The organism is Streptomyces odonnellii (assembly GCF_000981895.1).
Classification (GTDB): Bacteria; Actinomycetota; Actinomycetes; order Streptomycetales; family Streptomycetaceae; genus Streptomyces; species Streptomyces odonnellii.
This window is the reverse complement of the sequence record NZ_LATD01000017.1, coordinates 1-46,676: the sequence shown is the minus strand read 5'-3', so window position 1 is coordinate 46,676 and position 46,676 is coordinate 1. Positions and strand designations below refer to the sequence as shown.

The window sequence follows — 46,676 nt, the reverse complement described above, 5'->3', positions numbered from 1 at the left end:
CCCCAGAACGCCTCCGCCCCCATGAAACGCTTCCTGCCCGCCGTACTCCTCCCCCTCGCGCTCCCCCTCACCCTGCTGCTCGCCGCCTGCTCCGGCGCCTCCGCCGACGGCTCGGGCGGCGCCGGCGGCAACACCGACGGCAAGGGTTCCGTGACCCTCAACGTCGGTGACCAGAAAGGCGGTTCCGAGGCCGTCCTGCGCGCCGCCGGTGAACTCGACGACCTCCCCTACCGGATCACCTGGTCGACCTTCACCTCAGGGCCGCCACTGCTCGAAGCCGTCAACGCCAAGGCCGTGGACGTCGGTTCCGTCGGCAACACGCCTCCGGTCTTCGCCGCCGGAGCCGGTTCGAAGATCACGGTCGTGGCCGCGACCCACGGCGGCTCGCGCGGCGAAGCGATCCTCGTACCCAAGGACTCGCCGCTGACCAAAACCACCGACCTCAAGGGCAGGTCGGTCGCCGTCGCCCAGGGCAGCTCGGCGCACTTCCAGCTCATCGCCTCCCTCAGGAAGGCGGGTCTCACGCTGGACGACATCAAGGTCACGCTGTTGCAGCCGGCCGATGCGCTGGCCGCGTTCACCAGCGGCAAGGTGGACGCCTGGGCGGTGTGGGACCCGTACACCTCCCAGGTCCTGCGCGGTGGACAGGGGCGGGTACTGACCGACGGCGAAGGCGTTGTCAACGGGCTGAACTTCCAGGTCGCCGCGCCCTCCGCCCTCGCCGACAAGGACAAGGCCGCGGCCATCGGCGACTATGTCGAGCGGCTGCGCCGGGCGCAGGACTGGGTCTTCGACCACCCCGAGGAGTGGGCGAAGGTCTGGGCCGAGGAGACCGGACTGCCGTACGAAGTGGCCCTGGACGCCGTCGAACTCACCCACGGCACCCGGGTACCGGTCGCGCTGGACCAGGCCGCCATCGCATCCGAACAGGGCATCGCCGACACCTTCGCCGATCTCGGACTCATCCCCCGCCGCTTCGACTTCGCCGATTTCGTCGACGACCGCTTCAACAAGGACCTGCCGCCGTCGACCTCCCCGGCGCGCAGCTACGGAAAGGCCTCTTCCCGATGAGCATTCATCTGCACTGGTTCCTGCCGACCGGGGGCGACGGGCGGACGCTGGTGGACCGCCACGCGTACACCGACGGCGGCATCAAGCGTTCCAGGATCACTCCGGTGAGCGGGGTCAGGGCGCCGGACATCGAGTATCTGGCGCAGATCGCCAAGGCGGCCGAACAGCTCGGTTTCGAAGCGGTCCTGACACCGACGGGCACCTGGTGCGAGGACGCCTGGCTGACGACGGTGGCGCTGGCGCAGCAGACCGAGCGGCTGAAGTTCCTGGTGGCCTTCCGGCCGGGGCTGATCTCGCCAGTGCTGGCCGCGCAGATGGCGGCCACGTACCAGCGTGTCACCCGGGGCCGGCTGCTGCTCAATGTGGTGACCGGCGGCGACTCGACCGAGCAGCGGCGCTTCGGCGACCATCTCGACCACGACCGGCGCTATGCGCGGACGGCGGAGTTCCTGTCGGTGATCCGGGGGGTGTGGGGCGGGCGGCCCTACGACTTCGACGGTGAGCACTTCCAGGTGGAGGGCGGGCTCACCGCGCTGCCGCCGGATCCACTGCCGGAGATCTTCTTCGGCGGCTCGTCCGCAGCGGCGGGACCGGTCGCCGCCGAGCATGTGGATGTCTATCTGACCTGGGGCGAGCCTCCCGCCCAGGTGAAGGAGAAGACCGACTGGATCCGGGGGCTGGCCGAGGAGCGCGGCCGTACGGTCCGCTTCGGCATCCGGCTGCACACCATCTCGCGGGACTCCGCGAAGGAGGCCTGGGCCACGGCGGACCGGCTGCTGGACGATCTCGATCCCGAGACGGTCGCCGCGGCCCAGCAGGCGCTGGGCAGGAGCGAGTCGGTGGGGCAGCAGCGGATGCTCGCCCTGCACGGCGGCTCGCGCGAGGGGCTGGAGATCTCGCCCAACCTCTGGGCGGGGGTGGGTCTGGTACGCGGCGGCGCGGGCACCGCGCTGGTGGGCAGCCACGCCGATGTGGCCGACCGGATCGAGGAGTACCACGAGCTGGGCATCGAGCACTTCGTGCTCTCCGGCTATCCGCACCTGGAGGAGGCGTACTGGTTCGGCGAGGGCGTGACCCCGGAGCTGGCGGCGCGCGGGCTGCTGGCACAGGTGCAGCCTTCTCCGCTGCTGGGCGTGCCCGCGGCCAACGGGCGGCCCGCGTCCGCGCCCGGCGGCGCTCCGCTGCTGTTCGCCGGCGGGCGCTGAGCCGAGCGGGGCGCGTGCGCACCGGGCCCGCGAGGAGCGGGAAGCGGGAAGATTCCCGGATCCGAGGCTGTTCGTAGAAACGTGAACGACTTCGGGGTACGGGACGGGGCACGGGACATCGACGTGGTCGTCGTGGGTGCCGGACAGGCAGGTCTGTCCGGCGCCCACCATCTGCGGCGGTCCGGGCTCGCACCGGACGAGGACTTCGTCGTACTGGACCATGCCCCGCACCCCGGTGGCGCCTGGCAGTTCCGCTGGCCCTCGCTGACCTACGGCAAGGTCCACGGCATGCACGCGCTGCCCGGTATGGAGCTGATCACAGGGCCGGCCGATGACGACCGGCCCTCGTCGGAGGTGATCGGCGGCTACTTCACGGAGTACGAGCGGCGCTTCGGTCTGCGGGTCCACCGGCCGGTCGATGTGAGGGCGGTACGGGAGGGAACCGGCGGGCGGCTGCTGGTGGAGACCTCCGAGGGGAACTGGTCGGCGCGGGCGCTGATCAACGCCACCGGCACCTGGGACCGCCCCTTCTGGCCCCGCTATCCGGGCCAGGAGACCTTCCGGGGCCGCCAGTTGCACACGGCGGACTATCCGGGACCGGACGAGTTCGCCGGACTGCGTGTGGTCGTGGTGGGCGGTGGTGCCTCGGGGACCCAGCATCTGATGGAGATCGCGAAGGTGGCGGCGGACACCACCTGGGTGACGCGCCGGCCGCCGGTCTTCCGGGAGGGACCGTTCGGCGAGGAACAGGGGCGGGCGGCCGTCGCGCTCGTCGACGAGCGGGTACGCCAGGGCCTGCCGCCGGAGAGCGTGGTCTCGGTGACCGGTCTTCCGCTGAACGAGGCGATCGTCCGGGCGCGGGAGGAAGGCGTACTGGACCGGCTGCCGATGTTCGACCGGATCACCCCGGACGGGGTGGCCTGGGACGATGGGCGCACGGTGCCGGCCGATGTGATCCTCTGGGCGACCGGGTTCCGCGCGGCCATCGACCATCTCGCGCCGTTGGGCCTGCGCGAGCGCGGCGGCGGGATCCGCGTCGAGGGAACGCGCGCGGTACGGGACGAGCGCGTCCATCTGGTCGGGTACGGGCCGTCCGCCTCCACCATCGGCGCCAACCGTGCCGGACGGGCCGCGGTACGGGAGATCAAACGGCTGCTGGAGCGCGAGCCCGTGGCGGCGGCCTGAGCGGCGTTGTCGAAGTCGGCGCTCACTGTCAGCCTTCGGTGTTCGTGCCGGCGGAGGCGCTGCCCTTTGCCTTTGCGCGGTTCTCGTTGAACTCCTCGACGTTCGCGAGGTGTTCGGAGTAGTTGTTGGTGAAGCGGGTGTCCCCCTTCGCCACGGTGACGAAGTACAGCCACTCCCCGCGCGAGGGGTTGAGCGCCGCGTCCATCGCCTGCTCCCCCGGGTTCCCGATCGGTGTCGGCGTCAGGCCCTTGTGCTGATAGGTGTTGTAGGGGCTGTCGATCCTCGTGTCGGAATGCGTGGTGTCGAGTGTGTTGCGGTTGAGCGCGTAGTTGAGGGTCGAGTCCATCTGGAGCGGCATGCCCAGGGCCAGCCGGTTGTGCACGACCCGCGCGACCTTGGGCATGTCGGCCGCCGACTCGGCTTCGGCCTCGACGATGCTGGCGATGGTGACCGACTCATAGGTCGTCATTCCATTGCGCTGGGCTCCGGCGGTGATGTGATCGCCGGTGAACTTCTTGTTGGCGGTGTTGACCATATAGCTCAGCAGACCGGCCGCGGTGGTCGAGGAATCGATCGGATAGGTGGCCGGGAAGAGATAACCCTCGGGGTTGCCCTTGGCCTCCTCCGGCAGCTTGAGCCGGGCCGTGGCCGCCGCGTTCCTGGTGGTGCCCGTCGGCAGTTCCAGGGCCTTGTCGACGGCGGCGTACACATCGGTGGCGCGCCGCCCCTCCGTGATGACCAGCGTCGAGGTCTTCTCGCCGCCGCTCTCCTCGGTCATGAGAAGTACGGGCAGCAGCACCGCCCCTCCGACGGCAAGGGTGGCGGCCACCAGCAGGACCAGTCGGCCACGGCGGGTCAGACGGGGCCTGCCACCGGGTCTCGCATCCGGAAGCTCGTTCATCATATGGGCACGGTAACCCGGAGTGATCACCGATCCCGGCACCTGCGGTGCGGCGACACGGTTCGTATACATACGGACGGATATTCCGCCAGTCCGAGTACGCATGGCGACCGCGCCATGGACCCCCGGGCCGCCCCGGATGCGGTGCCGCCGGTTCCCGGTTCGAAGGGGCGGCGGCACTGCCGTACTCAGGGGGCGACCGGGGCCAGTTCCTCATCGGTGTGGCCCGGCAGGCTGTCCCTGCGGACGAGGGCCGCATAGCGCCCGTCCTGCTGGAGCAGTTCGTCGTGGGTGCCCTGCTCCACGACCCGGCCCGCGTCCAGGACCACGATCTGGTCCGCGTCCCTGACGGTGGAGAGCCGGTGCGCGATGGTGATCGTGGTGCGCCCCCGCGAGAGCGCGTCGATGGCCTCCTGTACGGCGTGTTCGGTACGGGTGTCCAGTGCGCTGGTCGCCTCGTCGAGGATCAGCACGGGCGGGTCGCGCAGGATGGTGCGGGCGATGGCGAGCCGCTGCTTCTCACCTCCGGAGAACCGGTATCCGCGCTCGCCCACCAGGGTGTCGTAACCGTCGGGGAGCGAGGTGATGTGGTCATGGATCTGGGCCGCCCTGGCGGCCTTCTGTATCTCCTCGTCGGTGGCCTCGGGTCTGGCGAACCGGAGATTCTCGGCGACGGAGGCATGGAAGAGGTAGGTCTCCTGGGAGACCACTCCGACGGCCCGGGACAGGGTGTCGAAGGCCAGGTCGCGCACATCGACCCCGTCGAGCAGGACCCGGCCGCCGGTCACGTCGTACAACCGGGGCACGAGATAGCTCAGGGTCGATTTGCCCGAACCCGTGGGCCCTACGACGGCGAGGCTGCCGCCCGCCGGAACGGTCAGCTCGATCCCCTTCAGGGTCGACTGCCCGCCCTTCTCGTCGTAGCTGAAGTCGACTCCGTCGAACCGCACTTCACCGCGCACCTTCTCGATCCCGACCGGGTGCTCGGTCTCGGTGATGTCGACGGGCAGGTCGAGGTACTCGAAGATGCGCTGGAACAGGGCGAGTGAGGTCTGTATCTGCACGCCGGTGGCGAGCAGGCTCACGGCGGGCCGGAAGAGGCCTTGCTGGAGGGAGACGAAGGCGACGAGCGTGCCGATGGAGACGACGGTGCCCCCGGCGCCCAGGGCTATGCCCGCGGCCCAGTAGATGACGGCGGGCATGGCGGCCATGACGATGCCGATGGTGGACATCCGCCAGCGGCCCGCCAGATTGGCCCGTACCTCCAGGTCGACCAGCCGCTCGGACTCGTCGGCGAACGACTTGGTCAGCGAGTCCGCGCGCCCCATCGTGCGACCGAGGAGGATGCCGCTCACCGAGAGCGATTCGGTGACGGTGGCGGCCATGGTGGCCATCTGGCGCTGGCGGTCCGTGGTGATCTTCTTGCGCTCCTGGCCGACCAGACGGCTGATCCAGACGAACAGCGGCAGCAGAAGCAGCGAGACGGCGGTGAGCCGCCAGTCCAGGGCGACCATCGCGACGACCGTCGCGACGACGGCCGTGAGGTTGGAGACCAGGGATGTCGCGGTCGAGGTGACCGTCGCCTGCATACCGCCGATGTCATTGGCGATACGGGACTGGACCTCGCCGGTCCTGGTCCTGGTGAAGAAGGCGAGCGGCATCCGCTGGAGCTGGGCGTAGACCCCGGTGCGCAGGTCGTGCATGACCCGCTGGCCGACCGTCGTCGAGATCAGCGTCTGGAGCACGCCGAAGACGCCGTTGACCACCGAGGTGGCGATCATGCCGAGGGCGAGCAGGCTCAGCAGTCCGGTACGGCCCTGCGGGATCGCGGTGTCGAGGATCTCGCGGAGCAGGAACGGCGAGGCGACCGAGACCAGCGACGAGGCGCCGACGAGCAGCCCCACGATCGCGAGCCGGCCGCGGTAGGGACGGAAGAGGCCGAAGATGCGCCGGAGCTGCGCGGGCGGCTCCGGCTGCCCCGGACGGTCGGTGCGGGGCTGGGGTGACCAGGTGGATTCCTCGGGTTTCATGGGCTCCTTCGACGAGCGGAACGGCTTCGGTGGAAGCGGTGAACGGTGGAAGCATCGGGACGGATGAGTCCTCCCGCGCTTGGTCCGGGCCCGGTTCTTTCCGGGCTCGGCCCTCCGGGCGTGGTCGAGCTTGGTCGGGCTCGGCTTTGAGCTCGGCCGGGCTTGGCTTTTCAGAGCCTAGCTCACTGTTACCTATGTACACAATGAATTGACTCCTGATATTGTTCCCACCATGAGCACCCCCGACGCGGACGGCATGCTGGCCGAGCAGTTGCTGCGGCTGACCCGTCGGCTCCAGCGCATCCAGAAGCGGCAGATGGAGCCGATCGGGATCACCCCCGCACAGGCCCGGCTGCTGCGCACGCTCGCGTATTACGAACAGCCGCCGCGGATGGCCGATCTGGCCGAGCGGCTCGAAGTCGTGCCCCGGGCCGTGACCAGCCTGGTGGACGGTCTCGAGGCGAGCGGCTGGGTGCGGAGAGCACCCGATCGGACCAATCGCCGGGTCGTCCGAGTCGAGCTGACCGACACCGGCCGGGCCACTCTGCGTGCGCTGCGCGGCGCGCGGCGGGCCGCGGCGGAGGACATACTCGCGCCGCTCACCCCCGACCAGCGCGAAGTGCTCGGCGGGCTGCTGTCGACGCTGGTCGACGGAGGCCACCACCGCCCCTGCTGAGCCGGCACCGATGAGCCGACACCGGGCCCGTCCGAAGGATCGCACCGGACCCATGTGACCCCCGCATGACCGGGCCTTTCGCACCGCTCCCTGGCTCAATCTGGCTCTCCGCACGGAAAACCCATTGCCGTGAGCTGCCGAATGACGCGAACCTTGCACGGTTTGCGCCACTCCGCCTGGGCCACTCCACGAGTCATGGGACATCATGCAGATTCGCGACCTTCCGTATACCGATCCGGGGATCCCCGACGTCCGGTCGGGCCCTCGGTTCCTGCTGTGGCTCGGACGCAACCAGTTGGGCGGGCAGCTCAAGGCCCTCGCCTGGGGCCTCCTGCACTTCACCGGTATCGGTGGGCTCTCGCTGGGCGCCGGGCTGGCCGTCCAGGCCGTGATCGACCGCTCGGGCGGCCGGCTCGCGCTCTCCGGCGGTCTGATCGCGCTGTTCGGTGCCGCCATCGCGATCGGCGACACCATGCTGCACCGCACCGCCGTCACCAACTGGATCACCGCCGCAGCCCGAGTCCAGCAGCTCCTCGCCCGTAAGACCGCCGAGCTGGGTTCGGCGCTGACCCGCCGGGTCGCCGCAGGTGAGGTCGTCGCCATCTCCACCGGCGATGTCGAGAGGATCGGCTGGTTCGTGGAGGCGGTCTCGCGCTTCCTGGCCGCCGCCCTCGCGATCGTCGTGGTCTGCGTGGGCCTGGTGATCTATCTGCCGGCGCTGGGCATCCTGGTCGCCCTTTCGGTGCCGGTGCTCGCCCTGGCCGTCCTGCCCCTCCTCCCCCGCGCCACCCAGCGCGCCGATGTCCAGCGTGAGAAGGCCGGCAAAGCCACCGAGCTGGCCTCGGACACCGTCGCGGGACTGCGCGTGCTGCGCGGTATCGGCGGCGAGGAGCTGTTCCTCGGCCGCTACCGCGCCGCCTCGCAGGAGGTCCGCAAGGCCGCCGTCCGCAGCGCCCGGATGTGGTCGCTGATCTCGGCGGTCCAGGTGCTGCTCCCGGGAGCCCTGCTGCTGGCCGTCATCACGTACGGGGCGCGGCTCGCCCTGGACGGGCGTATCGAGGTGGGCGGGCTGGTGACCGTCTACAGCGCGGTGACCCTGATGCTCTTCCCGCTGCGCCACTTCGAGGAGATCGCGATGGCGTACTCGTTCTCCCGGCCCGCCGCCCGGCGTGCGGCCCGGGTGCTGTCGCTGGAGCGGACCGCGTACGAGGACGAGCGCGGCGGCCTCGACGACGCCAGGCCGACCGGGGACCTGTACGACCCGGCCACCGGACTGCTCGCCCCCGCCGGACTGCTCACCGCTGTGGTGTGCGGCGATCCGGACGCGGCGGGGCGGCTCGCCGAGCGGCTCGGCGGCCACGCGGCGGGGGACGAGAAGAACCCCTCCGTCCTGCTCGGCGGGGTGGCGCTGGACGATCTGCCGCTGGACGCCGCACGCGCCAGCGTCCTCGTCCAGGACAAGGACCCGGTGCTGCTGTCCGGCACCCTCACTGAGCTGCTGGACGTTCCGGCCTCCGGCGCGGTCGATCCGGAGAAGGCGCTCGCCGCCGCCCAGTGCGGGGATGTGCTCGACGCACTCGTGCAGGCGTCGGTGGACGGCAGCGGCGATCCGATGCGGTCACGGATCACCGAGCGCGGCCGTTCGCTCTCCGGCGGCCAGCGCCAGCGGCTGGCCCTGGCCCGCTCGCTGGTCACCGACCCGGAGGTGCTGGTGCTCGACGAGCCGACCTCCGCGGTCGACTCGCACACCGAGGCGCGGATCGCCCGGAGCGTGAAGGAGCTGCGGGCCGGCCGTACGACCGTGGTGTTCGCCTCCTCGCCGCTGCTGCTGGACCACGCGGACCGGGTGGTGTTCGTCCATGAGGGCGAGGCCGCGGCCGTGGGTGCCCACCGCGAGCTGCTGCGGGACGAGCCCGGCTACCGGGCGGTCGTCACCCGTGAGACCGAGGCCGAACAAGAAGCCGAGCAAGACCTGAAACAGGAACAGGAACACGAACAGCGCGCGAAACGGGACCAGATCAGCGAACGGGACCAGATCATGGAGCCCGCCGCATCGCGGGCACGGGAAGAGATCGAGGAATCAGCATGATCGGCGTGGCGCCACCGGCGTACGATCCGGCGGCCCCGGAGACGGCGACGACCCTGCCGGTCGGGACCCCCGCGACCGTACGGACCTATGTGAAGGAACTGCTCAGCCGGCACCGCACGGCGTTCATCCTGCTGATCACCGTCAACGCGGTCTCGGTGATCGCCTCGATGGTGGGCCCCTATCTGCTCGGCGGCATCGTCGAGGACCTCTCAGAAGGGGTGCGCGAACTGCCCCTGGCCCGCACGGCGGCGATCTTCGCGCTCGCGCTGATCGTCCAGACCGTGTTCGTACGGCTGGTACGGCTGCGCGGGGCAATGCTGGGCGAGGAGATGCTCGCGGATCTGCGTGAGGACTTCCTCGTACGGTCCGTGGCGCTGCCGCCCGGCGTACTGGAGCGGGCCGGCACCGGCGATCTGCTCTCCCGTATCACCACCGACATCGACCGGCTGGCCAACGCGATGCGCGAGGCCGTGCCGCAGCTCGCCATCGGTGTGGTCTGGGCGGCGCTGCTGATCGGCGCGCTGACGGTCACCGCACCGCCGCTGGCACTGGCGGTGCTGCTGGCGCTGCCGCTGCTGATCGCCGGGTGCCGCTGGTACTTCCGGCGCGCGCCCTCGGCGTACCGCTCGGAGGCCGCCGGGTACGCGGCCGTGGCCGCCATGCTCGCCGAGACGGTCGACGCCGGCCGGACGGTCGAGGCGCACCGCCTCGGCGGGCGCCGGGTGGCGCTGTCGGAGCGGCGGATCAGGGAGTGGACCGCCTGGGAGCGGTACACCCTGTGGCTGCGGTCGGTCCTGTTCCCGACCATCAACCTCACCCATTCGACGATCTTCCTGGCCGTGCTGGTGCTGGGCGGTTCCTTCGTCCTCCAGGGCTGGATCACGGTCGGCCAGCTCACGACGGGCGCGCTCTTCGCCCAGATGCTGGTGGAGCCGGTGGGTCTCATCCTGCGCTGGTACGACGAACTCCAGGTCGCGCAGGTGTCCATCGCCCGGCTCGTCGGGGTACGGGACATCGAGCCGGACGCGGGCGACGCCTCGGTGGTGCCGGACGGCCGGGACGTCAGCGCCGACCGGGTGCACTTCGGCTACCGCGAGGGCGTCGACGTACTGCACAAGGTCACCCTGGATGTCAGCCCCGGCACCCGGCTGGCGCTGGTCGGCCCGTCGGGGGCCGGGAAGTCGACCCTGGGCCGGCTTCTCGCGGGCATATACGGGCCGCGCCGGGGCCGTATCGCCCTCGGCGGCGCGGAGCTGTCGCGCATGCCCGCCGAGCGGGTACGGGAGCATGTCGCCCTGGTCAACCAGGAGCACCATGTGTTCGTGGGCTCGCTTCGCGACAATCTGCTGCTGGCCCGTACGGGCGCGACGGACGCCGAGCTGTGGGCGGCGCTGGGGGCGGTCGACGCGGACGGCTGGGCACGGGCCCTGGAGGACGGTCTGGACACCGGGGTCGGCTCCGGCGGTACGGCCCTGACTCCGGCCCAGGCCCAGCAGATCGCGCTGGCCAGGCTGGTGCTCGCAGATCCGCACACCCTGGTCCTCGACGAGGCGACCTCGCTGCTCGACCCCCGGGCGGCCCGGCATCTGGAGCGCTCACTGGCCCGCGTGCTGGACGGGCGTACGGTCGTGGCGATCGCGCACCGGCTGCACACCGCGCATGACGCGGATGTGATCGCGGTGGTCGAGGAGGGCCGGATCAGCGAGCTGGGCAGCCATGACGAACTGGTGGCGGCGGACGGCGCGTACGCGGCACTGTGGCGGTCCTGGCACGGGTGATCGCGGCAAGGGGCCGGGGCCACCGTCGCGGTGAGCCCCGGCCCCTTGCTTGATACCCGTACGGCCGCCGTGCCCTTCCGTACCGCCGCTGTCGCTGTCCCTCCGTACCGCCGCTATATGACGTTCAGCGCCGCCGCGCCGCCGACTCCGCCCAGCACCATGAACGCCGGCATCAGCACCTTCAGCTCCACCCAGCTCCCGGCCCGGAAGCGCATCCCCTTCGGCGGGCCCAGCGGGTACCAGCGCTTGCGGCCCACGGGTATGGGCCAGAGGATCGGGCAGCCCGACACCGTCAGCGCGTCCCCGATGTCATGCACCAGCGCGCCCAGGACGATCGGCAGGCCCAGCCAGAGATACTCCTGCCCGGGCGCCGTGAACAGCCAGTCCGCGCCATTGCCCGGCTCGTCCAGCACGCCCGTCAGGATCCAGGCGCCGGCCGCGCCGAGCAGCCAGACGAGCACATCGCTGGAGACCCGCGCGGCCCGCCACAGCAGCCCCTCCACGGCCAGTACGACATGGACGAAGAGGATCGCGAGCACCGCCCAGCGCCCTCCGGCGTAGGCGAGGGCCGAGGCGCCCGCGCCGATCAGGACCGCCCAGAGCCAGGTGTGGGTCAGTGTGCGGTGGCCGCCGCTCCTACGGGGGTCGCCCGGCTTCCTGGTCCCCTTGTAGACGGCGTACGACAGCTTGTCGACGATCTCGCAGAGCCCCCGGGACACCGGGCCGAACGCGCGGGAGATCGTGGCGGCCTTGTGGTCCAGGTCGGGCGCGAGCGCGGCGCCCGCGCAGATCAGCGCGCCGGCCACCAGGACCGGCCAGGGCATCCCGTGCCCGGCGGCGGCCGCCGCGGCACCCACCCCCAGCCAGGCCGCCGCCCCTGACAGGGAGTGTGCCGGTCCCATCATGCTCGTACCCGCCCCATTGCAGTTGTGGTGGAGCCCCGCGCGAGAAACCCCGCGTGGCCGGGCTCAGTTGACAGGCCAGCGTACCGTCCGCGATCTTCGCTTCCCCCTCCGGTTCCCTGATCCGGGGCGAAGGCAGGCAAGATGGGGGCGTGACCCTTATCGATCAGCTCCCGCCGGACGCCGACCCCGATGCCCTGTTCGAGGCCTTCTCCTCCTGGGCGGAGGGCCAGGGCATCACGCTCTACCCGGCTCAGGAGGAGGCGCTGATCGAGGTGGTGTCCGGGGCCAATGTCATCCTGTCCACCCCCACCGGCTCGGGAAAGAGCCTGGTCGCGGCGGGTGCGCACTTCACGGCGCTGGCCCAGGACAAGGTCACCTTCTACACCGCGCCGATCAAGGCACTGGTCTCGGAGAAGTTCTTCGACCTGTGCAAGCTGTTCGGTACGGAGAACGTCGGCATGCTGACCGGCGACGCGTCCGTCAACGCGGACGCCCCGGTGATCTGCTGCACCGCCGAGGTGCTGGCCTCGATCGCGCTGCGCGACGGCAAGTACGCGGACATCGGCCAGGTCGTGATGGACGAGTTCCATTTCTACGCGGAGCCGGACCGCGGCTGGGCCTGGCAGATCCCCATCCTGGAGCTGCCGCAGGCGCAGTTCATCCTGATGTCGGCGACCCTCGGTGATGTCTCGCGCTTCGAGGAGGACCTGACCCGCCGTACGGGCCGGCCGACCTCCGTCGTACGGTCCGCGACCCGGCCGGTCCCGCTGTCGTACGAATACCGTCTCACCCCGATCACCGAGACGCTGACGGAGCTGCTGGAGACCCGGCAGGCGCCGGTGTACATCGTGCACTTCACCCAGGCGGCGGCCGTGGAGCGGGCGCAGTCGCTGATGAGCATCAACATGTGCTCGCGGGAGGAGAAGGACCGTATCGCCGATCTGATCGGCAATTTCCGCTTCACCACCCGGTTCGGACGGAATCTGTCCCGTTATGTACGCCATGGCATCGGTGTGCACCACGCGGGGATGCTGCCCAAGTACCGCAGGCTGGTGGAGAAGCTGGCGCAGGCCGGCCTGCTGAAGGTCATCTGCGGTACGGACACGCTCGGCGTCGGCGTCAATGTCCCCATCCGTACGGTGCTGTTCACCGCGCTCACCAAGTACGACGGCAATCGCGTCCGTACGCTGCGCGCCCGGGAGTTCCACCAGATCGCGGGCCGGGCGGGGCGCGCCGGGTTCGATACGGCGGGTCTGGTCGTCGCGCAGGCGCCCGAGCATGTGGTGGAGAACGAGAAGGCGCTGGCCAAGGCGGGCGACGACCCGAAGAAACGTCGCAAGGTGGTGCGCAAGAAGGCCCCCGAGGGCTTTGTGGCCTGGTCGGAGACGACCTTCGAGAAGCTCATCGGCTCCGATCCCGAACCGCTGACCTCCCGTTTCCGAGTCACCCACACGATGCTGCTGTCGGTGATCGCCCGGCCCGGCAATGCCTTCGAGGCGATGCGCCGACTGCTGGAGGACAATCACGAGCCGCGCAGGCAGCAGCTCAGGCACATCCGGCGGGCCATCGCCATCTACCGCTCGCTGCTGGACGGCGGGGTGGTGGAGCAACTGGCGACACCGGACGCTGAGGGCCGTATCGTCAGGCTGACCGTCGATCTCCAGCAGGACTTCGCGCTGAACCAGCCGCTGTCGACCTTCGCGCTGGCCTCGTTCGAGCTGCTGGACCCCGAATCCCCTTCGTACGCGCTGGACATGGTCTCCGTCGTCGAGTCGACGCTCGACGATCCGCGGCAGATCCTCGCGGCGCAGCAGAACAAGGCGCGGGGCGAGGCGGTCGCCGCGATGAAGTCGGACGGTGTCGAGTACGAGGAGCGGATGGAGCGGCTCCAGGAGGTCTCGTACCCCAAGCCGCTCGAAGAGCTGCTGGTGCACGCGTACAACACCTACCGCAAGAGCCATCCCTGGGTGGGTGACCATCCCGTCTCGCCCAAGTCGGTGATCCGGGACATGTACGAACGGGCGCTGTCCTTCACGGAGTTCACCTCGTTCTACGAGCTGTCCAGGACCGAGGGCATTGTGCTGCGCTATCTGGCGGGCGCGTACAAGGCGCTGGAACACACCATTCCGGACGACCTCAAGTCGGAGGATCTGGAGGATCTCACCGCGTGGCTCGGTGAGATGGTCCGGCAGGTCGACTCCAGTCTGCTGGACGAGTGGGAGCAGCTCGCCAATCCGGAGGTGGAGACGGCCGAGCAGGCGCAGGAGAAGGCCGATCAGGTCAGGCCGGTCACGGCCAACGCCCGCGCCTTCCGGGTGCTCGTACGCAACGCGATGTTCCGCCGGGTCGAGCTGGCGGCCCTGGACCGGATCGGTGAACTGGGCGAGCTGGACGCCGAGTCGGGGTGGGGCGCGGACGCGTGGGGCGAGGCGATGGACGCGTACTGGGACGAGTACGAGGAGCTGGGCACCGGGCCCGATGCCCGCGGGCCCAAGCTGCTGGCCATCGAGGAGGACCCGGCGCACGGGCTGTGGCGGGTGCGGCAGACCTTCGCCGACCCCAATGGCGACCACGACTGGGGCATCAGCGCGGAGGTCGATCTCGCGGCCTCCGACGAGGAGGGTCTGGCAGTGGTGCGCGTCACGGCCGTCGGGCAGCTCTGAGACGCGTGCAGCACTGAGAATGGGGACGAACGACAAGCGGAGAACGGGAGCACAGCGCACCATGACGAACCCCGCCGAGCGGCTGGTCGATCTGCTCGATCTGGAGCGGATCGAGGTCGACATCTTCCGCGGGCGCAGCCCCCAGGAGTCCCTGCAACGGGTCTTCGGCGGCCAGGTGGCCGGCCAGGCGCTGGTCGCGGCAGGCCGTACCACCGACGGGGACCGGCCGGTCCACTCGCTGCACGCGTACTTCCTGCGGCCGGGGCGGCCGGGGGTGCCGATCGTCTACCAGGTCGAACGGATCAGGGACGGACGGTCGTTCACCACGCGCAGGGTCACCGCCGTCCAGCAGGGGCGCACAATCTTCAATCTGACGGCCTCCTTCCACCGCCCCGAAGAGGGCGACTTCGAGCACCAGTTGCCGCCGCGGCTGGACTTCCCGGACCCGGAGACGCTGCCCACGGTCACAGAGGAGGTACGGGGGCATCTGGGCCAACTGCCGCAGTCGCTGGAGCGGATGGCCCGGCGTACGCCCTTCGACATCCGGTATGTCGAGCGGCTGCGCTGGACGCAGGAGGAGATCAAGGACGCGGATCCGCGGAGTGCGGTGTGGATGCGGGCGGTGGGGCCGCTGGGCGACGATCCGCTCGTACACACCTGCGCGCTGACCTACGCGAGCGACATGACCTTGCTGGACGCCGTCCGTATTCCCGTCGAGCCGCTGTGGGGGCCGCGGGGCTTCGACATGGCGTCGCTGGACCACGCGATGTGGTTCCACCGGCCGTTCCGCGCGGACGAATGGTTTCTGTACGACCAGGAGTCGCCGATCGCGACGGGCGGCCGGGGTCTGGCCCGGGGCCGGATCTACGACCGCGCGGGCCGGCTGCTGGTGTCGGTGGTGCAGGAGGGGCTGTTCCGGCGGCACCAGACAGCGGGTCCACAATGAGGGCACAACGCCGGAGACCGAGGAGATCCTGATGACCCTGTACGACATCCCGCTGCGCACCCTCGCGGGTGAACCCACTTCCCTGGCCGCCTACAAGGGCACGGCCGTACTGCTGGTGAACGTCGCGTCCAAGTGCGGTCTGACCCCGCAGTACGCCGGTCTGGAGCGGCTCCAGCAGCAGTACGGCGAGCGGGGTTTCACCGTTCTCGGCGTACCGTGCAACCAGTTCGCGGGGCAGGAGCCCGGCACCGCGGAGGAGATCCAGACCTTCTGCTCGGCGACCTACGGGGTGAGCTTCCCGCTGCTGGAGAAGACGGATGTGAACGGGGAGACCCGGCACCCGCTCTACGCGGAGCTGACGGCCACGGCCGACGCCGAGGGCGAGGCGGGCGATGTGCAGTGGAACTTCGAGAAGTTCCTGATCTCCCGTACGGGTGAGGTCGTCGCCCGGATCCGGCCGCGTACGGAGCCGGAGGCGCCCGAGGTGATCGCGGCGATCGAGGCCCAGCTTCCGGGCTGACCCACGTCGGGCCGGCACAGGCCGGCCGGTGAGAGGCTGACGCACCGGGGCTATGACTGGGACTGGGGCTGGGGCTGCCCGTGGCGGCCCCAGCTCCGCGTGCGGATTCAGCGGATCGGCATGCCCGACAGGGTGCGGGCGATCACCAGTCGCTGGATCTCGCTCGTCCCCTCGAAGATCGTGTAGATCGCGGCATCGCGGTGCATGCGTTCCACCGGGTATTCGCGGGTGAAGCCGTTGCCGCCCAGGATCTGCACGGCCTGCGCCGTGACCTGTTTGGCCGTCTCACTGGCGTACAGCTTGGACATCGAGCCCTCGGCGGAGGTGAAGGGCTTGCCCGTGGCGGCCATCCAGGAGGCCCGCCACACCAGCAGCCGGGAGGCGTCGATCCGGGTGCGCATGTCGGCCAGTTGGAAGGCGATGCCCTGGTTGTCGATGATCGGGCGGCCGAACTGGCTCCTGGTCATGGCGTAGTCGAGCGCCACCTCGTACGCCGCGCGGGCCGTGCCCACCGCCATCGCGCCGACGGCCGGGCGGGAGGCCTCGAAGGTGGCCATCGCCGCGTTCTTCACCCGCTCGCCGCCCGCCTCCTTCGCCCGCTCGCGGGCCCGGGCGAGCCGCTCGTCCAGCTTCTCCTTGCCGCCGAGCAGACAGTGCCCGGGAATTCTGACGTCCTCCAGGACGACCTCGGCGGTGTGGGAGGCGCGGATGCCGTGCTTTCTGAACTTCTGGCCCTGGGAGAGACCGGGGGTGGCGGGCGGGACGATGAAGGAGGCGTGGCCCTTCGTACCGAGACCGGGGTCGACGACGGCGACCACGACATGGACATTGGCGATACCGCCGTTGGTTGCCCAGGTCTTGGTGCCGTTCAGCACCCACTCGTCCGTGGCCTGGTCGTACACCGCGCGGGTGCGCATGGCGCCGACGTCGGAGCCGGCGTCGGGCTCGGAGGAGCAGAAGGCGGCGACCTTCACTTCGTCGGTGTCGCCGTACATCTGCGGGATCCAGGTGCCTATCTGCTCGTCGGTGCCGTTGGCGAGGACTCCGACGGCCGCCAGGCCCGTACCGACGATCGACAGGGCGATGCCCGCGTCGCCCCAGAACAGTTCCTCCATGGTCATCGGGATGCCGAGGCCGGTGGGGTCGAAGAACTGCTGGGCGTAGAAGTCGAGGGAGTAGACGCCGATCCTGGCGGCCTCCTGGATGACCGGCCAGGGGGTCTCCTCGCGCTCGTCCCACTCGGCGGCGGCCGGACGAATGACGTCCGCGGCGAAGCCGTGCAGCCACTCGCGGACCTGCTTCTGGTCGTCGTTGAGTTCGAACGCGAACTCGGCCATGTTCCCCTCCAGCACTGCGTCAGCGCCCCGCCTCCATGGCGCCGCCAACCGCGTTACTCACGGTAACCCCAGTCTGTTACCCGTAGGTAGAGGATGTCAACCTGCCATGGTCTGATCAGCATTGACGGCGGGCAGGGTGTTACTTTGCCGGTGCGCGTCGGGCAATCGCATGGGCGGGGAGACACAGCTATGGAGACCACACAGCAGGCCGAGCAGCAGCGGTCCGCGCGCCAGCGGAGGCGCCAGTTGCTGGAGGCCGCCGACCGGGTGGTGCTCCGGGACGGCCCCCAGGCCTCCATGAACGCCATCGCCGCCGAGGCGGGCATCACCAAGCCCATTCTCTACCGGCACTTCGGGGACAAGGGCGGGCTGTACCGCGCGCTCGCCAAGCGCCACACCGACGCGCTGCTGGACGCCCTGCGGGCCGCGCTGGACGCGCCCGCCGAGCGGCGCCAGCGGGTGGAGGCCACCCTCGACACGTACCTCGCCGCGATCGAGGCCCGGCCGCAGGTCTACCGGTTTCTGATGCACCCGGCCGAGGACAGCCAACTGCCCGAGCAGGGCTTCGACGTGGGCCGCCACTCGGCCCCGCTGCTGCGCCGCCTCGGCGAGGAACTCGCGAAGGTCATCGAGGAGCGGGTGGACCTCGGACCGGACAGCGGGCAGCTCGCGCGGGTCTGGGGCCATGGCATCGTCGGGATGATGCACGCGGCCGGGGACTGGTGGCTCGGTGAACGGCCCTGCTCGCGCGAGCAGTTGGTACGGAGCCTGGCGGACCTGCTGTGGGGCAGACTGGCGACGGTCGACGACCGCGACGGCGGGCCGGGGTTCTGAAGCGGCTTCGGATCCGGAATCGGAAGCCGCGGAATGCCCCTCTCAGGCAAGTCCCGACCAGGGCGCCCGGCGTGCCGCGCGCAGCACCCGGGACCGGCGGCGCCCGCTGAGCCGGTCGGGATAGACCGTACCGTCGAGATGGTCGCACTCGTGCTGGAGGCAGCGCGCGAAGAAGCCCGACCCCTCGATCCGTACCGGCTCCCCATGGCGGTCGACGCCCTCCACGACGGCATGGTCGTACCGCTCGGTGCCCGCCTCGAGTCCGGGCAGCGAGAGACAGCCCTCGGGGCCGCGCAGCACGATGTCGTCCGCCCGGGTCAGTCGCGGATTGACGAGGTGTCCGAGGTGGCGGACGTCCTCGTCGTCCGGGCAGTCGTACACGAACACCCGCAGCGGTACGCCGATCTGGTTCGCGGCGAGCCCGACCCCCCGGGCGGCGTACATCGTCGCGAACAAGTCCTGGATGAGCCCGGACAGGGCCGGACCGAAGTCCGTGACGGGCTCACAGGGGGCGTGCAGGACCGGATCGCCCAGTGTTCTCAAGGCGCGTACCCGCCCGGCGCTGCCGGGGATGGAACGGTTCGACATGCCGGTCAGGGTACGGTCACGGTGACCTCCGCTTTCCCGCCCGGTGCCGCGGTTCGGGCGCTTGGCCGGATCTCGATAGGCTGACCCCGGACCGACGCAAGGAGGATCAAGGACGATGGCAGGCAACACGGACCCGCTGACGCCACGGGCCAAGCTGGCCGTGACGGCGGGCAAGGCCGCTGCCGCGGTGTCGCGCGCCGCCGGCCGCGGCAGCGGATCGGTGATCGGCGGGAAGGTGGCGCTCAGACTCGACCCCGACCTGCTGGGTCGGCTCGCGCAGCACCTCGACGTCATCCTCGTGTCGGCGACGAACGGCAAGACCACCACGACCCGGCTGATCGCCGAGGCCCTGCGGGCCGCGGGCCCCGTGGTGTCCAACGCGCTCGGCGCCAATATGCCGGCCGGTATCACCTCGGCCCTCGCGGGCGGTTCCGACGCCAAGTTCGGCGTGATCGAGGTCGACGAGAAGTACCTCGCAGGGGTGGCGCGGGACACCACGCCCAAGGCGATCGCGCTGCTCAACCTCTCCCGCGACCAGCTCGACCGCGCCGCCGAGACCCGGATGCTCGCCGAGAAGTGGCGCGAGGGGCTGGCCGGTACGAAGTCCGTCGTGATCGCCAACGCCGACGACCCGCTGATCGTCTGGGCCGCCTCCTCCTCGCCCAATGTCGTCTGGGTGGCCGCGGGCCAGGAGTGGAAGGACGACGCCTGGTCCTGCCCCGCCTGCGGCGGTGTGATGCAGCGTCCCGGCGACGACTGGTTCTGCGGCGAGTGCGGCTTCCGCCGTCCCGCGCCGAGCTGGACGCTCCACGGTGACCATGTCCTCGACCCGCACGGCTCGGCCTGGCCGATCCATCTCCAGCTCCCGGGCCGCGCCAACAAGGCGAACGCCGCCACCTCGGCGGCCGTCGCGGCGACGTTCGGGGTGCCGCCGCAGGTGGCACTGGAGCGGATGTACCAGGTGCAGGCCGTGGCCGGCCGGTACGACGTGGTGTCGTTCCTCGGCCGCGATCTGCGTCTGCTGCTCGCCAAGAACCCCGCGGGCTGGCTGGAGACGTTCTCGCTGATCGATCCGCCGCCGGCCCCGGTCATCCTCGCCGTGAACGCCCGGGGGGCGGACGGCACCGACACCTCGTGGCTCTGGGACGTCGACTACACCCGGCTCGCCGGCCACCCGATCTTCGTGATCGGCGACCGCAAGCTGGACCTCGCCGTACGCCTGGAGGTCGCGGGACTGGACTTCCGGGTCTGTGAGACACCGGACGAGGCGGTGCGGATGGCGCCGCCCGGACGGATCGAGGCCATCGCCAACTACACCTCGTTCCAGGACCTTCGCAGACGGGTGGGGAACTGACCTGATGTCGGGATACACGAGTCCACGGACGCCTGGAGGACGAGGGAGAATGAGCGACAGCAGCCTGCGCCTGGTGTGGATCTACCCCGATCTGCTGAGCACCTACGGGGACCAGGGCAACGCCCTGGTGGTGGAGCGCCGGGCACGGCAGCGCGGTCTGAACGTGACCCGCGTGGATGTACGCAGCGACCAGCCGGTGCCGACCTCCGGCGACATCTATCTGATCGGCGGCGGCGAGGACAGGCCGCAGCGGCTGGCCGCGGAGCGGCTGCGGCGTGACGGAGGTCTCAGCCGGGCCGTCTCGAACGGCGCGATCGTCTTCTCGGTCTGCGCGGGCTACCAGATCCTGGGTCATGAGTTCATCAACGACCTGGGCGAGCGCGAGCCCGGACTCGGGCTGCTCGATGTGGTGTCCACCCGCGGCGAGGGCGAGCGGTGTGTCGGCGATGTGCTGGCGGACATCGATCCCCGGCTGAACCTGCCGCAGCTCACTGGTTTCGAGAACCACCAGGGCATCACCCATCTCGGCCCGACGGCACGGCCGTTCGCGCGGACCAGGCTCGGCCGCGGCAACGGCACGGGCGACGGCACGGAGGGCGCGTACAACGACACCGTGTTCGGTACGTACATGCACGGCCCGGTGATGGCGCGCAACCCGCAGATCGCGGACCTGCTGCTGAAGCTGGCCCTCGATGTGAACGCGCTGCCGCCGACGGACGACCGCTGGTACGACGCGCTGCGCGCCGAGCGGGTGGCGGCGGCGGTCCAGCCCGCCTGACCCGACCGGCTCCGCCCCGGCCCGCTCCGGTCCTCCGGGAACCGCGGGCCGGGGCCCCGCGCACGGGCCCGGTCGGAGGTGCGCGGGCGCACGGTCGGGGCGCGGCAGGCGTGTCCAGAAGACGGACTGCGGGTTTCGGTCCCCCCGCCGCCCGCCGGTAGGGTGGCCGGGAATTGTCCGGACGATGGGGTCCGGCCGTCGGCCCACGTTGCAAAGGTATCCCGGGCAATGCGAATTGGTGTGCTCACCTCAGGCGGCGACTGCCCCGGCCTCAACGCCGTGATCAGGTCCGTCGTGCACCGCGCCGTCGTCGACCACGGCGACGAGGTGATCGGATTCCACGACGGCTGGAAGGGCCTGCTGGAGGCCGACTACCGCAAGCTCGATCTGGACGCCGTGGCCGGGATCCTGGCCCGCGGCGGTACGATCCTGGGCTCGTCCCGGGTCCAGCCCGCGCATCTCCGCGACGGGGTGGAGCGCGCCAGGGGCCATGTGGCGGACCTGGGGCTCGACGCGATCATCCCCATCGGCGGCGAGGGCACCCTCAAGGCCGCCCATCTGCTCTCCGAGGCCGGGCTGCCCATCGTCGGCGTACCGAAGACCATCGACAACGACATCGCCTCCACCGATGTGACCTTCGGCTTCGACACGGCCGTCGGGGTCGCCACGGAGGCGCTGGACCGGCTGAAGACCACCGCCGAGTCCCATCAGCGGGTCCTGATCGTGGAGGTCATGGGCCGGCACACCGGGTGGATCGCGCTGCACTCCGGCATGGCCGCCGGCGCCCACGCCATCGTCGTACCGGAGCGCCCGTTCGACATAGGTGAGCTGACCGAACTGGTCGGCAAGCGGTTCTCGGCGGGCAAGAGGTTCGCGATCGTGGTGGTCGCCGAGGGTGCGAAGCCGCGTGAGGGCTCCATGGAGTTCGACGAGGGCGGCAAGGACATCTACGGCCACGAGCGGTTCGCGGGGGTGGCCCGGCAGCTCGCCATCGAGCTGGAGGAGCGGCTCGGCAAGGAGGCCAGGCCGGTGATACTCGGCCATGTTCAGCGCGGCGGCACCCCCACGGCGTACGACAGGGTCCTGGCGACCCGGTTCGGCTGGCACGCCGTCGAGGCCGCGCACCGCGGGGAGTTCGGCATGATGACCGCGCTGCGCGGCACGGACATCGTCATGGTGCCGCTGGGCCAGGCCGTGGAGACGCTCAAGACCGTGCCCGCGGAGCGGTACGCCGAGGCGGAGTGCGTGCTCTGACCTGACGGCCGCCGACCGGGCCTCGGACCGGCACGGCTTCCGCCGTCAGGGCACCCACCGCCCCGTCGCCACCACCGACGAAGAACCGCCCCCGCCCGCCAGGGTGTCCGGGGGCGGTTCTAGGCTGTACGGACAACCGGCGCGAATCCGGCCGGGGTGGAGCAGTCACGTCCCACGGTGGGAGCACACGGATGGATCACGGCGGGCACGGCATGACCATGGATCTGCCGCCGTTCACGCTGGGACGGGCCCTGGAGTACTCTCCGGACCTCTTCTTCCTGATCGGGTGTCTGCTGGCACTCGCGCTGTACGGCACGGGGGTGCTGCGGCTGCGGCGGCGCGGGGACGAATGGTCCGCCGGCCGGACCGTCGCGTTTGTGATCGGTGTGCTGACCGTGGCGCTGGTGATGTGCACCGGGCTGAACGACTACGGCATGGTCATGTTCAGCGCGCACATGATCCAGCACATGGTGATCAGCATGGTCTCGCCGATCCTGCTGCTGCTCGGCGCTCCGGTGACGCTGGCGCTGCGGGCGCTGCCGGTGGCGGGCCGAGGCCGCAAGGGACCCCGTGAGCTGCTGCTCGCGGTGCTGCACAGCCGCTATGTGCGGATCGTCACACACCCCGCCTTCACCATCCCGCTGTTCATCGCGAGCCTGTACGGGCTGTACTTCACCCCTCTCTTCGACTTCCTCATGGGATCCAGGGCCGGGCACATCGCGATGATGGTGCACTTCCTCGCGGTCGGTCTGATCTTCTTCTGGCCGATCATGGGCGTCGACCCAGGGCCGCACCGCCCCAACCATCTGATGCGGATGCTGGAACTGTTCGCGGGGATGCCCTTCCACGCCTTCTTCGGGATCGCGCTGATGATGGCGAGCGAGCCGATGGTCGCGGTGTACCGCACTCCCCCGGTCTCGCTCGGAATCGACGCCCTCAGCGATCAGAACGCGGCGGGCGGTATCGCGTGGGCGTTCAGCGAGATCCCGTCGGTGCTGGTGCTGCTGGCGCTCGTCTACCAGTGGTACCGCTCGGAACAGCGGCAGGCGAAGCGCTCCGACCGGGCCGCCGACCGCGACGGTGACAAGGAGCTGGCGGAGTACAACGCGTATCTCGCCTCGCTCCAGGCCCGGGGCCAATAGGCGCCCGGAGCCAATAGGCAGTGGCCGGGAGTCAGTAGTCGGGAGCCAGTAGCGCGAAAGGCCTGTCGCGGGCGACGATGGGCGCTACGGCCCCGGCCCCGAGGAGGACCCAGATGCCCCGCTCGACGAAGACGATGGGTGTGGTGACCGTCGGCGCGCTGGTCCTGGTGACGGGGTACACCGCGGTGCTCGGCGGGAACGGGTGGCTCTGGTTCGGGTGGGTGGTGCTCGCGCTGATCACCATCGCGATGACCGCCGCGCAAGGACGCTGAGCGGGTCGGAACGCCGGCCCCCGGGCCCGGACTCCGTGCGCCCGGCACTTGGTGCTCAGAGCACGCCCGCGTCCCTGGCCGTCCAGACCGAGGGGTACAGGGGCCGGAAACCCAGCTCGTCGCGGATCCGCAGGTTCGAGACGATGCCGTACCAGGGGTCGGTGTCCGTCCGGTCGCCCAGTCCCGCCGGCAGCGGTACGCCGTTGATCTGATGGGCCTCCACGGCGGTCAGCGGGGCGTCGTCCGCGATGTTGTACTTGCCCGCCGCCGTCCCGGGCGCGTACAGCAGCCGGATCAGTCCCTGGGCCACATCGGCGTGGTGGACCATGTGCAGCCGCTGGTTGCCGGCCCAGGAGGACGCCCACTGGAGTGCCTGGGCGAGATGCGGGTCGCCGTCCCCGTAGACGAAGGCGAGCGTGCCGATCCGTACGGTCATACCGCGCCCGTCCTCGCCGGGTTCGCCGTCGTGGCCACCGCTGTGGAGTGCGAGCAGACCTGCCTCCGCCTCGCCCTTGGACCGGGCGTACGCGCCCCACAGCGGGCCGCCGGGCACGGGCTCGTCGTCCTCGGTGAGCGGCCTGCCCCGGCCCGCGCCGTACACGAGGTTCGTGCTCACCTGTACGAAGCGGCTCACCCCGCTGTCCCGCGCGGCCCGGCCGAGGGTGAGCGCGCCGTCGCGGTTGACGGACCAGGCCTCCTCGTCCGGGACTCCGCGGAAGGCCGCCGCGATGTTCACCACCGCGTCCGCGCCGTTCAGCGCCGCGGGGAGGCTCTTCTCGTCCCGCAGATCACCGACCGCGACCTGCGCGCCCAGCGCGGCGAACGGCGCTCCGCGCTCCTCGTCCCGTACCAGTACCCGGACCGTGTCGCCCGGGGCGGCGCGCCGGAGCAGCCTCGGTACGAACCGGCGGCCGACCTGCCCCGTCACACCTGTCACCAGCGTCAGCATCGTCTTCTCTCCCTGTTCCGGTGTCACGCCCCGCGAGTCCTTCGCGGGCGGTTCCAGCCTGGCCGGGTGCCGTCCCGGCAGGGAGAGACGTCCCTGTCCTGGGACCGGCTCTCCCTGGATGCGCCCGCCGTCCGGCGGCATGCTGGAGGTGTGGACCGAGAAGAGCTGGCAGATTTCCTGCGCCGCTGCCGGGCGCGGCTGGATCCCGCGGATGTGGGGATGGAGGCCGGGTCCCGGCGCCGTACGCCCGGACTGCGGCGCGAGGAGGTCGCCCAGCTCACCGGGATGTCCGTGGACTACTACACACGGCTCGAACAGGGCCGGGGCTCACGGCCCTCGCGGCAGATGCTCACCGCGCTCGCACGGGCGCTGCGGCTGAGCGAGGACGAGCGGGACCATCTCTTCCATCTCACCGGCGAGGAGCCGCCGCGCGACAGCAACGCGTCCACGCATGTGCGGCCCGGGCTGATGATGATCCTGGACCGGCTGTACGACACGCCCGCGCAGGTGGTGAGCGACTGGGGCGAGGTGCTCGCGCAGAACGCCATGGCGGCGGCGTTGACGGGCCGGTCCGAAGTGGGCCGCAACATCGTCCTGCGCTACTTCACCGAGCCCGCGTCCCGGGCGCTGTTCCCGCCGGAGGCCCATGAGGAGCATGCCAGGGCGCATGTGGCCCAGCTCCGCTCGGTGCTGGCGGCCCGGCCGCGGGATCCGGGTCCGGCGCATCTCGTGGCCCATCTGCGGGCGGTCAGCGAGGAGTTCGCGGCGCTGTGGGAGGAGCACGAGGTGGCGGTGCGGCGCTCGTCGGTGAAGCGGTTCCTGCATCCGGTGGTCGGGCTGCTGGATCTGGACTGCGAGGTGCTGCTGAGCCCGGACCGGGGGCAGTTCCTGATCGTCCACTCGGCCCGGCCCGGTACCGAGACGCACGAGCGGCTCCAACTCCTGCGGGTGGTGGGCCTCCAGGACCTGACGCCGGACCGGTAGCAGCGCGGCGCCAGGGCTCGGGCCCCGGGGCCCGGTCGGGTCGCCCGGGGCCCGATCGGGTCGGGTCGGTCGGCTCAGTTGGACTCGGTGACGCGGAGCGAGGGCTTTCCGTTCACGCTCGCCGCCTTGTCGGCTCCGGGCGCCCCGTTCCTGAGCGCGTTGAGGATGGCCATGCCCTGGCCCACCAGGCCCGCCGCCATGTCGTTGACGCCGTCGGTGCCGTTCAGAACGGTCAGATTCGCACCCGAGATGCCCCGGGACGCCGCGTCGGCGAGCGCGGGGAGATTCTCCACGATGCGGTTGGCCGCGATGAGTTCCTGGTTGCCGTCCTTCAGCGACGCGGCACGGGCGGAGTTGGCGTCGGCCTGTGCCTGGGCGAGGGTGCGCTCGGTGTACGCGCCGCCGTCCGCCTCGAACTTCGCGCGGTCGCGGGCGGCCTCGGCGAGGGTGCGCTGCCGGTACGCCTCGGCGTCGGCGGGGCGCCTGACCTCGGCCTCCAGCCGCTGTGCGGCCAGTTGGGCCTGCCGCTCGGCCAACGCCGTCTGTTCCTCGATGGTTTCCTGCGAGTAGCGCGCCTCGGCCAGTGGTCCGGCCTGTGCGGCGCGGGCGTTGACCTGTTCCGTCTCGGCGTGGAAACCGGCCCGCTTGATCGCGGTGTCCCGTTCGTACTCGGCCTTGAGTGCGGCGGCCTGCTGTTCGCGTTCTGCCGCTTCCTGGTCCGATTTGGCCTGTGCGATCCGGGCCTGGCTCGCGACGGCCGCCGCGTGCGGGGCGGCGAGATTGTCGATATAGCCGGTGGCGTCGTCGATCTCCTGGATCTGGAGCGCGTCCACGACGATCCCCAGCTTCTCCATCTCGCTGTGACTGCCCTGCTTCACTTCCTGGGCGACCCGGTCGCGCTCGCGGATGATCTGCTCGACGGTCAGTCCGCCGACGATGGACCTCAGATGACCTGCGAAGATCCGGCCCACCAGCTCTTCCATCCGGTCCTGCTCCGCGAGGAAGCGGCGTGCGGCGTTGGCGATGGACACGGCGTCGTCGCCGACCTTGAACACGGCCACCGCACGGACCCGCAGCCGGATGCCCTGCTGGGTGACGCAGTCCTCGACGATCTCCGCCTCCCGCAGGGCCAGGGACAGCATGCGGGCCTTCTGCTTGATGGGCATGACGAAGCTGCCGTGCCCGGTGACGATCCGGAACTGGGTGTCCTGCGCCTGCCGTTTCGAACCGGAGATGAGCATCGCCTCGTTCGGCGCTGGAACATGCCAGAACAGCATGAGGAACTCCTGTCGTACTACGGGTCGTGCCGTATCGCGGGCCGTGCCGCGCGCGGAGAGACCGGGCCGGACATCTCAGGCGGGAAAGGGCTCGACGATCACCGAGCGCGCCGAAACGCACTCGGTGACGATGACACGCAGGTTTCTGCCGAGCGGGCGGTCCGCCCAGGCCGCATAGGCCTCGGAGCCGCCCCGTACGGAGACCAGTACCTCCCCGGGGCCGTCCGCCGGAATGGGCACGGTGACCCTGCCGATCGCGCCGACCGGGCTCTGCGCGGAGTCATCCGCCGCGTACATGGGCCGCCGCCCGCGTCCGTACGCCCGGCGCACCGGCCGTACCGGTCATCTCAGCCGCGATCATGGGACCACGCCTCCTGGAGGGCCACGCCTCCGACCTCGTACTTCGTCGAGGACGCCCCCGGCGAAGCGGCCGACGGCGACATACCCTCGATAAATTCACACTACTCCGCGGGCATCGGGAGAGCGTTCCGGCCGGAGGTGCGGCGGCGAGTGCGTGGCCCCGCGGGGCGTACCGTCAGGCGCCCTTGCGGGCGACGGCTCCGTACATGGCGATGTCGCGGTCGTCGATGGGCTCCTGGTCGGGGTCGGGCCGCCAGTGGTGGACCTGGGTCAGTCCCGGTTCGACCATGTCGAGCCCGGCGAAGAAGGTCAGCGCCTCGGCATGGGTACGGAGCTGCATGGGCATGCCCCGGCTCGCGTACTCGGCGGCCACCCGGCCCACCTCGACCGGGGCGAAATCGGCGGTCCCGATGGTCATCGCCAGGAAGCTGCCCTCGGGCAGCGGATCGAGAAGCCGCCGCACCAGACCGTGATCGTCGTCATTCTCCAGTATGAAGTGCAGAATGCCGATGATCATCAGGCCGACGGGCTCCTTCAGATCGAGCAACTCCTGGAACTGCGGGGAGTTGATGATCGCCTCGGGGTCCCGCATATCGGCGTCGACATAGGCGGTACGGCCCTCGGGGGTGCTGGTGAGAAGCGCGCGGGCGTGCGCCAGCACGATCGGGTCGTTGTCGACATAGACGATCCTGGCGTCCGGGCGCTCCTCCTGCACCACCTCGTGCACATTGGGGGAGGTGGGCAGACCGGTGCCGATGTCCAGGAACTGGCGGATGCCCTGTTCGCGCGCGAGATAGCGGGACGCGCGGTGCATGAACTCCCGGTTGGCACGCATGTGGACGGGCAGCGCGGGCCATCCCTCGCACATCGCGTCACCGGCCTCCTGGTCGACCGGATAGTTGTCCTTGCCGCCCAGGATGTAGTCGTAGACGCGCGCCGAATGCGCCTCGCCGGTATTGAATCGGTCGTCCGGAGAGCCCTGCGGTGCCACCTTCACTCCTCCCAGGTACCGGCGTTCCGCGTGCCGCGGACACCTGAGTACCACTCCCGGACCCGTCCGGTGCCCCGGCAGGGTCCGGCCCCGATCAAAGCCTTGGCCCGAGTGTAAGCGCTTGTTGATCTCTTGCGGTATGGCCTGAGCGGGAGGCTCGGCGACCGGCCGGGACGGTCAAGGGGAAGGAGAAGGTGAGGGAGGTGGTGTCAGTCGCCCTCCGTCCGCTGTCAGCCGCCTTCCGCCTGGCGGATCTGGTCGCCGAGGTGGCTGGTGCGGAGATCGGCCGTCAGGAACTCCTCCGACCGCGGAAGGCTCAGATGGAGCTCCGAGGCGGTGCTGATGGCGATGTCACCGTCGTCGATCCGGAAGTCCAGGGCATGGCCTCCGCCGTCACGCGCGGCGTTGAGGAAGTGCAGGTGGTAGCCGGCCACCGTGATGCCCTGCTCGTAGTCGGGCGAGCGGAACCCGGCCAGCGTCCCCGCCACATCGGTGAAGCGCGTCTCCGCCTGGCCCTCGGTGGCCTTGACCAGGGGCGGATAGGGCGGGCTCTGCTTCATCACGGTACGTGTACGCATGGAGCCGAAGGCGCCGGTGATCCGGATGGCGTGGACGAGATTCTCGCTGGGGATCGCCTTGTCGATCAGGGCGACGACATCGTCCCGGCCTGTGGGCCCGGTGATCTTGATGGTCGCCCCGGGCCGGAACCGGGTCACGGCGGCGAAGGGCGTGCGGTCCGTGGGCGCGGCGACCGCGGCCGTGCCGTCCGACCACAGGTGGTAGCAGGTGCCGTCGAGGACGACCATCTCACCGTCGAGCCGGTTGAACGTACCCAGCCCGAAGTCGCCATGGGTGAGCAGTTCCGCGATGGTGACCTCGCCCTCGTAGACACCGTCCAGCAGGGCGCCCATGGTGGAGGACTGATAGATCTCGGGGGCCGAGCCGCCCCGGTCGCGGGCCCCCGCGTCCCCGAAGCGGTGCGCGACCATCGTGCGCGCCCATCGCCGGAACCGGCCCGCCGCGGTGTGATGGCCGGACGCGTTCACGGGTGCCCCCTCCTCCGCGTCTTCCGCGCGACGGCGCACGGCATCACTCGAAGACCTCGTCGTGAAGCTGGGCGGCCAGGTCGGTGTTGTGGCTGTAGTCCACCGGTACGTCGACGATGGAGGGGCTGTCCTCGGCGAGCGCCCGTCGCAGTACGGAGCTGAACTCGTCCTGGTTCGTGACCCGGTAGCCGTGTGCCCCGAAGGCCTCGGCGTACTTCACCACGTCGTAGTCGCCGAGCTGGACGCCCGTCTTCCTGCCGTACTTCAGCACTTCCTGGAAGCCCACCATGTCGTAGGTGTTGTCGCGCATCAGGACATGGGTGAAGGTCAGGCCGAGCCGGGTGGCGGTCTCCAACTCCTGTGCGGAGAAGAGGAATCCGCCGTCTCCCGATACGGACACCACCTGGGTGCCGGGGCGCGCCATGCACGCCGCCATGGCCCAGGGAAGCGCGACGCCCAGGGTCTGCTGCCCGTTGGAGAACAGCAGATGGCGCGGTTCGTAGGCGCGGAAGTGGCGGGCCATGTAGATGTACACCGATCCGATGTCACAGGTGACGGTGGCGTCGTCGGTCAGGGCGTCGCGCAGATCCAGCACCACGGCCGCCGGATTGAGCCCGGCACCCGTCGGCGGGGCGGCCCGGGCGCGCTCGTCGACCTCGGCCAACTCCCTTTGCCCGTGGGCGATTTCGGCCTTGAAGGTCTCGCTCGGGGCCAACCCGGCCAGCCGCGCGCTCAGCTCTGCGAGGGTGGCGGCCACGCCGCCGCGCAGCTCCAGGGCCGGCTCGTAGTGGTTGTCGATCGCCGCGGGGAGGGCGTCGATGTGGACGACCGTACGGGCCGTGTCGGCGTTCCACATGACCGGGTCGTACTCGACGGGGTCGAACCCGATGGTGACCAGGACATCCGCATCGGCCACGAGGACATCGCCCGGCTGGTTGCGGAAGAGGCCGACCCGCCCGACGTAATGCCGCTCCAGAATCCGGGACATGACGCCCGCGGCCTGGAACGTCTCGGCCACCGGCAGCCCGGTCCCCGCGACCAGCGCCCGCAGCGCGGCACAGCTCTCGGGGTCGGCGGCCCGGGTACCGACCAGCAGGACCGGCCGCCGCGCCCGGCGGATGAGCTTCGCCGCCCGCTCGACGGCCTCCGCCGGAGCGGGGCCCATGGGCGGTACGGGCAGGGCGCGGGTGATCCCGGCGGTGGTGGGGGCCGCCTGGACGTCGGACGGCAGGACCACCGCGGCCGACCCGCGCGGCTCGGTGGCGGCGGCCCGGAAGGCGTTGGCGACCGTTTCCGGGACATTGTCCGGATCGCTGACCTCGCCGGTGAACTTGGTGACGGTCTTGAGGAGCGCGGCTGCGTCCATCGACTGGTGTGTCCGCTTGAGCCTGTTCTCGCGGCCGACCGCGCCGCACAGCGCCACCACGGGATCCTGCTCGGTGTTGGCGGTCAGCAGACCGGTCGCCAGATTGGCCGTGCCGGGGCCCGAGGTCACCAGGAGGACACCCGGCGTGCCGGTCAGCCTGCCGAACGCCGCCGCCATGAACGCGGCGTTCTGCTCGTGCCGGCAGACCACCAACCGCGGGCCCATATCGGCGAGTACGTCATAGGCCGCGTCGATCTTCGCTCCCGGCACTCCGAAGATGAACGGGACACCTTGTGACTGGACGGTCTCGATCGCCCGCTGTGCGCTGCGTACCGAGTCTTCCTTTTTCACGCTGGTGGCCATGGCGATGCCCTCCTCACCAGAAACACTCTATTTTGGTGACAGAACGGGCACACCTTGAGTACCGAAGGCAACGAACCGCGCCCACTGAGTGACCGGCCGACGGGCGCCGCTCCCGTTCGTCCCGGCCGCCCGCTTCGGTACGGGGCTGGGCGGCGGCTCGCCTCATCGGGTGACCCGTATCCGATCGCGGAGGGTTTCAGCGGCGATACGGGTATCTGTGTGTTGGTGTCTCGGGGCACCTCCTGGCGGTATGAGTCGAATCGACCGATGCACGGGAGGTCCGATGATCAGCAGACGGCGGGTCGTAGGCGCCGGTGTCGCCGGAGGCGTCTGTGTGTTCCTGCCCGGCGGGACCGCGTTCGCGGCCCGGGTGACGGCGGACGGGGTGCTCGGTCCGGAGACGATAGAGAAGTACGTCACCGAACTCGCGATACCGCCCGTGATGCCGCTGGACTCGCGGGACGGCCGGCCGGACCTCGACAGCTATACGGTCGGCGTCCGGCAGTTCCGGCAGCAGGTCCTGCCTCCGGGCAGTCCGGCCACGACTGTCTGGGGATACGGCTCCTCCCGGCACTCCGGCACCTTCCGCTACCCCGCCTTCACCATCGAGGCGGAGGCAGGCCGGGAGGTCCGGGTCACATGGGCCAATGATCTGCTCGACGCGCGAGGCGACTACCTGCCGCATCTGCTGCCGGTGGACCCCACGCTGCACTGGGCGAACCCTCCGGGCGGGATCTCCGGGCGGGACTCGTCACCGGTGTTCACCTCGACACCCGGCCCGTACACGGGTCCCGTACCCATCGTGACGCATCTGCACGGAGGGCGGAACGCCGAGGAGAGCGACGGCTACGCCGAGGCGTGGTACCTGCCCGACGCGCGGGACATCCCGGCGGGCTACGCGAGGACCGGGTCCTTCTACGACCGGTTCCGCGCGAAGTCCGAGGAACTGTTCGGTGCGCCATGGGGCCCGGGGAACGCCGTGTTCCACTACGCCAACCAGGGCCGGGCCGCCACGCTCTGGTTCCACGACCACGCCCTGGGCATCACACGGCTCAATGTGTACGCCGGCCTGGCGGGCTTCTACCTGCTGCGGGGCGGACCGTCCGACCTCGGCAAGCGGGTGCTTCCAGGGCCCGCGCCGAAACGCGGTGACCGGCCGGGCACGAGGTACTACGAGATCCCGCTCCTCATCCAGGACCGGTCGTTCCACACCGACGGCAGCCTGTTCTATCCGGCGAGCCGGGCGTTCTTCGACGGGTTCGAGGGACCGTACGTGCCGGAAAGCGACATGGCGCCGATCTGGAATCCGGAGTTCTTCGCCAACGCGATGGTCACCAACGGCAGTACCTGGCCGGTGCTGTCCGTGGAACCGCGCCGCTACCGGTTCCGGTTCCTCAACGGCTGCAACGCGCGCTTCCTGATCCTCAAGATCGTCAGCGACCCGCTGGCCCCCAGACCGGCCGCGCCGGTGCTTCCCTTCTGGCAGATCGGCAGTGAGGGCGGTTTTCTGCCGGCTCCCGTCCAGCGTGAGCAACTGCTGACCGCGCCGGCCGAACGCGCCGATGTCATCGTCGACTTCACCTCCATCCCGGTGGGGACCGAGCTGTACCTCATCAATGAGGGGCCGGACACCCCGTTCGGGGGCGGGACGGTGGGTACGGACTTTCCGCCGGCGGATCCGCAAACCACCGGTCAGGTCATGAAGTTCGCGGTGGGACCGCTCACCACGCCGGACAGGTCGGTACCGGTCTCGGAACTCGTACTGCCCCCGTTCGAGCCGCTGGGGGCGGCAAGCCGTACGCGGCAGGTCAGCCTGAACGAGGTCAACTCGGCCCGTCTCCAGGGTGTGGGTCCGCGCGCCGTGCTTCTCGGCATCCTGGACGCGTCGGGGCAGCCGGTGCCGCTGGGATGGGGCGATCCCGTCACGGAGAACCCGGCCCTGGGCGCGACCGAGATCTGGGAGATCCACAACCTGACGAAGGACGCGCACCCGATCCACATCCACGAAGTTCAGTTCCAGGTGGAGAACCGGCAGCCGGACGGGGAGGCGGCGCTCCCGCCGGAACCGTGGGAACGCGGTTTCAAGGACACGGTGATCGCGTATCCGAACGCCATCACCCGGGTGAAGGTCCGATTCGGCCAGGCGGGCCACTACATGTGGCACTGCCACATGCTGGAGCACGAGGACAACGAGATGATGCGGCCGCTTCGCGTCGGCCCGGCCTGAGGCCGGGAGTCGCCGTCACGGGCCGGAAGCCCTGTGCGGAGGCGGTTACAACGGGTGCCGCTCGCACTTACACTTACCCGCCGGAGCCCCCCACTGACCTGGGAAAACGGCAGCCCGGGAGCCCGGCGGGCCAGTGAGGAGCGCATCCCGTGTTCTATTACGTCCTCAAATATGTGCTGCTGGGGCCCCTGTTGCGGCTGCTCTTCCGGCCCCGGATCGAGGGCCTGGAACACATCCCGGCCCACGGCCCCGCCATCATCGCGGGCAACCATCTCTCGTTCTCCGACCACTTCCTGATGCCCGCGATCCTGAAGCGGCGCATCACCTTCCTCGCGAAGGCCGAGTACTTCACGGGCCCCGGTCTCCGGGGGCGGCTGACCGCCTTCTTCTTCCGCAGCGCCGGGCAGATCCCGGTGGACCGGTCGGGCAAGGAGGCCGGAGGGGCGGCGATCAGGGAAGGGCTGGCGGTACTGGGCAGGGACGAGTTGCTGGGGATCTATCCCGAGGGCACCCGCTCGCACGACGGACGGCTCTACAAGGGCAAGGTCGGGGTCGCTGTGATGGCGATCAGAGCGCAGGTGCCGGTGGTGCCGTGTGCCATGGTCGGTACGTTCGAGATCCAGCCGCCCGGTCAGGTGGTACCGAGCATCCGCCGGGTCACCATCCGGTTCGGCGAGCCGCTGGAGTTCTCGCGCTACGCCGGTCTGGAGCATGAGCGGGCGGCGGTCCGGGCGGTCACCGACGAGATCATGTACGCGATCCTGGGGCTGTCGGGGCAGGAGTACGTGGACCGCTACGCGGCCGAGGTGAAGGCCGAGCAGGCGAAGGGCAAACAGGCCGGCAAGCAGACCAAGGACAGGGGCAGGGGCAGGCGGACCGGGGGCGAGCAGAGCGGGGCCGGGCAGCCGAGGAAGTTCCTGCGGCGCCGGCGCTGACAGGGCCCGGAAACAGGGCGACCGGCCCTGGCCGGACCGGTCGCCCCCAACTCGTACGCGCTTCTCGTACGCGCTGCTCGTACTGCTCGTACGCGCTGCTCTTACTGGCTACGCGTACGTGTCGGCCTTACGGCTTCGGCGTGGCGTGCGGACCGCACGTCACATCGGCGCTGTCCAGCGCGCCGGTCAGCAGATAGGCCTTCACCCGGTCGTTGATGCACGGGTTCACCAGGTTGGTGATGCCGTGCGAACCGGCGTCCCGCTCCGTGATCAGACGCGAGCCCTTGAACCGCTTGTGCAGCTCGACAGCGCCCTCGTACGGCGTGGCCGCGTCCCGCGTGGACTGCGTGATCAGCACCGGCGGCAGTCCCTTGCCGGTCTTGACCTGAAGCGGGGTCTGCTGCTTGACGCCCCAGGTGGCGCACGGCAGGTTCAGCCAGGCGTTGGACCAGGTCAGGAACGGGTGGTCCCGGTGCAGCCGGGTGTTGTCCCGGTCCCAGGTCCGCCAGTTCGTGGGCCACTGCGCGTCCGCGCACTCGACGGCCGTGTAGACGGCGTTGCCGTTCTCGGCCGAGGCGTTGCCCTTGGTGTCGGACAGGTCCGGGGCCGCGGCGTCCACGAGCGCCTGGGTGTCACCTGCCAGGTAGTCGCTCCAGACCGAGGCGACGGGCACCCAACTGGAGTCGTAGTACGGGGCGCTCTGGAAGAGCCCGAGCAGCTCGGCGGGTCCGACGACCCCGCCGATCGGGTTCTTCTTGGCGGCGGCCCGCAGCTTCTCCCACTGCTGCTCGACGGCGGCGGGGGTGGAGCCGATGTGGAAGGCCGCGTCGTTCTGGGCGACCCACTTCATCCAGTCCTGGAAGCGGGTCTCGAAGGCGACGTCCTGGTCCAGGTTGGCCTGGTACCAGATCTTCTCCTTCGACGGGTTGACCACACTGTCGACGACCATGCGGCGCACATGGGTCGGGAACAGCGTGCCGTAGACGGCGCCCAGGTACGTACCGTACGAGACGCCCAGGTAGTTGAGCTTCTTCTCACCGAGCGCGGCCCTGATGACATCCAGGTCCCGGGCGGTGTTGGGCGTCGTCATGTGCGGCAGCATCCAGCCGCTGCGCTCCTTGCAGCCGTCCGCGTACTCGGCGGCGAGCTTGCGCTGGGCGCGCTTGTCGGCCTCGCTGTCGGGGACCGGGTCGAGCTTGGGCGCCTTGACGAACTCCTGCGGGTCGACACAGGAGATGGGGGTCGAGCGGCCGACCCCGCGCGGGTCGAAGCCCACGAAGTCGTACGCCTTCGCCGCGTCGGCCCAGATGGCGTTCTTGGTGACGACACGGCGCGGGAACGCCATGCCGGAACCGCCGGGACCGCCGGGGTTGTAGATCAGCGCGCCCTGGCGCTGGTCCTTGGTGCCCGTGCTGGCGATACGGTCGACGGCGAGCCTGATCTGCCGGCCGTTCGGCTTGGCGTAGTCGAGCGGGACGTTCACATAGCCGCACTGGATGGGCTTCTCCAGTGACCAGTCGGCCGGACAGTCCTGCCAGTCGATGCCCGCCTTCGCGGCCCGTTCCGCCGCGACCGTGGCGCCGTACGCCGCGGGGTCGCCGTGGCGGCGTCCGTCGGCGTTCGCCGCCGGAGCGGCCATGGCGCCGGCTATCAGCGTGCCCGCGAGCAGAGTGCCGGCCGAGCCGAGCACTGCGGTGCGTCTCAAGTGGAACCTCCCCCTGTTGTCTTTCGCTGCCTGCGGCAACGCGTTCGATGGGACTCCCCGGGATCCTTTCGTCTGTGGCGTCGCCGGGAACAGGCCATACCGGCGTTTCTTTACCGAACCAATAACCGGTGCGTGCTGTCCCGCTCAGCGGTACGCCGTGCCGTCCAGCGCCTCGTCCAGCACACGGCGCAGCCGCAGGGCGTCCGGCGCGACGGCCGTGATCAGAACGGCGGGTCCGGCCAGCGGAGTGAGTACGGCGGTCTCCCCCAGCAGCCGCGGTGAGGCCGGTTTCTCCTCGAACTCCGTTCCCACGAGCAGGAGTTGACCGACCGCTCGATGGCCGCCGAGGACCGCTCCGCCGTCCCAGCCGGCGGGGGCTCCGGGCCCGTAGGAAAGCTCCTGATCGAGGAGCGGGCGGCCCGCGCGCAGCACGGTGAGCCGGGTCGAGAGGGTGCCGGGCTCCTCACCGTGGCGGCCCAGGATCTGTTCCTCGCGGAGCAGCAGGCGCCCGGTGGCGGCGAGTTCGACGCGCGTACGCATCCGGAGGTCGCTGCCGTACGCGGAGACGAGCTGTTCCGGAAGCCAGTTCAGTGCGGCGCGCTCGCCGACGGTCAGCCGTACGTCGTAGTGGGCGGGTCCGGCGTCGCGTCCCGGCAGGGCGACCGTGGCGGCGGCGGAGTCCACGGTGAGCAGGGCGCCGTCCCGTACCTCCGCCTCGATCGCGAGCCGGTCGCCGCCGAGGGGCGCGCTCATCGCGCCGACGACGGTGACGCGGGCGCCGGGTCCGGTGGCGCGGGTACGGCGCAGCGCGAGCGGTCCCTCGCCCGCGAGCACCGGCAATCCGGCGGGGGTCGCGACGATACGTGCGGTGGCACGAACGCTCATACGGCGGGCGCTGCGGTCCAGTCGGCGAGGCGCCCGAGCACCCACTCCGTGACCGGCTCCACACCGCCCGGGGCCTTCAACGAGGTAAGGACGACGGGCAGTTCGCCGCGCTGCTCCTTGGCGTCGCGGGCCATTCTGCCGAGGTCGGAGCCGACATACGGCGCGAGGTCCGTCTTGTTGATGACGAGCAGATCGGCGGTGGTGACCCCGGGGCCGCCCTTGCGCGGGATGTCGTCGCCTCCCGCCACATCGATGACAAAGATCTGCGCGTCGACGAGGCCCTTGGAGAAAGTGGCGGTGAGATTGTCGCCGCCGGACTCGACCAGGATCAGATCGAGCGGCCCGGCGACGTCCTCCAGATCCTCGACGGCTTCGAGATTGGCGGAGATGTCGTCACGGATCGCGGTGTGCGGGCAGGCTCCGGTCTCCACGGCCTGGATGCGCTCGGGCGGCAGCACGGCTTCACGGAGCAGGAACTCGGCGTCCTCGCGGGTGTAGATGTCATTGGTGACGACGGCGAGCGAGAGCCGGTCGCGCAGGGCCCGGCAGAGCGCGGCGACGGCCGCGGTCTTCCCCGACCCCACGGGCCCGCCGAGCCCGATCCGCAGCGCCCGCCGCCTGCCGTCGGGCCGCACGGCGTCGGCACCGACGGCGGCCGGGCCCTGGTGACTGTGGTCGAGATGCATGGAGCGACTCCTGTCGGGACGGTACGGAGAGGTGTCGGGCGTACAGGGCGCGGATAGGGGGCCGGAGGTACGGGGTGGTCCCCCCGCCGGGGCGCCGGTCATGAGGCGAACAGCCTCACCGGCCAGGCCGCGTGGGCCTCCGCGCCGATGTCGAGCAGCGGCGCGGAGGCGGCGGGCAGCGCGCCGGTGCCTTCCCGCTCCGCCTGCCGCGCGTACTCCGCCGCCCGGCCCGCGACCCGGTCGAGGTCGGGTGCGAGGCGGGCGAGGACGGCGGTGGCCTCGAAGGGATCCAGGCTGAGGAGCCGTACGGCCGCGGTGGCGGGCCCGCCGACCGTCTCGTACACCGCGCAGTGCGCGGCGTCCTCCGGGCTCAGCCCGGCCGAGCGCGCGGTGAGCCCTAGCACCACCGGCTGGTGCGCCCCGCGCGGCCGGGCGGCGGCGAGCGCGTCCAGCTCCGGCCCCGGCCAGGTGGCGCGGGCGGCGCGCATGAGCTGCCGGCCGAGTCTGCGCGCCGTGGCCCGCAGCGCGGGCGAGGGAGTGCGGGCGTCGGCGGCCTCGTCCAGCACCAGCGGGTCGAGGCCCAGGGCCGCCGCGGCGGCCAGCGCCGCCGCGGTCAGCCCGGCGGTGTGCAGCCGCCCCCGGCAGAACACCGCCAGATCCCGGGCGTCGCGGATCCGCCCCGCCCTGACGGCCGCCTCGGCGCCGCCCGAGTGGGCATGGCCGCCCGCCGGGAACCGCCCGTCGGCGAGCACCAGCAGCGCGGCCCGGCCCGCGGACACCGGAGGCGCGTCCGGGGTGCCCATCAGAACAGGAAGTAGCGCTGGGCGAGCGGAAGTTCGGCGGCGGGCGCCGGCTCGACCGGCTCGCCGTCGATGGTCACCGCGAAGGTGTCGGCGTCGACCTCGACCCGCGGCAGCGCGTCGTTCTCCCGCATATCGGCCTTGGTGATCCGCCGGGTGTTGCCGATCGGTACGAACTCCTTGACCAGCCCGAGCCGTTCGGGCAGCCCGTCCTCAACGGCCGCCGGTGCCACGAAGTTGACCGAGCCGGAGGCCGCCGCCCGCCCCAGCGCCCCGAACATCGGGCGCGGCAGCACCGGTTGCGGGGTCGGGATGGAGGCGTTGGCGTCGCCCATCTGCGCGTACGCGATCTGTCCGCCCTTGATGACGAGCTGTGGCTTCACCCCGAAGAAGGCGGGATCCCAGAGCACCAGATCGGCGAGCTTGCCGGTCTCGACCGAGCCGATCTCGTGGTCGAGGCCCTGGGCGACCGCCGGGTTGATGGTGTATTTGGCGACATAGCGGCGTGCCCGGTGATTGTCGGCGCGGCCGTCTCCGGGCAGGGCGCCCCGGCGTTTCTTCATCACATGCGCGGTCTGCCAGGTGCGTGTGATCACTTCGCCGACCCGGCCCATGGCCTGGGAGTCGGAGGAGATGATCGAGATGGCGCCGAGGTCGTGCAGGATGTCCTCGGCCGCGATGGTGGAGGGCCGGATCCTGGACTCGGCGAACGCGAGGTCCTCGGGCACGGCCGGGTTGAGATGGTGACAGACCATCAGCATGTCGAGGTGTTCCTCGATGGTGTTGACGGTGTGCGGCCGGGTCGGGTTGGTGGAGCTGGGCAGTACGTACGGCTCGCCGACGACGGTGATGATGTCCGGGGCGTGCCCGCCGCCCGCGCCCTCGGTGTGGTATGCGTGGATGGTGCGTCCCGCGATGGCCGCGAGGGTGTCCCCGACAAAGCCCGCTTCGTTCAAGGTGTCGGTGTGGATGGCGAGTTGGGCGCCCGACTCCTCACAGACGCTCAGACAGGCGTCGATGACGGCGGGCGTGGCGCCCCAGTCCTCATGGATCTTGAACCCGAGGGCGCCGCCGCGCAGTTGGGAACGCATCGCCTCGCGCGACATCGTGTTGCCCTTGCCGAGCAGCCCGACATTGACCGGGAAGGTCTCCAACGCCTCGAACATCCGGGCGAGATGCCAGGGTCCGGGGGTGATGGTGGTGGCCTTGGTGCCCTCGGCCGGTCCGGTGCCGCCGCCGACAAGGGTGGTGATACCGGTCGCCAGTGCCTGCTCGACGACGGTCGGCGAGATGAAGTGGACATGCGCGTCGATCGCACCGGCGGTGACGATCCTGCCGTTGCCCGCGATGACTTCGGTCTCGGGCCCGATGACCAGATCGGGGTGGACGCCGTCCATGGTGTCGGGGTTCCCGGCCTTGCCGATACCGGTGATACGGCCGTCCCGTACGCCGATGTCGGCCTTGACGATGCCCCAGTGATCGATGATCAGAGCGCCGGTGATCACGGTGTCGGGCGCGCCCTCGGCCCGGGTCGTACGGGACTGGCCCATCGACTCGCGGATCACCTTGCCGCCGCCGAACACCGCCTCGTCCCCGGCACGGCCCGGTCCGCCGGAGCGGTCCTCCTCGATCTCGACCAGCAGACCGGTGTCGGCGAGACGGACCCGGTCGCCGGTGGTGGGGCCGAAGAGATCCGCGTACACGGCGCGGGACAGCTCAGTCATCGAGGGACCCTCCGGTCTCGCCCCGCAGGCCCGGTACGACCCGCAGACCGGCGAGCGGTACGAGCGCGATCTCGACCGGGACGCCGGGTTCGAAGCGTACGGCGGTGCCGGCGGCGATGTGCAGCCGCTTGCCGCGCGCGGCGGCGCGGTCGAACTCCAGACCGGGGTTGGCCTCGGCGAAGTGGTAGTGGGAGCCGACCTGGACGGGCCGGTCTGCGGCGTTGAGCACGGTGAGCCGGGTGACCTCGCGGCCCTCGTTCAGGACCACGGGCTCGTCCGCGTACAGGATCTCTCCGGGAATCATCGGCGCGCCCTCCTCAGACGATCGGGTCGTGGACGGTGACCAGCTTGGTGCCGTCCGGGAAGGTGGCCTCCACCTGGACGTCGTGGATCATCTCGGGAATACCGTCCATGACATCGGCCCGGGAGAGCACCTTCCGTCCCGACGCCATGAGTTCGGCGACCGTACGCCCGTCCCTGGCGCCTTCGAGGAGGTGCACGGTGATCAGGGCGACCGCCTCGGGGTGGTTGAGCCGCAGCCCCCGGGCCCTGCGCCTGGCCGCGACATCCGCGGCCACATGGATCAGCAGCCGTTCCTGCTCGTGCGGGCTCAGTTGCACGCTTCCACCTCATCGTCTCCGGCCCGGTGGCTGGCCGGGCGCAGCGGAACCCCGGCCGATGCCGGCGCTCTGCCGGATCACGACCGGGATGCTCGTGGTCCGGCCTCGCACGGTAGGGCGCACATTTTTCCGGCGCGTTAACTGATCTCCCGACCGCCCATCGACATTAGACCCCGCACACCGTTCTGGAGCACCTCGACGGGCACCACGGGGGAGCCGTCGCCGAACAGCGCCTCCTGGGCGGCGAATCCCTGGCAGACGGCGATCATGGTCCTGGCGACATCGGCCGCGGGGACGTCCGCGCGCATCAGTCCGGCCTCCTGATACGCCTCGACGACCTTGATCCAGGCCGCGCGCACACTCTCGTACCCCTCGCGCAGCACCGCCGCCAGCTCCTTGTTGCGCAGCGTCTCGGCCCACACCTGGATCAGCAGACGCGCGAAGTCGGCCGGGGTCTCCCACTTCGGCACGACGCCACCGCCCAGGACCCGGCTCATCACCTTGCCGACCACGACGTCCGGCGGCTCGGGCGGGCGGCGCAGCGCGGCCTCCTCGAACGCGTCCCTGATGAGATTCAGCACCTCGGTGACGATGGCCCCGATCAGCTCCTCCTTGCCGCTGAAGTAGCGGTAGACGGCGCCTGCGGAGAGGTCGACCTCGCGGAGGACGTCCTGCATCGACGTGGCGTGGAAGCCGTTACGGGCGAAGCAGTGCGCGGCGCCCTCGATGATCTGGCGGCGACGGGCGTCGAGGTGTTCCTGGGATACGCGGGCCATGTCGCCAATGTAAAACGAACATTCCTTCTTGACAAGCGCCGGTCAGCCGGAGACAGTGGCGGTACGAGCAAAACGAACGATCCTTCTTTTTACTTCCCGGCTCTGCCGCCCGGGCCAGCGGCCCAGGCCATTCCCCTCCCGACAAACCCTGAATCGAGGCGCAGCATGTCCGCTCCGGCCCCGTCCGGAACCGCCGCGACCCGGCGCATGATCGCGGTGCTGGTCCTGGTCCCCGTCGCCGTGGCGCTGGCCCTGTGGGCCTTCGCCTGGCCCGCCGCCCGTATCGCCCCGCGCGACCTGCCGGTCGGACTGGCCGGCCCGGCCGAGGCCGTGGCCCCGCTGGAGCGGGGGTTCGCGGAGCAGGCGGGCGCCTTCGAGCTTCACCGGTACGAGGACGAGGCCGCCGCCCGTACGGCCATCGAGGACCGGGCCGTATACGGCGCGGTGGTGGTCACCCCGAAGGGGCCCAGGCTGCTGACGGCGACGGCGGCGAGCCCGGTGGTGGCGCAATTGCTCACCCAGGCGGTCACCGCCCGGGCCCCCGCCGGGACGGAGATCCCGGTGACCGATGTGGTCGCGGCGCCCGCCGGGGATCCCCGGGGCAGCGCGCTCGGGGCAAGCGCTCTGCCGATGTCGCTGGCGGGGGTCGCGTCGGGCGCGGTGGTGACTCTGCTCGGGCTGCGCGGCACGCGCGCCGTGCTCACCCTGGTCGGCGCGGCGGCACTGGTCGGGATCATCGCCACGGCGATGGCGGACAACTGGCTGGGGGTGATCACCGGCGACTGGTGGGCCCAGGCCGGGGCGTTCGGGCTGACCGTCCTGGCCATCGGCGCGGCGGCCGCCGGACTCGCGGCGCTGATCGGACAGGCGGGGCTCGGGATCTCGGGCCTGCTGATGGTGCTGCTGGGCAATCCGTTCTCGGGGATGACGAGCGCGCCCGAGCTGCTGCCGGAGCCGACCGGTCTGATCGGTCAGTTGCTGCCGCCGGGCGCGGGCGGCACGCTGATCCGCTCGGTGGCGTTCTTCGACGGCGCCGCTGCGGGGCCCGCGCTGCTGACGCTCGCGCTGTGGGCGGGGCCCGGTCTGGCGGCGGTGCTGGCCGGCGCCCGCCGCCGGGGGCCCGCCCCCGCCGAATCCGGGACCCGCACCCCGGAACCGGCCCTGGCCGGCTGACACCGCGGCATCAGCCCTTGATCACCGGACAGGCCCGGACGGCCGGTCCGGTGATCGAGGGCTTTTCCGTCGGGGGCCTTTCCGTCGAGGACTTCTCCGGCCGGCCCTCGTTCCGGGCAGCGGCTAGTCCCGCTCCGGCCTGTGCTCCGAAGGCCGGTGTTCGGCCGCGATCCCGAAACGCCGCCGTTCGCCCGGAGCGGACGGCGCGGGCCGGATCGCGGAGACCGCGCTGATCACCCGCTCCTCCGCCACCTCCCGCTCCGTTTCGAGTCGCTCCAGGTCAGCGGCGGAAACCAGCGCGACAAGCGGCTTCCCGTGCCGGGTCACGACCACTCGCTCACCGCCGTACACCACACGGTTGATCAGATCGGCGAGCTCTGCCCGGGCTTGCGTCACCGGAATCTCGTAGGCCATGCTCCCCATCATAACGGCCTGTACGTCCTGTACATTTTTTACGTATCAGAGCCCTGCGTACCAGATCCTGGGGAGAGGTATCCGATGCACCGTCCTTCGGCCCGCTATGTCCTGCCCGAGTTCACCGAGCGCACCTCCGGCGGGTTCCGCACGCTCGATCCGTACTCCAAGCTCCTGGACGAGCGGATCATCTTCCTCGGCACCGCCGTCGACGACACCGCCGCCAACGATGTGATCGCGCAGTTCCTGCATCTCGAATACGCCGCGCCCGACCGGGACATCAGCCTCTACATCAACTCCCCCGGCGGCTCGCTCAGCGCCATGTCCGCGATCTACGACACGATGCAGCTCGTCACCTGCGATGTGGAGACGACCTGTCTCGGCCAGGCCGCCTCCACCGCCGCCCTCCTGCTGGCGGCCGGCACGCCCGGGAAGCGGATGGCGCTGCCGGGCGCGCGTGTCGTCGTACAGCAGCCCGCGATCGAGGAGCCGGTCAGGGGGCAGCCGTCGGATCTCGTGATCCAGGCGGAGGAACTGCTGCGGCTGCGCGCCGTGCTCGCGTCGCTGCTCTCGCGGCACACCGGCCAGAGCGAGCGACGGATCACCGAGGACATCGAGCGGGACCGGATCTTCACAGCGGCCGACGCCAAGGCGTACGGTCTGGTCGATCATGTGGTCCAGAACCGCAAGACGTCCCTCACCACGGCACGCCCCTTCGGTTCTCCCGGCAGCCGGTGACACGCCGATGCCGTCACCCGAACTTCCGCCGCTGCCCGCCCTGACCCGCGCCGAGGGGGACTTCGTCGACAGCTTCCTCCAGGTCGTCGATCTGCTGGGGCGGATCAGCCCGGCGCGCGGCTCGGACACGTACAGCGCGCTGCGGGCGGCACAGGCGCTGCCCGCCCAGGCCACGGCCCTGCGGGACGCCCTGACGGCGATGCACACGCGGGGCGAGACCGAGCTGCACAGCGCGACGCTGGTCCGCGCGCTGCGGGTGCTGGACGGCGAGCGGCGCGCCGGGCGCGTGGCGCTGCCACCCGAGGTCACCGAATGAGCCCCGACACGCCATGACCCCCCGTCCGTTCCCGTATGGAGGGCGTCCGTACGGGAACGCTTGGCCCGTACGACGTACGGCGCGACGGGACGCGCGGGGGGAGTCAAGTTGCGCGGGGCGGCCGGACGCGCGAAGCGCACCCCGGCTGCCTGCGAGGTACGGCACTCATCGGGGTCCGGGGCCCCGGAACGACACACCGCTCCGCCACCCGATTGGAACAGGCGTGACGAACTTCACATAGCGTCGTTTCTCCTCGGAATTCATCTGATTACGGGCCAAGATCCCTGGGACGACAAGCCCCCGCCATCCACGGCGGGGCGGTCCGGGCGGACGCCGAGTCCTGCCGCCGTTCCGGATGACTGGTCGACAGGAGTGGATCGGCAGGAGTGGAGGACCCGAGCAGTACGGGACGGCCACGCAGCTCGTTACGAGGCCGTCTCTTGGGGTGAAGCCGCTGACGCGGCCGGGCATCTTCGCCTGTCCGAACCCGACAGGTCATCCTTCACAGGCGGCTGACGAAGGGTTGCGCGATGAATGCGCAGACAAATGTCCCGTCTCTGTTGTCCCGGGCCGGTGCCGTGTCGGTCCTCACGATCGCGGCCGTCGGCGGCACGATACTGGCGCCCGGCGCCACGTCCGAGGCCCAGGCCGCCACACGCGCCGCCAAGGCCCTCCGGGTGGCCGCTTCCAAGGAGGGCTCCCCCTATCAGTGGGGTGCCACCGGGCCCCATCGCTTCGACTGCTCGGGCCTGACGCTCTACTCGTTCAAGAAGGCGGGGAAGAAGCTCCCGCGCACCGCCCACCAGCAGTACAACAAGACGCGCCACATCCCGGCCTCGCACCGGCGCAAGGGCGACCTGGTGTTCTTCCACTCGCGAGGCTACGTCTACCACGTCGGTATCTACGCCGGACGCGGGAAGATCTGGCACTCGCCGAAGACCGGAGCGCTCGTACGGCTCGAACGCATCTGGTCCCGGGGCGTCCTCTACGGCCGGGTGAACTGACCGGCACGACATGCCCGGACCGGCCGGTGCGCGCCCGGCCGGTCCAGGGAGTCCCCCCCCCAAGCCGTACGAAGCAACCAAGCCGTACGCGGAATGCCATACCAGGAAGACCGTACGGGGAAGGCCGTACGGGGAAGGCCGTACGGGGAAGGCCGTACGGGGAAGGCCGTACGAGAGCCTGAAGCGTCAGCTCTGGACCGGTACCGTCCAGGGCAGTGCGATCCAGACCGTTTTGCCCCCCTCCGCGGTCGGTGTGACCGTCACCTGTCCGCCGCCCTCCGCCGTCAGCGAGCGGACGATCACCATGCCGCGGCCATTGTCCTGCTGCACGGCCGCGGGCAGCCGCTGCGGCCAGCGGGGATGACTGTCCGTCACTCCGACCCTGAGCTGTTCGTCCCGGTCGAGCACGATCTCCACGGTGAAGGTGGGCGACTGGCCGAAGGTGTGCTGCACCGCGTTGGTCGCCAGCTCCGACACGATCAGCCGCACGGCGTCGGCCGTCTCGGCCTCCCCCGGCAGACCCCACTCGGTCAGCAGGTCCGCGACATATCTTCGGGCCGCCGGTACCGACGCGGGATCGCTCGGCAGCGTGATGGATGCTTCCTGATGGTCTGCCATGGCGACGCCGTCCCTTTCCCGCCGGACCTGACTCCGGCGCAGTGCGGATGACTGCGCGGACGGCCTCGGACTGTGCTCAGCGTGCCACTCATCCTGCCGTTCACATCGCCGATCCACCGAGATCTGCATATATCTGTCGCTCGAAGTGGTGAACTCTGCTACGCGAGACCGTATTTGGGCGGCGAAAAGATAACTTCTCCGCCGCGGCGCCCTGGCGCGTACGAGACGCTTACCGGAGCGGTTCGGGGAAGGGAATTAATCATGCGGCATATTCCGGCGGTACGCCGGCGCAGGCTCGGGGAGGAATTGCGCAGGCTGCGCCAACGGGCGGGGCTCACCAGTGGCGAGACGGCGCGGCTGCTCGGCTGGCACCAGTCGAAGGTGAGCCGGATCGAGACGGGCGTCAGCGGGGTGAAGGACGAGGACCTGGCGGCGCTGCTGGACGCGCTGGGCATCTCGGATCCGCAACTGCGGGCGCTGCTGGGCGCGTTGGCGGGGATCACGGGCGGCGGCCCGGGGTGGTGGAAGGCGTACGGCGGGGTGATCCCGCCCCGCTACCGGGACTTCATCAGCCTGGAGTCCCAGGCCTCCTCGGCCCGTACGCTGGAGACCTCGGTGGTGCCGGGACTGCTCCAGACGCCGGACTACGCGCGCGCCGTGACCCGCGCCGCGCTGGACGGCCTGCCCGCCACGACGGTCGACTCCCTCGTCGAGGTACGGCTCGCCCGGCAGGAGGTGCTGCACTCCGCGGCGCCGCTCGAACTGTACGCCGTGCTGGACGAGGCGGTGCTCCGGCGCGAGGTGGGCGGTCCGGGGGTGATGCGGGATCAGCTCCGCCGGCTGTCCGAGCTGGCCGCGCTGCCGCAGGTCTGTCTCCAGGTGCTCCCGTTCACCGGGGGCGGCTATGTCGGACTCACCGGGCCTTTCGTCGTTTTCTCATTCCCGCATATTGCTGATCTGGATTTGGTCGTTCTCGACCATTTGACGAATAGCCTCTATCTGGAACGGAAAGAAGACCTTGAGGCGTACTGCGCCGCGTTCCGTACGATGCAGGCGCATGCCCTCCCGCCCGAAGAATCATTGGATCTCATCGCCGGGATCGGTGACGGCGTGTAGGGAGCATCATGGCCGCCTACCTCGCACAGCCCCCTGTCCAGACTTCATCCTCATCCTCCACCCCCCGCACATCCC

At 70.5% G+C, this 46,676-nt stretch carries 44 protein-coding genes; 23 read left to right on the top strand and 21 right to left on the bottom strand.

The features are described 5' to 3' along the window. Positions 1 to 21: 21 nt before the first annotated feature. The 3 genes from WH07_RS02440 to WH07_RS02430 all read left to right on the top strand — a co-directional run bounded on the left by WH07_RS02440 (position 22) and on the right by WH07_RS02430 (position 3,461). Entirely contained in the window at positions 22 to 1,071 is a 1,050-nt protein-coding gene (locus WH07_RS02440; protein ID WP_046494704.1) for an ABC transporter substrate-binding protein, read from the top strand. Then, the gene (locus WH07_RS02435) at positions 1,068 to 2,276 is read left to right on the top strand and encodes an LLM class flavin-dependent oxidoreductase (protein WP_046494703.1); all 1,209 of its coding nucleotides are present in this window, start codon (positions 1,068 to 1,070) and stop codon (positions 2,274 to 2,276) included. The genes WH07_RS02440 and WH07_RS02435 overlap by 4 nt, the downstream gene beginning before the upstream one ends. An 81-nt stretch (positions 2,277 to 2,357) precedes the next feature. Next, positions 2,358 to 3,461: an NAD(P)-binding domain-containing protein gene (locus WH07_RS02430; RefSeq protein ID WP_046494701.1), complete on the top strand. Its 1,104-nt coding sequence runs from the start codon at positions 2,358 to 2,360 to the stop codon at positions 3,459 to 3,461. A 28-nt stretch (positions 3,462 to 3,489) separates the two neighbouring features. Here WH07_RS02430 and mltG read toward each other — a convergent pair whose 3' ends face one another. Both mltG and WH07_RS02420 read right to left on the bottom strand, forming a co-directional pair. Then, entirely contained in the window at positions 3,490 to 4,365 is an 876-nt protein-coding gene (gene mltG / locus WH07_RS02425) for an endolytic transglycosylase MltG (RefSeq protein WP_046494717.1), read from the bottom strand. Positions 4,366 to 4,550: 185 nt separating this feature from the next. Beyond that, positions 4,551 to 6,392, bottom strand: coding sequence for an ABC transporter ATP-binding protein (locus WH07_RS02420; RefSeq protein ID WP_046494699.1), 1,842 nt, complete (start codon positions 6,390 to 6,392; stop codon positions 4,551 to 4,553). Positions 6,393 to 6,624: 232 nt separating this feature from the next. On the opposite strand from WH07_RS02420, the gene WH07_RS02415 reads away from it, so the two are divergent. The 3 genes from WH07_RS02415 to WH07_RS02405 all read left to right on the top strand — a co-directional run bounded on the left by WH07_RS02415 (position 6,625) and on the right by WH07_RS02405 (position 10,935). Next, entirely contained in the window at positions 6,625 to 7,068 is a 444-nt protein-coding gene (locus WH07_RS02415; RefSeq protein ID WP_046494697.1) for a MarR family winged helix-turn-helix transcriptional regulator, read from the top strand. A 205-nt stretch (positions 7,069 to 7,273) separates the two neighbouring features. Continuing rightward, the gene (locus WH07_RS02410) at positions 7,274 to 9,157 is read left to right on the top strand and encodes an ABC transporter transmembrane domain-containing protein (protein ID WP_046494695.1); all 1,884 of its coding nucleotides are present in this window, start codon (positions 7,274 to 7,276) and stop codon (positions 9,155 to 9,157) included. Continuing rightward, entirely contained in the window at positions 9,154 to 10,935 is a 1,782-nt protein-coding gene (locus WH07_RS02405; protein ID WP_046494693.1) for an ABC transporter ATP-binding protein, read from the top strand. Before WH07_RS02410 ends, WH07_RS02405 begins: the two co-directional genes overlap by 4 nt. 113 nt (positions 10,936 to 11,048) lie before the next feature. On the opposite strand, the gene WH07_RS02400 is transcribed toward WH07_RS02405, so the two are convergent. Further along, positions 11,049 to 11,840: a metal-dependent hydrolase gene (locus tag WH07_RS02400; RefSeq protein ID WP_046494691.1), complete on the bottom strand. Its 792-nt coding sequence runs from the start codon at positions 11,838 to 11,840 to the stop codon at positions 11,049 to 11,051. Positions 11,841 to 11,989: 149 nt separating this feature from the next. On the opposite strand from WH07_RS02400, the gene WH07_RS02395 reads away from it, so the two are divergent. From WH07_RS02395 to WH07_RS02385, 3 genes are all read left to right on the top strand, one after another. Then, positions 11,990 to 14,503: a DEAD/DEAH box helicase gene (locus tag WH07_RS02395; protein ID WP_046494689.1), complete on the top strand. Its 2,514-nt coding sequence runs from the start codon at positions 11,990 to 11,992 to the stop codon at positions 14,501 to 14,503. A 61-nt stretch (positions 14,504 to 14,564) separates the two neighbouring features. After that, entirely contained in the window at positions 14,565 to 15,449 is an 885-nt protein-coding gene (locus tag WH07_RS02390) for an acyl-CoA thioesterase (RefSeq protein WP_046494687.1), read from the top strand. A gap of 31 nt (positions 15,450 to 15,480) precedes the next feature. Next, complete coding sequence (locus WH07_RS02385; RefSeq protein ID WP_046494685.1) at positions 15,481 to 15,969, top strand: glutathione peroxidase; 489 nt, start codon at positions 15,481 to 15,483, stop codon at positions 15,967 to 15,969. Positions 15,970 to 16,076: 107 nt separating this feature from the next. Here the strand turns inward: WH07_RS02385 and WH07_RS02380 are convergent, their stop codons facing one another. Continuing rightward, complete coding sequence (locus WH07_RS02380) at positions 16,077 to 17,306, bottom strand: acyl-CoA dehydrogenase family protein (protein WP_046494715.1); 1,230 nt, start codon at positions 17,304 to 17,306, stop codon at positions 16,077 to 16,079. A 189-nt stretch (positions 17,307 to 17,495) separates the two neighbouring features. On the opposite strand from WH07_RS02380, the gene WH07_RS02375 reads away from it, so the two are divergent. Beyond that, positions 17,496 to 18,140 (top strand): TetR family transcriptional regulator, encoded by a 645-nt coding sequence (locus tag WH07_RS02375; RefSeq protein ID WP_046494684.1) that lies wholly within the window; start codon positions 17,496 to 17,498, stop codon positions 18,138 to 18,140. A 42-nt stretch (positions 18,141 to 18,182) separates the two neighbouring features. Here the strand turns inward: WH07_RS02375 and def are convergent, their stop codons facing one another. Beyond that, positions 18,183 to 18,728 carry a peptide deformylase gene (def, locus tag WH07_RS02370; protein ID WP_046494682.1) on the bottom strand — a complete coding sequence of 182 codons (546 nt, stop codon included), beginning with the start codon at positions 18,726 to 18,728 and terminating at the stop codon, positions 18,183 to 18,185. 115 nt (positions 18,729 to 18,843) lie between these two features. Between def and WH07_RS02365 the strand changes: the two genes are divergently transcribed. From WH07_RS02365 to WH07_RS40195, 5 genes are all read left to right on the top strand, one after another. Then, a complete protein-coding gene (locus WH07_RS02365; RefSeq protein ID WP_046494680.1) occupies positions 18,844 to 20,082 on the top strand; it encodes a Mur ligase family protein in 1,239 nt (412 codons plus the stop codon). A 49-nt stretch (positions 20,083 to 20,131) separates the two neighbouring features. Beyond that, positions 20,132 to 20,860, top strand: a complete 729-nt coding sequence (locus WH07_RS02360) for a type 1 glutamine amidotransferase (protein ID WP_046494678.1) — start codon at positions 20,132 to 20,134, stop codon at positions 20,858 to 20,860. 228 nt (positions 20,861 to 21,088) lie between these two features. Beyond that, entirely contained in the window at positions 21,089 to 22,114 is a 1,026-nt protein-coding gene (locus WH07_RS02355; protein WP_046494675.1) for a 6-phosphofructokinase, read from the top strand. Positions 22,115 to 22,305: 191 nt separating this feature from the next. Next, on the top strand, positions 22,306 to 23,256 hold the full coding sequence (locus WH07_RS02350) for a cytochrome c oxidase assembly protein (protein ID WP_046494673.1): 951 nt from the start codon (positions 22,306 to 22,308) through the stop codon (positions 23,254 to 23,256). Between the two features lie 113 nt (positions 23,257 to 23,369). After that, on the top strand, positions 23,370 to 23,528 hold the full coding sequence (locus WH07_RS40195) for a hypothetical protein (protein ID WP_046494672.1): 159 nt from the start codon (positions 23,370 to 23,372) through the stop codon (positions 23,526 to 23,528). A 55-nt stretch (positions 23,529 to 23,583) separates the two neighbouring features. Here WH07_RS40195 and WH07_RS02340 read toward each other — a convergent pair whose 3' ends face one another. Further along, a complete protein-coding gene (locus WH07_RS02340) occupies positions 23,584 to 24,477 on the bottom strand; it encodes an NAD-dependent epimerase/dehydratase family protein (protein WP_046494713.1) in 894 nt (297 codons plus the stop codon). Positions 24,478 to 24,627: 150 nt separating this feature from the next. Here WH07_RS02340 and WH07_RS02335 point away from each other — a divergent pair, with 150 nt between their 5' ends. Continuing rightward, on the top strand, positions 24,628 to 25,461 hold the full coding sequence (locus WH07_RS02335; RefSeq protein WP_046494670.1) for a helix-turn-helix transcriptional regulator: 834 nt from the start codon (positions 24,628 to 24,630) through the stop codon (positions 25,459 to 25,461). Between the two features lie 74 nt (positions 25,462 to 25,535). On the opposite strand, the gene WH07_RS02330 is transcribed toward WH07_RS02335, so the two are convergent. The 5 genes from WH07_RS02330 to alsS all read right to left on the bottom strand — a co-directional run bounded on the left by WH07_RS02330 (position 25,536) and on the right by alsS (position 30,864). After that, positions 25,536 to 26,738 (bottom strand): SPFH domain-containing protein, encoded by a 1,203-nt coding sequence (locus WH07_RS02330; RefSeq protein ID WP_046494667.1) that lies wholly within the window; start codon positions 26,736 to 26,738, stop codon positions 25,536 to 25,538. A 75-nt stretch (positions 26,739 to 26,813) separates the two neighbouring features. Continuing rightward, positions 26,814 to 27,035, bottom strand: coding sequence for a hypothetical protein (locus WH07_RS02325; RefSeq protein WP_046494665.1), 222 nt, complete (start codon positions 27,033 to 27,035; stop codon positions 26,814 to 26,816). A 238-nt stretch (positions 27,036 to 27,273) separates the two neighbouring features. Beyond that, on the bottom strand, positions 27,274 to 28,089 hold the full coding sequence (locus WH07_RS02320; protein ID WP_046494711.1) for an SAM-dependent methyltransferase: 816 nt from the start codon (positions 28,087 to 28,089) through the stop codon (positions 27,274 to 27,276). Positions 28,090 to 28,319: 230 nt separating this feature from the next. Then, positions 28,320 to 29,135 carry an acetolactate decarboxylase gene (gene budA, locus WH07_RS02315; RefSeq protein ID WP_232788681.1) on the bottom strand — a complete coding sequence of 272 codons (816 nt, stop codon included), beginning with the start codon at positions 29,133 to 29,135 and terminating at the stop codon, positions 28,320 to 28,322. A 43-nt stretch (positions 29,136 to 29,178) separates the two neighbouring features. Beyond that, a complete protein-coding gene (gene alsS, locus WH07_RS02310; RefSeq protein WP_046494664.1) occupies positions 29,179 to 30,864 on the bottom strand; it encodes an acetolactate synthase AlsS in 1,686 nt (561 codons plus the stop codon). A 283-nt stretch (positions 30,865 to 31,147) separates the two neighbouring features. Between alsS and WH07_RS02305 the strand changes: the two genes are divergently transcribed. Next, positions 31,148 to 33,091, top strand: a complete 1,944-nt coding sequence (locus tag WH07_RS02305; protein WP_046494661.1) for a multicopper oxidase family protein — start codon at positions 31,148 to 31,150, stop codon at positions 33,089 to 33,091. 149 nt (positions 33,092 to 33,240) lie between these two features. Next, positions 33,241 to 34,026 (top strand): lysophospholipid acyltransferase family protein, encoded by a 786-nt coding sequence (locus WH07_RS02300; RefSeq protein ID WP_046494657.1) that lies wholly within the window; start codon positions 33,241 to 33,243, stop codon positions 34,024 to 34,026. Between the two features lie 127 nt (positions 34,027 to 34,153). On the opposite strand, the gene WH07_RS02295 is transcribed toward WH07_RS02300, so the two are convergent. From WH07_RS02295 to WH07_RS02260, 8 genes are all read right to left on the bottom strand, one after another. Beyond that, on the bottom strand, positions 34,154 to 35,665 hold the full coding sequence (locus tag WH07_RS02295; RefSeq protein ID WP_106409492.1) for an alpha/beta hydrolase: 1,512 nt from the start codon (positions 35,663 to 35,665) through the stop codon (positions 34,154 to 34,156). A 210-nt stretch (positions 35,666 to 35,875) separates the two neighbouring features. Then, positions 35,876 to 36,616: an urease accessory protein UreD gene (locus tag WH07_RS02290; RefSeq protein ID WP_046494654.1), complete on the bottom strand. Its 741-nt coding sequence runs from the start codon at positions 36,614 to 36,616 to the stop codon at positions 35,876 to 35,878. Next, a complete protein-coding gene (ureG, locus tag WH07_RS02285; RefSeq protein WP_046494651.1) occupies positions 36,613 to 37,302 on the bottom strand; it encodes an urease accessory protein UreG in 690 nt (229 codons plus the stop codon). Before ureG ends, WH07_RS02290 begins: the two co-directional genes overlap by 4 nt. 98 nt (positions 37,303 to 37,400) lie before the next feature. Beyond that, positions 37,401 to 38,105, bottom strand: coding sequence for an urease accessory protein UreF (locus tag WH07_RS02280; RefSeq protein WP_046494649.1), 705 nt, complete (start codon positions 38,103 to 38,105; stop codon positions 37,401 to 37,403). After that, a complete protein-coding gene (locus WH07_RS02275; protein ID WP_046494647.1) occupies positions 38,105 to 39,826 on the bottom strand; it encodes an urease subunit alpha in 1,722 nt (573 codons plus the stop codon). The genes WH07_RS02280 and WH07_RS02275 overlap by 1 nt, the downstream gene beginning before the upstream one ends. Then, positions 39,819 to 40,130: an urease subunit beta gene (locus tag WH07_RS02270; RefSeq protein ID WP_046494645.1), complete on the bottom strand. Its 312-nt coding sequence runs from the start codon at positions 40,128 to 40,130 to the stop codon at positions 39,819 to 39,821. Before WH07_RS02270 ends, WH07_RS02275 begins: the two co-directional genes overlap by 8 nt. Before the next feature lie 13 nt (positions 40,131 to 40,143). Further along, positions 40,144 to 40,446: an urease subunit gamma gene (locus WH07_RS02265; RefSeq protein ID WP_046494643.1), complete on the bottom strand. Its 303-nt coding sequence runs from the start codon at positions 40,444 to 40,446 to the stop codon at positions 40,144 to 40,146. A 137-nt stretch (positions 40,447 to 40,583) separates the two neighbouring features. Beyond that, entirely contained in the window at positions 40,584 to 41,222 is a 639-nt protein-coding gene (locus WH07_RS02260; RefSeq protein WP_046494641.1) for a TetR/AcrR family transcriptional regulator, read from the bottom strand. 165 nt (positions 41,223 to 41,387) lie between these two features. On the opposite strand from WH07_RS02260, the gene WH07_RS02255 reads away from it, so the two are divergent. After that, on the top strand, positions 41,388 to 42,395 hold the full coding sequence (locus WH07_RS02255; RefSeq protein ID WP_046494639.1) for a hypothetical protein: 1,008 nt from the start codon (positions 41,388 to 41,390) through the stop codon (positions 42,393 to 42,395). Between the two features lie 123 nt (positions 42,396 to 42,518). Here the strand turns inward: WH07_RS02255 and WH07_RS02250 are convergent, their stop codons facing one another. Further along, entirely contained in the window at positions 42,519 to 42,809 is a 291-nt protein-coding gene (locus WH07_RS02250; RefSeq protein ID WP_046494707.1) for a type II toxin-antitoxin system Phd/YefM family antitoxin, read from the bottom strand. Positions 42,810 to 42,893: 84 nt separating this feature from the next. Between WH07_RS02250 and WH07_RS02245 the strand changes: the two genes are divergently transcribed. The 3 genes from WH07_RS02245 to WH07_RS02235 all read left to right on the top strand — a co-directional run bounded on the left by WH07_RS02245 (position 42,894) and on the right by WH07_RS02235 (position 44,867). Continuing rightward, on the top strand, positions 42,894 to 43,547 hold the full coding sequence (locus WH07_RS02245; RefSeq protein WP_046494636.1) for an ATP-dependent Clp protease proteolytic subunit: 654 nt from the start codon (positions 42,894 to 42,896) through the stop codon (positions 43,545 to 43,547). 7 nt (positions 43,548 to 43,554) lie between these two features. Then, positions 43,555 to 43,863, top strand: a complete 309-nt coding sequence (locus tag WH07_RS02240; protein WP_046494634.1) for a hypothetical protein — start codon at positions 43,555 to 43,557, stop codon at positions 43,861 to 43,863. 530 nt (positions 43,864 to 44,393) lie between these two features. Continuing rightward, on the top strand, positions 44,394 to 44,867 hold the full coding sequence (locus WH07_RS02235) for a C40 family peptidase (protein WP_046494632.1): 474 nt from the start codon (positions 44,394 to 44,396) through the stop codon (positions 44,865 to 44,867). 186 nt (positions 44,868 to 45,053) lie between these two features. Here WH07_RS02235 and WH07_RS02230 read toward each other — a convergent pair whose 3' ends face one another. Beyond that, positions 45,054 to 45,485: an ATP-binding protein gene (locus WH07_RS02230; protein ID WP_046494630.1), complete on the bottom strand. Its 432-nt coding sequence runs from the start codon at positions 45,483 to 45,485 to the stop codon at positions 45,054 to 45,056. A 261-nt stretch (positions 45,486 to 45,746) separates the two neighbouring features. Here WH07_RS02230 and WH07_RS02225 point away from each other — a divergent pair, with 261 nt between their 5' ends. Continuing rightward, positions 45,747 to 46,601 carry a helix-turn-helix domain-containing protein gene (locus tag WH07_RS02225; protein WP_046494627.1) on the top strand — a complete coding sequence of 285 codons (855 nt, stop codon included), beginning with the start codon at positions 45,747 to 45,749 and terminating at the stop codon, positions 46,599 to 46,601. Positions 46,602 to 46,676 lie beyond the last annotated feature (75 nt).

Coding starts and splice junctions, on each gene's coding strand:
- WH07_RS02375 (WP_046494684.1), top strand. CDS start 17,496: ATGGAGACCACACAGCAGGCCGAGCAGCAGCGGTCCGCGCGCCAGCGG.
- WH07_RS02415 (WP_046494697.1), top strand. CDS start 6,625: ATGAGCACCCCCGACGCGGACGGCATGCTGGCCGAGCAGTTGCTGCGG.
- WH07_RS02305 (WP_046494661.1), top strand. CDS start 31,148: ATGATCAGCAGACGGCGGGTCGTAGGCGCCGGTGTCGCCGGAGGCGTC.
- WH07_RS02260 (WP_046494641.1), bottom strand. CDS start 41,222: ATGGCCCGCGTATCCCAGGAACACCTCGACGCCCGTCGCCGCCAGATC.
- WH07_RS02235 (WP_046494632.1), top strand. CDS start 44,394: ATGAATGCGCAGACAAATGTCCCGTCTCTGTTGTCCCGGGCCGGTGCC.
- WH07_RS02225 (WP_046494627.1), top strand. CDS start 45,747: ATGCGGCATATTCCGGCGGTACGCCGGCGCAGGCTCGGGGAGGAATTG.
- WH07_RS02400 (WP_046494691.1), bottom strand. CDS start 11,840: ATGATGGGACCGGCACACTCCCTGTCAGGGGCGGCGGCCTGGCTGGGG.
- WH07_RS02435 (WP_046494703.1), top strand. CDS start 1,068: ATGAGCATTCATCTGCACTGGTTCCTGCCGACCGGGGGCGACGGGCGG.
- WH07_RS02255 (WP_046494639.1), top strand. CDS start 41,388: ATGTCCGCTCCGGCCCCGTCCGGAACCGCCGCGACCCGGCGCATGATC.
- WH07_RS02385 (WP_046494685.1), top strand. CDS start 15,481: ATGACCCTGTACGACATCCCGCTGCGCACCCTCGCGGGTGAACCCACT.
- WH07_RS02280 (WP_046494649.1), bottom strand. CDS start 38,105: ATGGGCACCCCGGACGCGCCTCCGGTGTCCGCGGGCCGGGCCGCGCTG.
- WH07_RS02275 (WP_046494647.1), bottom strand. CDS start 39,826: ATGACTGAGCTGTCCCGCGCCGTGTACGCGGATCTCTTCGGCCCCACC.
- WH07_RS40195 (WP_046494672.1), top strand. CDS start 23,370: ATGCCCCGCTCGACGAAGACGATGGGTGTGGTGACCGTCGGCGCGCTG.
- WH07_RS02355 (WP_046494675.1), top strand. CDS start 21,089: ATGCGAATTGGTGTGCTCACCTCAGGCGGCGACTGCCCCGGCCTCAAC.
- mltG (WP_046494717.1), bottom strand. CDS start 4,365: ATGATGAACGAGCTTCCGGATGCGAGACCCGGTGGCAGGCCCCGTCTG.
- WH07_RS02230 (WP_046494630.1), bottom strand. CDS start 45,485: ATGGCAGACCATCAGGAAGCATCCATCACGCTGCCGAGCGATCCCGCG.
- WH07_RS02360 (WP_046494678.1), top strand. CDS start 20,132: ATGAGCGACAGCAGCCTGCGCCTGGTGTGGATCTACCCCGATCTGCTG.
- WH07_RS02410 (WP_046494695.1), top strand. CDS start 7,274: ATGCAGATTCGCGACCTTCCGTATACCGATCCGGGGATCCCCGACGTC.
- WH07_RS02405 (WP_046494693.1), top strand. CDS start 9,154: ATGATCGGCGTGGCGCCACCGGCGTACGATCCGGCGGCCCCGGAGACG.
- alsS (WP_046494664.1), bottom strand. CDS start 30,864: ATGGCCACCAGCGTGAAAAAGGAAGACTCGGTACGCAGCGCACAGCGG.
- WH07_RS02245 (WP_046494636.1), top strand. CDS start 42,894: ATGCACCGTCCTTCGGCCCGCTATGTCCTGCCCGAGTTCACCGAGCGC.
- WH07_RS02240 (WP_046494634.1), top strand. CDS start 43,555: ATGCCGTCACCCGAACTTCCGCCGCTGCCCGCCCTGACCCGCGCCGAG.
- WH07_RS02290 (WP_046494654.1), bottom strand. CDS start 36,616: ATGAGCGTTCGTGCCACCGCACGTATCGTCGCGACCCCCGCCGGATTG.
- WH07_RS02350 (WP_046494673.1), top strand. CDS start 22,306: ATGGATCACGGCGGGCACGGCATGACCATGGATCTGCCGCCGTTCACG.
- WH07_RS02380 (WP_046494715.1), bottom strand. CDS start 17,306: ATGGCCGAGTTCGCGTTCGAACTCAACGACGACCAGAAGCAGGTCCGC.
- ureG (WP_046494651.1), bottom strand. CDS start 37,302: ATGCATCTCGACCACAGTCACCAGGGCCCGGCCGCCGTCGGTGCCGAC.
- WH07_RS02330 (WP_046494667.1), bottom strand. CDS start 26,738: ATGCTGTTCTGGCATGTTCCAGCGCCGAACGAGGCGATGCTCATCTCC.
- WH07_RS02440 (WP_046494704.1), top strand. CDS start 22: ATGAAACGCTTCCTGCCCGCCGTACTCCTCCCCCTCGCGCTCCCCCTC.
- WH07_RS02420 (WP_046494699.1), bottom strand. CDS start 6,392: ATGAAACCCGAGGAATCCACCTGGTCACCCCAGCCCCGCACCGACCGT.
- WH07_RS02270 (WP_046494645.1), bottom strand. CDS start 40,130: ATGATTCCCGGAGAGATCCTGTACGCGGACGAGCCCGTGGTCCTGAAC.
- WH07_RS02365 (WP_046494680.1), top strand. CDS start 18,844: ATGGCAGGCAACACGGACCCGCTGACGCCACGGGCCAAGCTGGCCGTG.
- WH07_RS02325 (WP_046494665.1), bottom strand. CDS start 27,035: ATGTACGCGGCGGATGACTCCGCGCAGAGCCCGGTCGGCGCGATCGGC.
- WH07_RS02250 (WP_046494707.1), bottom strand. CDS start 42,809: ATGGCCTACGAGATTCCGGTGACGCAAGCCCGGGCAGAGCTCGCCGAT.
- WH07_RS02295 (WP_106409492.1), bottom strand. CDS start 35,665: ATGGCCGCTCCGGCGGCGAACGCCGACGGACGCCGCCACGGCGACCCC.
- WH07_RS02340 (WP_046494713.1), bottom strand. CDS start 24,477: ATGCTGACGCTGGTGACAGGTGTGACGGGGCAGGTCGGCCGCCGGTTC.
- def (WP_046494682.1), bottom strand. CDS start 18,728: ATGTCGAACCGTTCCATCCCCGGCAGCGCCGGGCGGGTACGCGCCTTG.
- WH07_RS02390 (WP_046494687.1), top strand. CDS start 14,565: ATGACGAACCCCGCCGAGCGGCTGGTCGATCTGCTCGATCTGGAGCGG.